Raw genomic sequence first — 57,671 nt, 5'->3', positions numbered from 1 at the left:
TGAGGCCATTCGTAAAAATGATATTTTGCTGCACCATCCCTATGAATCTTTTGACAGTGTTGTTAAATTTATTGAAAAGGCGGCAGATGATTCGCAGGTTCTGGCCATTAAGCAAACCCTGTATAGGGTAAGCGGACAGTCTCCGATTATCAAAGCGCTGGCTAGGGCAGCCGAGAATGGCAAGCAGGTAACGGTATTAGTCGAAGTAAAGGCCAGATTTGATGAAGAAAATAACATTCACTGGGCCAGACGCCTGGAAAAAGCCGGGTGTCATGTAATTTATGGCTTGATTGGCTTAAAGACTCACTGCAAAATTACGCTTGTGGTGCGCCGTGAAGAAGAAGGCATCCGGCGGTATGTTCACTTGGGAACGGGAAATTATAATGATGTAACGGCTCGATTGTATACGGATATGGGACTTTTTACCTGCAAAGAGTCTTATGGAGCGGATGCCTCTGCACTGTTTAACTGTCTATCAGGATACGGAGATGCTCCCAGCTTTTATAAATTGACGATGGCGCCGACAGGGCTTAGAAAGAAATTTTTAGCCTTAATTCAGAGAGAAGAAAATTTGGCTCGCAAGGGAAAAAAGGCTAGAATTATAGCAAAAATGAATTCTTTGCTGGATACAGAGATTATACAGGCATTGTATGCTGCCTCCTGTGCAGGCGTACAGATTGATTTGATTGTACGCGGAATTTGCTGCCTCAAGCCTGGTATTGCCGGCGTATCAGAAAACATCCGGGTGCGCAGTATTGTGGGATGGCTTTTAGAGCATAGCCGGGTATACTATTTTTATAATGACGGACATGAAGAGTTCTATCTTTCAAGCGCGGACTGGATGCCTCGCAATCTGGACCGGAGGATTGAACTGCTGTTCCCGGTAGAGGAGGAAAGACATAAAAAACGGCTGCAGGCATGTCTCGATTTAATGCTTTTAGATAATCGAAAGGCCCGAATGATGGATCAAGAAGGAGGGTACAGCAAGACTGGCACACGCAGTAAAAAACCAGTTAACGCACAGGAAGCATTTTATCAGTTGGCGATAGAGGAAAGCAGAATAAAGGAAAATAAAGAAGAAAAACAGGAGTTTCAGCCGGTTACGGCTAAGAATGAGTTGTGAGCAGAAGGAAAGTATGATATACTACTAACATAGGTTCAACTTAACGTATGCTGAGCAAGAAGAATAGGAGGGAGTTGCTTGATAGGTCAAAGCTATAAAGCATCAGGCCAATACACAGCCGGCAATGTAGCGATATTTTTGGCAGGCGGTTTAGGAATCGGCTTTTTATTAGGCGCTGCGTATATCTATCTGCTGGGCTTGATATCCAATATGCTCCTGAGAAGTTTGGTAGTCGTCGGTTATGTGTTTTCGATTTCAGGATCCCTGATTTGGCTGGTAAGAAAAACAAAAATACGAAACACTAGGATTGTGCTGCTGGTCACGGTGCTTATATTATTTATATCATATTATAGCAGTTGGGTCTTTTTTGTGAATTTGGTACAGGATTCATGGCAGAAAGGTGCGAAAGAGGTATGGGCTTACCATCTTCAGTTTCCCCTTTTGTTAGAACGCTGGTGGGAGCTTTTTGTGAGTCCGGTCGCTTTATTCTCTGCTATTGTAGATATCCTGCCCTACGGCTCTTTAAGCATCAATGGAGAAATTTTAAAAGGAATTCCTCTTTTGATTGTATGGATTGGCGAGTTTCTGCTTTTATTTTTTGTTCCGCTATACCATGTGGTGTATCGGGCTGGTCGGCCTTATGAAGAAGAAAAAAAACGATGGCTTCCTACTAAGGAAGAGTGGACGGTTAATTATGTAGAAAGCTATCGGGAGGTCAGAAACGGAGTTCGCAAGCAGGATTTACAGCCGCTTTTTGAAGCACTGGAGGATCTTTCGTTTTATCAGCTGCAGGGACAGGAATCGTATGCGATTATTGAATTTTATCGTAAAGGAAAATATATTGGTCCCTATATTACCATTACAAACGTAAAGGCGGTGCAGGCCGGGCCTAGAAAACTAGACCATAAAGCAATTGTTGTGGTTAAAATGCTGGATATAGGGGCGGAAGCGGCTGCGGAACTATATGCGCGCATTAAAAAGGAATATGAGGTATATGAAAAAAATAAGCCTCGTTTTGAGATAAGCAGCAAGCAGGCATGGGCAGATAAAATCAGTTCCCTTTCTTTTAATTTGCTGCGTAGGTTTGGAAATATAACATCAGAAATTAAAAATAGTACCCGTTCAAAGAAACATAAATATCGTCGTAACAGACCTTCTCAGGCAGAGAAAAGCAATTCGGAGGAGATGCCGGCTTCTGTTGAGGAAATTACTGTACATGTTCCCAGAGTAACACCGGAAATGGAGCGAGAATATCTGAAAAGAAAAAATCATTAGTCAGATTTTCAGCGGATGCATGAAAACACAATATAGGAGGAAGGATAAGCTCGGAGACGCCTGAAAGCGTTTCCGAGCTTATTGATTAAAGAAAGGTATTCACTGTGGCAGATAAGGATGTTAAGCATAGAAAGATTAAAATAGGAATCATTTATTTTGTTGCTGTAGTCATCATGATGGTTGGGATCAATCGCTTGGTTAGGGCTGGTACCAATAAGGAAGTATTATATAGTGAATTTAAGCAGATGGTGAAAGAAAAAAGGGTGGAAAATGTAAAAATGAACACCAGCTCTGGCCAGCTTCAATTTTATTTAAAAGAGGATGCTGTGCTCACATATTATACAATTCCTACAGAGTCGATGTCAGCTATTACAGAGTTTATTGAAGAAAATGGAATTGCAGTTTATAGTGGACTGACACAGACAGGAAACGGAGCTTTGATGCTGGTACTGCAGTATGTGGTGCCTATTTTGCTTTTTATTGTGGTTTGGCGTTTTTTAAGCAAAGGGATTACACGGAGCATGGGAGATTCCATGTCATTTGGAAAAAATAATGCAAAGATTTATGCAGAAAATGAAACCGGTACATTATTTTCAGATGTAGCAGGGGAAGAAGAAGCAAAGGAATCACTGGTCGAAATTGTAGATTTGCTTCATCATCCGGATAAATATAAAGAAATTGGGGCTAAGATGCCCAAAGGGGCTCTCTTGGTTGGCCCTCCGGGGACGGGCAAGACGCTGCTGGCAAAGGCAGTCGCCGGTGAGGCACATGTGCCGTTTTTTTCTATTTCAGGTTCTGAATTTGTACAGATGTTTGTCGGCATGGGAGCGGCGCGTGTGCGTGATCTGTTTAAGCAGGCTCAGGAAAAAGCACCCTGTATTATCTTTATTGATGAGATTGATGCGATTGGAAAGAAGAGAGATAGTGGTTTTTCAGGTAATGATGAACGAGAGCAAACGCTGAATCAGCTTTTGACAGAAATGGATGGGCTTGATTCCTCAAAAGGGGTCGTGATCTTAGGCGCAACCAATCGTCCGGAAATTCTGGACCCTGCTTTGCTAAGGCCGGGACGTTTTGACCGCACAATCCCTGTGGAAACACCGGATCTGATCGGACGAAAGCAAATTTTAAATGTGCATGCTAAAAAAGTAAAGGTTTCAGAGAATGTAGATCTGGAAGCGATCGCTAAAGTGACGCCGGGAGCTTCAGGGGCAGATTTAGCCAATATGATTAATGAAGGAGCTCTTCTGGCAGTGAGAAAAGGGCGCAGGCATATAGAGCAGTCGGATTTGGAAGAAGCTTTGGAGATTGTTCTTGCCGGAAAAATCAAAAGGGATAGAGTGCTTTCATTAAAAGAAAAACAGGCTGTTGCCTATCATGAGGTAGGACATGCGTTTTTAGCGCATATTTTGCCAGGAGCCAATGAGGTGCATAAGATTACGATTATTCCCAGAACAAAAGGGGCTTTGGGGTATACAATGCAGCTGCCCGAAGAGGAAAAATATTTAGTGATGCAGCAGGAGATGGAAGATCAGATCTGTGTTGCTTTAGGCGGCCGAGCGGCGGAGGAAGTGTTTTTAAAACAGATCTCTACGGGAGCCGTCAATGATATTGAAAAGGCAACGGAATCTGCTAGGAGAATGGTGACAGTATATGGTATGACAAAGCGGTTTGATATGATGGGGTTAGAATCTTCCTCTTCTGCATATTTAGACGGAAGACCCATCAAACGCTATGGGGAAATAACGGAGAAAAGTATTGACGATGAGGTCCTCAGAATCATTAAAGAGCAGCATCAGAGAGCCATAGACCTGATTGATCGGCATCAGGAAAAAATTTTAATTGTTTCAAGATATCTGATGGAAAAGGAAACGATTCATAGACAGGAGTTTTTGCAAATTTTGCAGGAAGAAGAATAAACAGAAAATAGAAGAAATATGTTGTATATTTGAAAAAAATGTGATAATATGATGACGTAACCCCCATATTTATTAGTTCGTATTTAAGAATACGAACAAACCTTCTCCTTGAAGTAGTCTCAGCCTTAGATGGCTTAGGCTACTATTTTTTTGAGGATTTAAATTTCTTAAAAAAATGGTTGACAAATAAAAACAAAATGGGTATAATAGTCACTGTCTTCAAGAGAGAAGATCATAATGGGCATTCGCCAAGCGGTAAGGCACTGGACTCTGACTCCAGCATTCGTAGGTTCGAATCCTTCATGCCCAGTTAAAAAGCGCTGATGACAGCGCTTTTTTTGTTGTGTTTTTTAAAGAAGAAGATAAGAGAGATAGCGGAGAATCAGTTGAACTTATGAAGGCACTATGCTATACTAAAAATAGAAAAATGCAATTTACGGGAGAAGAAAATGTTTAATTACGAAGACTTTTATAAATTATATAATTGCCGAAGCGAAGCGCGGTATCAGGAATTAAGAGAAAAGCTTGCTTCTATGGTAAAGCAGATGACGGCAACGAAGGAGCGGGGCTTTAGGGAGAAAATGTTTTGGTATGCAAAAGCACAGGGAGAATACCTGCTTCTTCTGACCAAGTTTGAGGAAAAATGGACAAAGGAATACAGGGACACTGCTTTGCTAGCGGATATGAAGCAGGATCAGGAGCTTATATTTGGCGAGCTATCCAGCTCTCAGTATGGTAAGAGCTATCTGAATCCAAAGTATATGGCTTCGTTTATAGGCAAAGAACTGGGGCCTGTTTTGGCAGCTGTGGCAAAGATGTTTAAGGATGCAGTACAGGATGCCTATTGTCATCGCCGATTTTTACTGGCCGATCGAATTGAATTTTATTTTGAATTATATAAAAAGATTACCCATGGTCAGGTGCGGGCAGAGCAGATTGTAGATCTGATTAAGCAATACAGGTTAGCGCATGCCGGCATAGAAGCAGAGCTTGATTTTCATAAACAGTATAATGTATCGGATGCAGCGCTGACAGATCTTCTAGATAGCGAGGATTTATCCCAGCCGTACTACCTGTATCAGCTTGGAATGCCGGTTGGTGAACAGGAAGAAAGCCTGCAGCGTTTTTTTGCGGCGCTGCCGCAGGAAAAGATTGACCGTATGGCCAAGACGATGATAGAAGGGTTTAAAAAAGGATTTATTCGTAATAATAAAGATATGCGTAAAAAAAGCGCAGTCGCCATTGATTGTCCGATTGGTATGGAACGGCTGGTCAAGAGGGTGATGGATCTGTGCCGGACGGAGCTTTCTATGGAGCCGTTTGTTGCTAATATGTTCAGCAACCAGATCAATCGTCAATATGAGTATGACCATCGCTATGATTATGGTTTGTATTTGAATGAAGCTTATTGTGAAAAACAAAAGGAAGCGATGCAGAAGGTATTGCAGGAAAATGCAGGTCTGCTGCATGGATTTGGCGGCATCATAGAGCTGGAGGGATTTGGTGAAGCGTTTTTTGTTCCTGAATTTTGTGAAGAAGCGCTGGATCTGACGGAGGAACAGAGTAAGCTGGTAGAGGAAATGCAGCAGTATTATGAGCAGGAGAAATACCGTATTGGCCGTTTGCATGAGAGCAGCTATACGATGATGGCGCTTCCGGTTCCGGCAATCAGCGAGCATTTTGCAGAAATTTTCAATGAGATGGTGCAGATTAATACAATGGAGGAGGAGCATATTGCGAAGGCACAGCAGGCTCTGATCCAGGCGCTGGGGCGTGGCAGCGAGGTGCATGTGACAGGGCGTGAAGGCAATGAGACGGATATCAGGATTGCCCTGCAGCCGCTTAGTAGCCCTAAAAAGCAGACGAATTTTATGAATTGTCTGGCTGATGTGAATCTGCCGGCTGGAGAAGTGTTTACGTCTCCGCAGCTGAAGGGGACTAATGGGCTTTTGCATCTGGATGCAGTTGAAATCAATGGGCTGCGGTATGAGAATTTGCAGCTGCTTTTTGAAAATGGGTGTGTGAAAGAGTATTCCTGTACTAATTTTGAGGATGCAGAGCTTGGAAAAGCCTATGTGTATGAGAATTTACTGGATATGCAGGAAGGGCTGCCGATGGGAGAATTTGCGATCGGAACGAATACGTGGGCCTATTGTACAGCGCAGAAATTTGATATTTTACAGAAGCTTCCCACTTTGATTCTGGAAAAAACAGGGCCCCATTTTGCAATTGGCGATACATGCTTTGCGTATGAAGAGGAGATCCCTGTTTTTAATCCGCTGGATCATAAAGAGGTGGTTGCAAAGGATAATGAACGATCTATTCTGCGCAGATCAGAGCCGGAAAAGGCGTATACACAAAAGCATACGGATTTAACACTGCCGTATGACCGAATTGGGCGTATTAGTGTTGTTAAAGAAGATGGTTCTGAACTGGATCTGATCAGGGGAGGCCGTTTTGTGCTGATTGGAACGGATATGCTGAATGTGCCGATTATGGCCATGCAGAATGAACTGGGAGGAGAATTTTATGGACGTATATGATTGTATTATTATTGGAGGCGGCCCGGCAGGGATGGCCGCACAGATCTATGCAGGCAGGGCTGAGATCAAAACGCTGCGGATCGAAAAAGGGTTTCCGGGTGGACAGGTGCTGAATACGTATGAGGTGGATAATTATCCTGGGCTGCCGATGCTGGATGGGATGAGCTTAGCAGGCAAGATGGCGGAGCATAGTCAAAAGTATGGTGTTCAGGAAGTGATGGATGAGGTGCTTCGAATTGAGGATGCTGACCAAGCAGTGAAAAAAGTGGTCACATCCAATCAGACATATGAAACGCGGACAATTGTGGTGGCGACAGGCTGCCGGCATAGAGTATTAGGCGCACCAGGAGAGAAGGAGCTTTCGGGACATGGCGTTAGCTACTGCGCGACCTGTGACGGAGGATTTTTCAGACAAAAGGATGTACTGGTAGTGGGAGGCGGAGATGTGGCAGTGGAGGATGCAATTTATCTGACACATATGTGCCGAAAGGTATATTTAGCGCATAGGAGAGATAAGCTGCGGGCTGCTGGCATTTTGGCACGCAGCGCGAGGGAAAACGACAAGCTGGAGATTCTTTGGAATACTGAGGTGGAAGAAATCAAGGGCTCACTGGCAGTGGAGGGCGTTGTGCTAAAGAATAATCAGACAGAGGAGCTCACCGAGCTTGCAGTAGATGGCGTATTTATCGCTGTAGGAATGGATCCTAATACAGAGCTTTTGCAGGATATTGCAGAAATGCAGCATGGATTTGTAGTTTGTGACGAGTATATGCAAACCAGTGCGGCAGGTATTTTTGCGGCAGGAGATTTAAGGGTGAAACCGCTGCGGCAGATTGTGACGGCGGTTTCAGATGGTGCTGTTGCCATTACAGGGGTCAGTAAATATTTAGCAGAGCAGGGAAGCTTGTAAAGAATTTTCTTGAAATTGCCGGATGCAATTAAAAAGATGCGTAAAATTTACAAATTGTTCAAAAAATCGTTGACACTCGACAGTCTTTTTGCTATGATAGCGGCATCATTTATTTCTCTTATGAAAGGAGATCGAATCCAATGAAAGACTTCTTTAAGTTAAAGGAGAACAAAACAGATGTTAAGACCGAGGTCTTGGCAGGATTAACAACCTTTATGACGATGGCTTATATTTTGGCTGTTAACCCGAGTATTTTAGGAGCAACAGGCATGCCTACAGGCGAACTGTTTACCGCTACGGCGATTGCTGCGATTGTCGGAACGACAGCGATGGCCCTGCTGGCGAACCTTCCTTTTGCGCTGGCGCCCGGCATGGGGCTCAATGCCTATATGGCATTTACAGTTGTGCTTGGATATGGCTATTCCTGGCAGCTGGCATTATTTGCTGTATTTCTCGAGGGACTTTTGTTCATTCTGCTCAGCGTTGTCAATGTGCGTGAGGCTATCTTGAATGCCATTCCTAAAAATCTGAAATATGGTATTTCCGCAGGCATTGGCCTGTTCATTGCTTTTGTAGGATTACAAAATGCAGGAGTTGTTGTGCAGAACAGCTCTACAGGCGTTACGCTTGGCGAGATGACGGCTGCAGGCCCCTGTTTAGCAGTGGTAGGCGTTTTGATCATCGCTGTGCTGCATCATAGAAAAGTAAAGGGTTCTTTGCTAATTGGCATTTTAGCCACATGGATACTGGGAATTGCTGCAGAGCTGATTGGCTGGTATCAGGTGGATTCTCTGCTTCCAAGCGGGATTGTTTCACTGCCTGACTGGATCGGAACCATTGGAGGCGCTTGCTTTAATATGGAGGCTGTGCAGGGCGGACTTGCAGGAGGAGATTTCATTCTCAATCTGATCGTCGTGATGCTTTCCTTTATGTTTGTAGATATTTTTGATACGGTCGGCACGCTTATTGGCGTGGCTAGTAAGGCAGATATGCTGGATGAGAACGGGCAGGTGCCCAAGGCAAAGCAGGCGCTGCTTTCTGATGCAATTGCTACTTCTGTAGGCGCTGTATGCGGTACCTCTACCACGACAACGTTTGTAGAAAGTGCAGCAGGCGTAGCACAGGGAGGCCGGACGGGCTTAACCTCCTTAACGGTAGCAGGACTGTTTGTTTTGGCATTATTCTTCTCTCCGATCTTCTTGGCCATTCCCTCTTTTGCAACGGCTCCGGCTTTGATCTTTGTAGGCTTTTTAATGATTGAGTCGTTGTTTAAAGTAGACTATCAGGATGCACCGGAGGCCATTCCGGCTTTCTTGGCAACGATTATGATGCCGTTTGCTTATAGTATCTCTGAAGGAATCGCATTTGGCATCGTGTCCTATGTGCTGATCAATGTCTGCTGTGGCCGCAGAAAAAATGTCAGCATTATTATGTGGGTTTTGGCAATTCTATTTTTAGCCTACTATATCTTTGTTAAATAAAGAATTGCGGATTAAGACTAAAATGAAAAAAGGCATACACTTTTGTGGTATGCCTTTTTTATATGCAGAATTGGACTAGTCAAGCCACATAAAATCTGTTATAATGAACAAGCTATTGATGGAGAGATTTTATCTGATATCAATAGGAGGAAACTTGGCGATGAGAGAAAATGAGTCCCCTGCAAAAAGAAGATCCGGGGCAAGAAATATGGTTTGGATCTGCTTGATAGGTTTTTTACTTCTCTTAGTGATAGCCGGCTTTTTTATTTTGTCCCGGATACAGGATGAAAGGGAGCAGCATGCAGAGGAAATACAGCAGATACAGGAGGAGCTACAGGCGGTAAAGACAGAAAAGGTATTATTAGAACAGCTTTTAATGCAAAAAGAAACGGAAATGGATCAGCTGGTAACCGGTGTGGTCAGTGAACATGGCGTACAGGATTATAGAGCCTATCTGACTTTTGATGATGGTCCTTGCGAAAACACATTAAAAGTAATGAATATTCTAGATGAATATGATATTAAGGCTACCTTTTTTGTAAATGGAGTAGAATCAGAATTAGCGGAAGAAGTGTATCGCAGAATTGTAGAGGATGGACATGTTCTGGCCAATCACACCTATTCCCATGTGTATAAAAGCTTGTATGAATCTTGGGATAATTTCTATGAGGAAATTAAAAAGCTGGAAAACTGTGTGCGCAGTCAGACCGGATATGAGGTTGAACCAATTGTTCGCTTTCCGGGAGGTTCTAATTGTGGCAAAGAGGCTGTCATGAGAGAAATCAAGGGACGGCTGGATGAACTTGGATACCGATATTTTGATTGGAATGTATCAGGAGAGGATGCCATATATTCTCATGTTCCCGCTCAGGATATATACAGAAATGTAGTTAAATATGTAGAGGGGAAAAATATCGCAGTGATTCTGCTGCATACGACGAATAAAACAGATGAAACAGTACAGGTTCTGCCGAAGATTATTGATTATCTGAAGCAGGAAGGGTATTCCTTTCATACGCTGGATGAAGAGGATGCACCTACCTATGTGGTGTTTGATCAGAATTATAAATAGCGCTGCGCTGGGGCAGCCGCGCTGTGAAAAGGAGAAAGCTATGGATAAATACGGAAATTTAAATGAGATGCAGCAAAGGGCTGTTTATCAGACGGAAGGTCCTGTTTTAATTTTGGCAGGCGCGGGAAGCGGTAAAACAAGGGTATTGACACATCGGATTTCCTATTTGGTAGAGGAGCTTATGGTGCCTGCCTATCATATTTTAGCGATTACCTTTACCAATAAGGCGGCCAAGGAAATGCAGGAAAGAGCGACGGCACTGGTAGGCGCTGACACGATACGGGGAGCTTGGATTTCCACTTTTCACAGCGCCTGTATCCGCATTTTAAAACAGCATGCGGAGCGGCTCGGATATGAAAAAGGCTTCACCATTTATGATCCGGAGGATCAAAAGGCGGTGATCCGGCGAATTATGAAGGAGCTGAATCTAAGCGATAAGATGTTTACGCCTAAAAGCATTTTAGCAGCGATCAGCAATGCGAAGGATGAACTAAAAGGGCCGATTAAATACAGAGAAGAGGTAGCAAAAGGAGACCTGTTCAAGGAAAAGGTAGCCTTGGTGTATGAGCAATATCAAAAAACGCTTCGGGAAAATCAGGCGATGGACTTTGATGATATTATTTGTGAAACCGTGCGCCTGTTTCAGACACAGGCCGATGTTTTGGCCTACTATCAGGAAAAGTTCCGCTATATTATGGTCGATGAATATCAGGATACCAATACAGCGCAGTATTACTTAATTCGTCTATTAGCAGAGCGATATGAAAATCTGTGCGTAGTGGGAGATGATGATCAGTCAATCTATCGGTTCCGGGGCGCTAATATCCGTAATATTCTTGATTTTGAAAAGGATTTTCCCAATGCGCTTGTGATTCGCCTGGAGCAAAATTACCGTTCTACAGAGAAGATTTTGACAGCCGCCAACAGCGTGATTGCCCATAATGAGGGACGCAAACAGAAAACTCTGTGGACAGAAAATGGGCAGGGGGAAAACATTACGCTTCAGGAAACCTGGAATGAAAATGAAGAAGCGCAGTACATAGCAGAGCAGATTCTGCAAATGGTGAATCAAAAGGGACGGCAGTATAAGGATATAGCGCTGCTTTACCGGACGAATGCACAATCCAGAGCGTTAGAGGAGAGGCTGGTCATGGGCAGTATTCCTTATCGCTTATATGGGGGCACACCGTTTTATCAAAGAAAAGAAATTAAGGATATGCTTTGCTACTTGCGGGTCGTAGCCAATGATCATGATTATGTTGCAGCTGATCGCATCATTAATGTGCCAGGGAGAGGTATTGGCGCCGTAACCGCCGAACGTTTTAGACAATTTGCAGAAGAAGGCGGATGGGGAGTTTCAGAAGCAGCGGAGATGGCACCGGAGGTACCGGATCTCAAGAGGAGCGCTAAAAAGCTGGTTGCCTTTGGAGATTTGCTTCATCAATGGCGCAGTCAGCTGGAGCAAGACAAGACGCAGAGCATCGGCAGCCTGATTCAAAGGATCTTGGAGGAGGTAGGCTATGGCGCATATTTAATGAAAGAGGATGCAGCTCGCTATGAGGATCGAATGCAAAATATCGATGAGCTGATCAGCAGATCTGTTCAATATGAAGAAGGGGCCGAAGAGCCAAGTCTGTCGGGCTTTTTGGATGAGCTTGCGCTGGTAGCGGCGATTGACACGTATGAGGAGGGCGCTGACGTGGTATCGCTGATGACGCTGCACAGTGCCAAGGGTCTGGAGTTTCCGGTAGTCTTTATGACAGGGCTTGAAGATGGGGTTTTCCCCGGGTACATGAGTATTGTATCGGAGGACCCAGAGGATATGGAGGAGGAACGCCGGCTCTGCTATGTGGGGATTACGAGAGCGAGAGAAAAACTATTTATTACATATGCAAAAACAAGGCGCGTGCATGGGCAGGAGCAGGCCTCTAAAGCGTCGAGGTTTTTGATGGAAATTCCGGCGGAGGTATTGGCAGAGGGTAAAATGCGGGGACGTGATGCTATAGATGAGCAGGGGCGTCTGGAGAGGCCGGCAAGAAGCTTTGTTAAACAGCATAATCAGCCATTTCATAATCCATATGTAAAGAAAACGAGTACGCTGCAGCCGCCGGAAAATCAAAATGAAACATTTCAGCCCGGAGATACGGTGCATCATAAAAAGTTTGGGCTGGGCACCATATTGGAAGTCAAATGGGTAAGCGCCGATTATCAGGTGCGGGTCAATTTCGCAAAGGCGGGGGAAAAGCTGCTTTTTGTAAAGCTGGCAGGGCTTAAGAAGGTTTAATATTAAGTAGGCTTCAAAATGGAGATTGGTATGGAAAACAGGAAGCGAATGGAAGAGCTGATCCAAATGCTGAATGAGGCAGCCTATGCCTATTATCAAACGGATCAGGAACAGATGAGTAATCTTGAATATGATGCGCTCTATGATGAGTTGGAGGCACTGGAGCAAAAAAGCGGAATTGTATTATCCGGGAGTCCAACACAGCGCGTAGGATATGAGGTCGTGAGCAGTCTGCCTAAGGTGACGCATGCAGCGCCTCTAAAATCATTGGATAAAACTAAGGATCCCGGGGCTTTGGCAGCATTTCTTGGAGAGCAGCGCGGTATTTTGTCATGGAAGCTGGATGGGCTTACGGTAGCGCTGACCTATGAAGAGGGGCAGCTTGTGATGGCGGCAACGAGAGGAAATGGCGAAGTAGGCGAGGACATTACACCGAATGCAAAGGTTTTTCGCAATGTACCATTACAGATTCCCTGTAAAGAAAAGCTGTCGGTGCGCGGAGAGGCTCTGATTTCGTATCCGGATTTTGAGCGAATCAATGAAAGTCTGGAGGAGGGCGAGCAATATAAAAACCCGCGTAATTTGTGCAGCGGATCAGTTCGGCAGCTGGACAGCCGTATTACAGCGCAGAGAGGGGTCTATTTTCTTGCTTATGCCTTGATTGATTTTGCGGGAGATAGCAAACGCTTTGAGGATTCTAAGGAAAAGCAGCTACTGTTTTTGCGTGAACAGGGGTTTGATTTGGTGGAGTATGAAATGCTTACGGCAGAGGAGGTGCCAGAAGCTGTTTTGCGCTTTGCGCAGAAAACAAAGGAACTGATCTTTCCGGTGGATGGCCTGGTGCTGACGATGGATAGTCTGCGCGTATCGGAATCGCTCGGGAGTACCGCGAAGTTTCCGCGGGATTCGATGGCTTTTAAATGGCAGGACGAGAAGGTTAAAACGACACTGAAGGAGATTGAATGGAGTCCTTCTCGAACGGGTCTGATCAATCCGGTAGCAATCTTTGATCCTGTTGAGCTGGAGGGAACTACCGTGAAAAGGGCAAGTCTGCATAATGTGAGTATTTTGCAGGAGCTGGAGCTGGGCATAGGAGATGAAATTACGGTATATAAGGCTAATATGATTATCCCACAGGTAGCGGAGAATCTGACGAAAAGCGGTAATGCAGAGATCCCGGCGCAGTGTCCGCGGTGCGGAGGAAGAACGGAGCTGGTAGAGCGCGAGGATGTTAAGGTGCTGATGTGCAGCAATCCGGGCTGCCCTGCCAAAGTGCTTAAGGCCATGGAACATTTTGTTTCAAGGCAGGCGATGAATATTGAAGGCCTCTCTGAGGCGACGTTGGCGCGTATGATTGAAAGAGATTGGCTTGATAGCTTTGCGGATCTGTACCGTTTGAAAGAGCACCGAGAAGAGATAGCAGAGATGGAAGGGTTTGGCGAAAAGTCCTGTGATAAGCTGCTGCATTCCATTGAAGAGAGCCGAAACAGGGAGCTATATCGCTTATTGAATGCACTGGGAATTCCCGGAATTGGCACAGCAGGTGCAAAACTCTTGGCTCAATCCTTCGGATACCGTTTGGAAGCGGTCATGGAGGCTGATGCTCAGAGGCTTGCAGAGATTGATGGCATTGGTCCTGTGCTGGCAGATGCAGTTTTTTGCTTTTTTCAGCAGAAGGAGAATCGGGAGATGATTGCCGATCTTTTGCAGTATATAGAGTTTAAGCAGGAGGCAGAGACAGAGCAAACACTGGCAGGCGTGAATTTTGTCATTACTGGAAGTTTGAGGCATTTTGAAAATAGAAATGAGCTGAAGACGTTGCTGGAGGCAAAAGGGGCTAAGGTAACGGATAGCGTGAGCCAAAAGACCACCTATCTGATCAATAATGATCTGCAAAGCAATTCGTCGAAAAATCAAAAGGCAAAGAAACTTAATGTTCCTATTTTGGATGAAGAGCAGCTGCTGAATTTATTAGAGGAGCAGAAATAAAAGTAGATAAAGAAACTAGATAGGGAAGAGCCATTGCAAGCAGCAATGGCTCTTTTGGTCGATAATATTTATGCTAAACAGGTTGACCACTCTTTACTCATTGTGATATAATGACAAAAAACAGGCAAGGAAGTGAAATAAAATGGACAAAGCTAACAACTTTGCCGTGCATATCTTTCATGAGGGGACGAATTACCGAGCCTATTTATATCTGGGAGCACATGCTGCAGTAGATGCGGAAGGCAAAGTGTGTACCGTTTTTCGGGTATGGGCGCCAAACGCCAGGGAGATTTCTGTAGTTGGAGATTTTTGCGGATGGGAGCCTCAGCAAGGGGTTTCAATGACAAAAATTAGCAGTGCCGGACTCTGGGAAGGGTTTGCCTATGGGCTTAAAGAGCTGGATCTTTATAAATATTGTATAGTGGGAGCCGATGGCAAGACATATATGAAGAGTGATCCTTACGGATTTTATATGGAAAAGAGGCCAGCGACCGCTTCCGTTTTATACCATCTTGAGGGATATTCGTGGCAGGATGATAAATGGATGAAAAAACGGCGCAAGGCAGTGCCTTATGAAGAACCGATGAATATTTATGAGCTGCACGCCGGCTCATGGAAATTGGACTCTGAAAAACAGTATTTACCATATCCTAGCCTGGCAAGAGAGCTTTGTGAGTATGTAAAAGCAATGGGATATACGCATATTGAGCTGATGCCCTTAGCGGAATATCCATATGACGGTTCTTGGGGATATCAGGTGATGGGATATTATGCACCGACTTCTCGTTATGGAACGCCAAAACAATTTATGGAATTTGTGGATATCTGCCATCAGTACCAATTAGGGGTGATTATGGACTGGGTGCCGGCTCATTTCCCTAAAGATGCGGCCGGGCTTGCTTATTTTGACGGACATGCGCTATATGAATATGAGGATCCGCGAAAAGGGGAGCATTATGAGTGGGGAACAAAGGTTTTTGATTACGGTAGACCTGAAGTTGTCAGTTTTTTAATCTCTAATGCGATGTTTTGGCTGGATATGTATCATATAGACGGGCTCAGAGTTGATGCGGTAGCCAGTATGCTTTATTTGAATTATGCCCGCAGGGACGGCGAGTGGGTAGCGAACCAGTATGGGGGCTATGAAAATCTGGAAGCAGTTAAATTTTTGCAGACGCTGAATCAAGCAGTTTTTAAGGAACATCCGGGCATTCTGATGATTGCCGAGGAGTCTACAGCATGGCCTATGGTGACGAAACCGGTTTCGGACGGCGGTCTGGGATTTAATTTTAAATGGAATATGGGCTGGATGAACGATATGCTCGAATATATCGGTATGGATCCGTTTTTTAGAAAGGATCATCATAATGATATTACGTTTTCTCTTACCTATGCATTTTCGGAAAATTATATTTTGCCTTTATCTCATGACGAAGTGGTGCACGGCAAGAAGTCACTATTAGATAAAAATCCCGGTGAATATGAGCAAAAATTTGCAGGGCTGCGGGCATTTTACGGTTATACAATGGCGCATCCGGGCAAGAAGCTGTTATTTATGGGAGGCGAGTTCGGACAGTTTATTGAATGGAATTATGCGCAGGCACTGGATTGGCAGCTGCTGGAATATGAGATGCATCAAAAACTGCAGGCATATGTAAAAGAATTAAATCATTTTTATCTCAAGCATCCGGCATTTTATGAGCAGGACAGCTCATGGGAAGGATTTAGCTGGATTTGCCATGATGATCATATGCAAAATGTAGTTTCTTTTCGGCGTATGGATAAAAAAGGAAAAGAAGTGGTGGTCGTGGTCAATTTCTCGCCTGTGGCGAGAGAAAATTATAGAATTGGAGTGGCGCAGGATGCGTATTATATAGAGGCGCTCAATAGTGATGCAGAAAGATTTGGCGGATCTGGCGTCGGTAGCCGAGGGTATATCAGTGCAGAGGAAATACCGATGCATGGGTATGAGTACTCTATTTCCATCACAGTACCGCCGATGGCTGCCGTGTACTTTACAACCAGAAAAAAGCGGAGCAAAGGTAATCAGGGAAAAAAGCAGAAGACAGCAGGTAAAAAGTGATGAGCCTGTATCTATATTTATCCAGAATGGAGGAATTTTACAATGCGTACTAAGAAAGAAAGCGTGGCGATGCTGCTGGCCGGCGGTCAGGGCAGTCGTCTAGGCGTACTTACGAAAACGGTGGCGAAGCCGGCGATTCCGTTTGGAGGTAAATATCGTATTATTGATTTTACGCTCAGCAACTGTATCAATTCTGGCATCGATACAGTGGGGGTGCTTACACAGTATATGCCCCTTGATCTCAATGCCTATATCGGCAATGGACAACCGTGGGATTTGGATCGGAACGACGGCGGGGTCTCTGTATTGCCGCCCTATGTAAGAGGAAAGGATGGGCAGTGGTACAAGGGAACGGCGAATGCAATTTATCAAAATATGCATTTTATTGAGCGCTATGATCCGGAATATGTGGTGATCTTGTCAGGGGATCATATTTATAAAATGGATTATTCTAAGATGATTGATTATCATAGAAAAAAAGAGGCTGCTTGTACGATTGCCGTATTGAATGTGACGCTTGAAGAAGCCAGCCGGTTTGGGATTATGAATACGGATGAGGATAACCGCATTTATGAATTTGAAGAAAAACCGGCAGAGCCGAAATCGACGAAGGCCTCGATGGGCGTTTATGTGTTTAGCTGGAAAAAGCTGAAAAAGTATCTGGAAGAGGATGAAAATACGCCAGGTTCTTCCAATGACTTTGGAAAAAATATCATTCCCAATATGCTGGGAGCGGGAGAAGCGATGTATGCATATGAATTCTCCGGATATTGGAAAGATGTAGGAACGCTGGATTCTTTGTGGGAGGCGAATATGGAGCTTCTGGATCCGGCTAACCCGATCAATCTGTCAGATCCTACGTGGAAAATTTACGCCCGCAATCCTAATGAACCGCCACATTTTACAGCTGCTGAGGCGCAGATTAAAAATTCGATGATTACGGAAGGAACCAGAGTATATGGAACTGTGGAGCATTCCGTTATTTTCCATGGCGTTTCTATCGGCAAAGGAGCGATTGTACGAGATTCGGTTATTCTGCCTAACAGTAAAATTGAAGACGGCGCGGTGGTAGAATATGCGATTGTGGGGCAAGAGGCTGTTATCGGAAAAAATGCCCGCGTTGGATGCAGTAAAGAAGAAGCGATGAAAACCGTACAGCCGGATCCTATGGCAGGCTATATGGCAGTTTTGGCTGATGAGATTCAGATTGGTGAAAATAAAACGGTGCAGGCCGGTGAAATGCTGGCGCAGGATCGGTTATAAAAAGGGGGATATCGGAAATGAAAGATACTTTGGGACTTATTTTTGCTTATCAGAATGATGAGCTTATGAAAGCGCTGACGCAAAAGAGAGCGCTTTCCTCGATTCCTTTTGGAGGCCGATATCGTGTTGTAGATTTTGCGCTTTCCAGCATGGTGAATTCAGGTGTGACGAAAGTGGGTATTATTACCCGGAACAATTATCAGTCGCTGATGGATCATTTGGGTTCCGGCAAGGAATGGGATCTGAACCGGAAAAACGATGGAATGTATATGCTGCCGCCGTTCTCACAGCATTCAGAAGAATACCGCTCAGTATACCGCGGCAAAATGGAGGCGCTGATCAATGCGGGAGCATTTATCCGCAAGTCGAATTGTGAATATGTCGTGCTTTCAACGGCTGATTGTATTTTTAACATGACCTTTGATGAGGCTCTTGAGTTTCATAAAGAAAAGGGTGCCGATATTACGATCCTGTATAAAAAAGGCCAGTTTGACAGGCAGGATGAGCATGAGTACAGCTGCTTTATCCAAACAAATGAAGAGGACCGTGTTGTAGATGTGGCCATCAATCCGGTGATTGGACGGGATAATCTGAGTATGGGGCAGATTATTATAGGAAAAGCGTTGTTGGAGACACTGATTCGGGAGTGTGCAAGTCATAATATGTACAGCTTTCACAGAGATGTACTGCAAAAACGAATCAATGATCTAAAAATTTATGGATATGAATATTCGGGATATTATGCTAAAATAGATTCAGTCGCTTCTTATTTTGAAGCCAGCATGGATTTGCTTAATGAAGAGATTCGGCAGGCGCTCTTTTATCAGCCTCATCAGATTTTTACCAAAATCCGTGACGAGGTGCCGACTCTATATCAAAATGGCAGCAATGTGAAAAATTCTCTGATTGCAGACGGATGTGTGATTGAAGGAGAGGTAGAAAACAGTATTATTTTCCGAGGAGTTCGTGTCCGCAAAGGTGCTGTTGTCAGAAATTCTATCATCATGCAGGCTTGTGAAATTCAATCGAACAGCCAGCTTGAGTATACCATTATTGATAAGGATGTCGTCATTCGGGAAAACAGAAAGCTGTTTGGATATAAGCTATATCCGATGGTGCTGTCAAAGGGAAGCGTTGTTTAAAGAAAGGTATGGATAGTTATGAAGGTTTTATACGTTGCTTCTGAAGCGGTTCCCTTTGCTAAATCGGGCGGCTTAGGAGATGTGGCCGGAGCGCTTCCGGCTGCGCTTAGAAAAAAGCTGGTAGGCGTTCGCGTAGTGCTTCCTCTGTATCAAGAAATTCGGCAGGATCTAAAGGATCAGCTTCATTTTGTGAAAGAAATATGGGTGCCGCTTTCATGGAGAAGTCAGTATTGCGGTATCTTTGAAGCTAAAATCGGCGGAGTTGTGTATTACCTGCTGGATAATCAGTATTATTTTGGCAGACGCGGGTTTTATGGTCATTATGATGATGCGGAGCGCTTTGCATTTTTCTCTAAGGCAGTTTTGGAGCTGCTGCAGCATATTGATTATGAACCAGATGTGATCAATTGTAATGATTGGCAAACGGGGATGCTGCCGTTCTACTTAAATAAATTTTATCGCAATATCAATGACTGCTACCGGCATCTGCAGGTGGTTTATACGATTCACAACATTCAGTACCAGGGAGTATTTCCTTCCGATATTGTTGAAAATGTATTAGGACTGGACTGGCAGGACTATGCCGGAGGTTATATTCAGTTTGATAATTGTGTAAACTACATGAAGACAGGCATTATGGCTGCGACAGCGGTAACAACGGTCAGCCCGACCTATGCAGGAGAAATTCAAAACGCATACTATGGGCATGGACTGCAGGGCCTTTTACAAAAGGAAAATGCGAAGCTGAGCGGTATTATTAACGGAATTGATTACGAGGTCTATGACCCTGAAACAGATCCGCACCTTTTTAAAAATTATACGGTGGAGACCATGCAGGAAAAAGCAGTCAATAAGACAGAGCTGCAAAAGCTGCTGAATTTGCCGGTTAATGCAGAGATTCCGATGATCGGCATGGTAACGCGCCTAGTCGATCATAAAGGTATGGATCTGGTGGCGAGAGTATTAGACGAAATTTTAGCAGATGATGTACAGCTGGTGGTGTTAGGTACAGGAGACTGGCAGTACGAAGAGATGCTGCGCCGTGCTGCAGAAAATTATCCCCGCAAGGTTTCGGCTAACATTACCTTTAACAGTGATCTGGCGCAAAAAATATATGCAGGAGCTGATATTTTTCTAATGCCATCCCAAAGTGAACCATGTGGATTAGCGCAGATGATTGCGATGCGGTATGGGACGATCCCGGTAGTTAGAGAAACGGGCGGTTTGAAGGATACGGTCTCTCCTTACATCTCATGGGAGGGAAGAGGAACCGGTTTTACCTTTGCCGATTACAATGCGCATGATATGCTATATGTCATCCGTCAGGCAGAAGAAACATACCGCAGTCCACAGCAGTGGAAAACGCTTATGACGAATGCTATGACGCAGGATTTCAGCTGGAGCGGGCCGGCAAAGGAATATCTGGCTTTGTACCGCAGGATAACAGGAAAACGATAAAAAGAAATCAAATAACAGATGGAACATTCCATCTGTTATTTGGCGCTTTCTATTAAAATATGGGTGTAAACTACGCAGAAATGAGGAGCAGTATGACGGTAGAACAGTTAAAAACATTAGTAGACGGAAAATTAAAACGGCATTATGGCACGGATTGTACGGATGCACGGCCTAAAATGATCTATGATGCCTGTGCGCAGGTGGTACGGGATATGCTCATGGAAAAATGGGTTAAAACGCAGAAAGAAATGGAGAGAAAACAGGCCAAGCAGGTATGCTACCTATCTATTGAATTTTTGTTAGGACGTTCCTTGAGGAATAATGTCTATAATTTAAGGTTGATGCCTCAGTTTGAGGAGCTGCTTACACAGATGGGGACTAGCTTTGATGAGATTTGTGATCTGGAGCAGGATGCCGCGCTGGGCAACGGAGGCTTGGGAAGGCTGGCCGCTTGCTATATGGACGGCATGGCCTCTCAGGGGCTTCCGGCAACGGGTTATAGCATTTTATATGAATATGGGCTTTTTAAGCAGCGGATTATTGAAGGGCAGCAGACAGAGCTGCCAGACAGCTGGCTGGATACAGGGCGCAGCTGGTTGGTGGTAAAGCAGGATGAGACTGTAGAGGTACGCTTTGGCGGAGAGGTTGTTGAGGATTGGTCTACAGGGCAGATGAAGGTTTCTTTGAAGAATTACGACAGCGTGAACGCGGTGCCCAATGATATGATGATCTCAGGATATGATTCTAAGACAGTGAATACGCTGCGCCTATGGCAGCCTAAATCGCCCTATACGATCAATATGACCTTGTTTAATGAGGGCGCCTATCTCAAAGCGATGGAACAGAATGCAATGGCAGAGGTGCTTTCTAAAGTGCTGTATCCGGAGGATAATAATTATGAAGGGAAATCTCTGCGCATTAAGCAGCAGTATTTCTTTATCTCGGCTTCTATTCAAAATATTATCAATAAGCATTATAAGGCTTATGGCACACTGAGTAATCTGCCGGATCATATTGTGATTCAGATCAATGACACGCATCCGGCCATGGTCATTCCAGAGCTTATGCGGATCATGATGGATGAGCATGGCATGGGCTGGGATGAAGCATGGGATATTACCAATCGTACCGTTGCCTATACGAATCATACGGTAATGGTAGAGGCTTTGGAGCGCTGGCCGGAGGATTTAATTAAGAAAATTGTACCGCGTGTTTATCAAATTATTCAGGAGATTAACCGCAGATTTTGTGAGCATCTTTGGAGTGTATTTCCGGGAGATTGGGACCGGATTTCTAAAATGGCCATTGTTGCGAACGGAGAGATTCGAATGGCACACCTCTCGATTGCCGGTTCTTTCTCTGTAAATGGTGTGTCGGAGCTGCATTCGCAGATTTTAAAGGACGATTGCTTCCATGATTTTTATTTAGATACGCCGCAAAAATTCCGCAATGTAACCAATGGAATTGCATACCGCAGATGGCTGGGGCAGAGCAATCCTAAGCTGACGCAGCTGATTCGGGAGTGTATTGGAGACGGATTTATGAAAAATCCGAATGAACTGGAAAAGCTGGAGAAGTTTGCAAAGGATGCAGCAGTTTTAAATCGCTTTGATGAGATAAAAAAGGAAAATAAGATTCGCTTAGCCAAGTTCATTGAAAAGGAAAACGGAATTATTGTCGATCCGGATTCTATCTTTGATGCACAGGCTAAACGACTGCATGAGTATAAACGGCAGCTGCTGAATGTACTGCACATTCTGCGTATGTATTATGAATATAAAGATAACCCTAACATGGATTATGTGCCGAGAACCTTTTTATTTGGTGCAAAGGCTGCTCCCGGATACAGCAGGGCGAAGCAGATCATTCGGCTCATCCATGCCGTTGCGGATATGGTGAATCATGATCCGGATGTAAACGATAAAATGAAGGTTGTTTTTATTCAGGATTATAAGGTCACGGTAGCCGAGATTTTAATGCCCGCCGCTAATTTGAGCGAACAGATTTCCACTGCTGGACGAGAAGCATCCGGTACAGGAAATATGAAATTCATGCTTAATGGAGCGATTACGATCGGAACACTCGATGGAGCCAATGTGGAAATTTATGAAAAGGTTGGCAAAGAGAATATATTCCTCTTTGGGCTTCTGACGGAGCAGGTCAATGATTTGCTGCGTCATGGCTATAACCCGATGGAATTCTATCAAAATAATGGGTGGATCAACCGCGTAGTCAGCGCTATGCAGCATGGGATCGGACGTCCGGGTCACGAGATTGCATTCCCGGATTTAGCCAATGCTCTTTTATTTCATAGTGCCGGCAATGTGGCAGATCCGTATTTGGTGCTGGCAGATTTTGAAGATTACTGCCGGGCACAGAGGGAAGCAGATGCTGTATACCGTAATGCAAAGGCATGGAACCAAAAGGCACTGATCAATGTGGCTAAGGCTGGCATTTTTGCAGCTGATCGTTCTGTTTTGGACTATGACGAGCGTATTTGGCATCTGACGCACTTAGAGCGTTAAAGAGGCAGATAGATAGCCGCTGATAGGCAGGAGAAGTATGGACCAGCCTATCAGCGGATGTTTAATTTTTTACAAACCGGCTATACTATCCTTTAGAGTGTGTGAATAGAATGCCACACGTCAAAGGGAGGATACGTATGAAAAAATTTTTAGTAGCAGCAATGATCTGGAGTTTAGTTTTGAGCTGTGTTTCATGTCGGGATGTAGAAAGGGAGATTCAGGATTCGCAGGATGCCCTTCCCGTGGTAGAACCGGGGCAGACGGCGCTGCCTAAAGATGTGCTGGTTCCGGATGAATCGGTGTATACGCAGGAAGAGCTGGCTGCCTTAAGCAGCACACAGATTAAATGGGGACCGGGAAGCGAAACTAATGAATCCGGCTGTCCTCAAGCATGCGTGAGCCTGCAGCAGCAGTATGGGAAATACGCAGCCCTATTCCTAGGGCCGGATAAGGAAAAGGTATATTTAACCTTTGATGAAGGCTATGAAAATGGATATACATCTTCTATTTTAGATACGCTGGCAGAAAAGGAGGTCAACGCTGTATTTTTTGTGACCATGGATTATGTGGAGCGGGAGCCTGCGCTAGTAAAAAGGATGATAGAAGAGGGGCATACAGTAGGCAATCATACGACGCATCATCCTAATATGACCACGCTTTCTTTAGAAAAAGCAAAGCAAGAGGTGCAGGAGCTGCATGACTATGTTAAAGAACAGTTTGGCTATGAAATGAGTCTGTTCCGCGCTCCGGAAGGAGCGATCAGTGAACAGTCCATGGCGCTTTTAAGTACGATGGGATATCATAATGTGCTATGGAGTTTTGCTTATGCTGACTGGGATCCTAAGAAACAAATGAGCCCAAGCGATGCCCTGCAGCGCGTATGCGACCGGGCCCATCCTGGTGCTATTTATTTGCTGCATGCTGTGAGTCAAACGAATGCGGAAATTTTAGCACAGATGATTGATCAGGTACGCGGCCAGGGATTTGAGTTTGGAAATCTGGAGGAAGAATTGACATGAGTACTATTTTAGAGGAAATTAGGCAGATGCTGCTGCAAGCGGTGGACAGTGAAAAAATCATCCGTGAAACAGCAACGCATTTTTATGAATCGGTGGAAGAAAAACGAAAAAAACAGCCAGAGCTAGCGCTAAAGCTGGAGCAATATGCAACTCTAAAGGAGTATCTGGAAGCAGCTGCAGAAAGTAAGAGCTTGGAGCTGCAGGAAATTTTAGAGGATTTGCAGGAGGATATTGCCTATACACTGGAGGACATGTTTGATCGGGCAGAGGATGATGTGAAGCATGCGCTTTTAAAGGGAAAGATGGCAGCAAGAGTCAGGCAGGATATAAAAGAAAAAGGGATCGTATTTGCTGAGAAAAATGGGCGCAGAGAGCAGCTTACGGAAGATGATGTAGAAGAAATTTATGTAGAGGCCTTTGAAGAGCTGGATGCTCTGCATCTGAGGCTTTGGCAATATATTTTAAGCATCGCGCCTTCCGCATACTATGAACAAGGAAGAAAAGAGCTGGAAGCATATCGGCAGGCGAATGGTCTTTTGATGGACGCTAAAGAATTTAATGAATATTATGAAGAAAATTTTGACAAGGAGCGTCTGTGGGCTTTATTTGCACAGAAAATATATGAATCCATCCATTATAATCGGCGTTACATATTAGAGGAGCCGACAGAAGAGGAAGAAGAGGGAATCTATGAAGACGAATCCGAGGAGGAGAGCTATGAGGCCAGTCAAAAGGATGCGGTCCTGATCGGTGCAGGAGATTTGCAGGCAGAAGAATTCGGATTTGTCTACGAGCTTATGGAAGAATATACAGGCCGCAGGGTGCTGCCCTCCGAAAATGAATGGAATGAAGAAGCCTACTGGCTTACTTATGGGGACGATTTTGCAGAGCTGTTAGGTCTCTTTATGATTGCGCAGCTGGAAAATACCATCCGCTATTTTGCAAAGGAGCGTCCGCAGGAATACGACACCTTTGCCAAGCTATATCATTGGAATCAGGAGCAGAGAGAGGACCCGGAGGTTGTCCTTTCTTCCTGTGACAAAATCAGCTACTACCTGTCTGATTTTCAAGAGGCGTTGTGGAATGAGTTTATGGAATCTAAGCTGCAGCCTTTTTATGATCAGGGCAAGGCAATGGTAAAAGAAAAATGAAGCTGGTATTTCAGATTTTTACCGGAGATCTTGCGCCGCAGAGCCTGGCCGATCCAAAGGAAATTTTGCGTAAGCTAAGGATGGCGCATGAGGCAGGCAGGCTTGCCGGCGTACTTTGCGGATGGTCCACTGACAACGATTTCTATTGGCAGCTGAGCGATACGCTGCACAGCTGGAATGTGCCTCTTTATTTAAAAATAGCCGTCTTCTCAGAGCTCAAAAATTATCAGGATTTTGATCCCATGATCGATTTCAGCGGAGATGCTATGCCGCCCTATGTGCTAAACCCACAGGAAAGCTTTCAGTTTCGCTGCCCCAGCTCCCAGCGCAATAGAGACGCCCTGACGGAGCTCTACGATGCACAGTTTTCCCCTATTCCGTTTGATGGGATTTTTCTGGACCGGATTCGATATCCCTCCTTTCTTTCCGGCATAGCCGGAATAGGGGGCTGTTTTTGCTCTGCATGCGAGGCAAAGTACGCGCAGGCCGGCATAGAGACAGAGCAGCTGCGTCAAAGACTGTGCAGCCTGCAGGCAGGAGAAGCAGAGATCTGTCTAAAGGCATATGAGAAAGGGCGGTGGCAGCTTGCAGATCCTGTACTGGATGCTTTTTTTAAGATCAGAACTACGATCATAGAAGAGGCGCTCCAGAGTCTGACCGAAGCATTTCATGCAAGAGGGCTGCAGGTTGGTTTCGATCTGTTTGCGCCGGCGATGGGGTACTTTTGCGGGCAGGATATGCAGCGCCTGCGTCAGATTGCTGATTTTGTAAAGCCGATGATGTATCGCTACACTATGGCGCCGGCGGGCCTCCCCTTTGAATGGGAACGGCTGCGGCTGGCAGCAGGAAATACGGCTGCTGGGCAGTGGCTGCAGATGGCCGGCAGCTCGCAGGGGCAGTACCAGGATTTGATGGAGCAGGAGCTTTCATGGATTCGTCAGGAAGGCGGCTGTCCGGTATGGCCGGGCATCGAAGCGAATTATATAGAGCCTATTGCCAAGATAGGGCCAGAGCAAATCCGAGATAATATGCGCCTTCTTAGATCTTTGGGATATGAGCAGATGGTAGCGTCATGGAATTTAGCGCGCATTCCGGAGGAGAATATGAAGGTGCTGGTGACAGAATAAAAAACTATTGCATTTTGGCAAAGATACGGTTACAATAGAGCAGACAATAGAATAATGGGAGAATTATTAGGAGTAAGAGGTAAACCAAAATGAAAAAAAGAATCGTTCTTTTGAGCGTATTGGTACTTTTAGTATCTATTGTACTCTGCGCATGCGGAGACGATAAGAAGCCAGAGACTTCATCCACTAATATTTCTTCAGAAAGCACACCAGCGGATTCTGACGGCGAGCCGGTTGCAGGCGGAGAGCTTGTATTTGGCATGACGCAGGATCTGGCAAGTCTTGACCCGCATCAAAGCTCGGACGCAGGAACTCGGAGTGTGGTATTTAACATGTACGAAGGCTTAGTTAAGCCAACGTCCACCGGCGATTTAGAGCCGGCGGTCGCCAGCGATTATGACATTTCACAGGATGCAAAGACCTATACCTTCATTTTGCGAGATGGCATCACCTTTCATGACGGAAGTCTGGTTACCGTGGAGGATATTCAATATTCGATAGAGCGTTATGCGGAGATTCAAGGAGAATCCTCCGCATTTTCTAATTATTTGGATTCGGTCGAGATTGTAGATGCCAAAACCGTTAGGGTGCAGCTAAAAGAAGGATATTCTGAGTTTTTGGCAGATCTGACGCTGGCCATCATCCCTAAGAGCAATCCGGATCCGGCAGGGAATCCGATTGGCACAGGGCCTTTTCAGTACGTGTCCTATGCGGCAGGGCAGCATCTGAATCTAAAGAAATATGAGGGGTACTGGAAGGACAATGAGCCCTATCTGGATACGGTACAGTTTAAGTTTATTGCCGATCTGAGCACAGCCTTCACAGAGCTGCAGGCCGGGACGATTGATGTACTCAATTATCTGACGGCGACGCAGGTGCAGACGCTGCAGCAGATGCAGCCGGATCAGTTTACGATTGTGGAAGGCAGCATGAATCTCGTGCAGGCCATGTTTTTGAATAATAGCTACGGCCCCCTGCAGGATGTGCGGGTGCGGCAGGCCCTTTGCCATGCCGTCAACCGTCAGGAGGTCAGCGATTTTCTTTTTGGCGGCAAAAGTCATTTGATCGGCTCACACATGATTTCCACTTTGGAAAAATGGTATGAGCCGCAGGCAGAAAACCTGTATGAATATAATATCGAGAAGGCCAAAGAGCTGCTGACGCAGGCCGGCTATCCGAATGGCTTCGAGCTTGAAATCACGGTGCCCAGCTCTTTCTCGCAGCATGTGGACACCGCACAGATTCTGGTAGAACAGCTTGCCAAGGTCGGCGTCAAGGCCACGATCAAAAAGGTAGAGTGGACAACATGGAAAGAGGACACCTATCACAATCGCAATTATCAGGCAACAATCATTGGATTTGACGGTACGCTGGCGCCCAGCGATTGGCTAAAGAAATATGGCAGCACGGCTGCCAACAACATCGCGAATTACAACAATTCGGAGTTTGACGAGATTTTAGCGCAGGCGCTGGAGACGGTGGACGATGCCGAGAAGATCGAGCTATATAAAAAGCTGCAGATCAATCTGGCGGAAAATGCCGCTTCCGTTTATATCGAGGAGCCCGCTGATTTTGTAGCCTTAAATGCAGAATTTGGCGGCTATGAATTTTATCCCACAGCGGCGTGGGATGTAGCAAAGATTTACCGAAAAGCAAAATAAAAGCGAAAGGAAGCAGGGATAGCATATGCCTTATATTGTCAAAAAAGTTGGAACTCTCATTATTACACTGGTGCTGATATCCCTGCTTACCTTCACCGCCTTTTCCGTGATTCCGGGAGATGCGGCGACAGCCAAACTGGGCACAGAAGCGACGCCGGAGCAGGTGGAAGCGCTTCGAGAAGAGATGGGGCTGAATGACCCATTGCCCGTGCGGTATGTTCGCTGGCTTGGGAAGGCCGTGCAGGGAGATTTTGGAGAATCGTATCAGTATGACGGCGTTACTGTAGCGAGCCTACTGGCGCAGCGTCTTCCGGTTACACTGCTTTTAGCGCTGCTTTCTTTTGTGCTGATTTTAGGGATTGCGATTCCGCTGGGGATTTTCAGCGCGCAGCACAGGGGAGGCTTTGTAGATACCCTGATCAGTCAGCTGACACAGCTGACGATGGCGATTCCTTCTTTTTTTCTGGGAATGCTTTTCACCTATATATTTGGTCTGGTGCTGCACTGGTTCCAGCCAGGAGCCTTTGTTTCTCCAAAAGAGGACCTTGGGCAAAGCATAGCCTATCTGATTTTTCCCGCTATTGCGGTGGCGCTGCCTAAAATTGCAATGGTGGTTAAATTTTTACGTAATTCCATCCTGAAGGAAATTGATCAGGATTATGTGAGGACAGCACATAGCAAGGGAAGCTCGGAAAAGAGAATTTTGTATGTGCATGTGCTGCGCAACGCGCTGATTCCGGTGGTAACCTTTTTGGCGCTGGTAATTGCGGATATTTTGGCAGGGAGCATTGTGGCTGAGCAGGTGTTTAGCATTCCCGGCATGGGAAGACTGCTGATTACGGCTATTTCCGGCCGGGATTATCCGGTGGTGCAGGCTGCTGTGACCTATATCACGGTGATTGTGGTGACTGTTAATTTTTTAGTCGATGTACTATATCAATGGATTGATCCGCGAGTGAAGGTGCGATGAAGATCAGAAATAAACAGAAAAGAAATGGGCAGCTGATCATAGGAGTGGCGATAACGCTCTTCTTTTTATTGATGGCTATTATCGGGCAGTTTTGGACGCCGTACTCGGTTACGGAAATGAATTCGGCAGCGGTGAATCTGGCGCCGAGTCTGCTGCATCCGATGGGGACCGACAATTTCGGGCGCGACGTGCTAAGCCGGGTGATGAATGGAAGCGGCATGACCTTTCTGGTGGCGGTAGGAACGGTGACGATCGGCGCTGCAATAGGGATTGTTATCGGTGCGCTGACAGGATATTTTGGCGGCATTTTAGATGAGGCAGTGATGCGCATCAATGATATGCTGCTTTCCTTTCCGAGCGTGCTTTTAGCGCTGATTTTTATTAGTTTTTTGGGGCCGGGAACCGAAAATGTGATTTTGGCATTAGGGATTTTGTTTATTCCCAGTTTTGCAAGGATTGTGCGTAGCGAGGTTATTCGCTGTAAGGAGCTGGACTTTGTGAAAAGTGCAAGGATTATGGGTGTTTCCCCGTTTCGCATTATTTTTGCGCATATCCTGCCCAATACCGTTGTCAGTCTTTTGACAACAGCGGCTATTGCCTTTAATAATGCGGTACTGGCAGAGGCGAGCATGAGTTATTTAGGTCTGGGTCTGCAGCCGCCGATGCCGAGTCTGGGGCGGATGCTTTCAGAGGCACAGTCCTATCTTTTTAATGCACCGTGGTATGCCTTATCACCGGGAATTGTGATTATTTTTATCATCTTAGGGTTTTCTATGATCAGTGAAGGCCTGCGTGCAGAGCAGCACTAGGAGAGGAGATAAGCTATGTTTCAAGTAGAGCATTTAAGCGTTGCCTTTCCCCAGGACGGGCAGCTGCATAAAGTGGTAGATGATATCTCTTTTTCTCTTCCTGATGGAAAAATTTTAGGTGTTGTGGGAGAATCTGGCTCGGGTAAGTCGATGACAGCGCTGGCGATCATGGGGCTTTTGGCAGAAAAAGCATGCACCGTGAGCGGAAGTGTTTATCTGGAGGATCAGGAACTATTATCCATGACGCCGGCGCAGTATACACAGGTGCAGGGAAAAGACCTGGCAATGATTTTTCAGGAGCCGATGACATCTTTAAATCCGGTGATGCGCATTGGGAGGCAAGTGGGAGAGAGTCTGCGGCTTCATGAAGCGATTTCATCGGATCAGGAGGGAAAGGAAGCGCTTCGGCAACGAGTGCTTGCTGCGCTGCAGGAAGTGGGCCTATCGGAAGCAGAAAAGATTTATGATCAATATCCGCATGAGCTATCCGGCGGTATGCGCCAGAGGGTGATGATTGCACAGGCCATGATCTGTCATCCGAAGCTTCTGATTGCAGATGAGCCGACAACCGCTTTGGATGTGGTCGTACAGGCTCAGATTTTGCAGCTATTAAAAAGGCTGCATGAAGAGCATGGTGTGTCCATCCTATTTATTTCTCATGATTTGAACGTCATTCGTGAAATCTGCGATGAAGTACTTGTCATGTATCAGGGACAAATTGTAGAGAGGGGAGCGGTGCAGACGGTGCTTCGTACCCCGCAGCATGCCTACACGAAAACACTGGTGGCCAGGCTGCCGGAGAGAAGCAGTGTTCAGCCGTCTAGGCATGCGGTACTGGAAATAGAGAATCTGAATGTGTTCTATGAGGAAAAGACAAGAGGACCCTGGTCTAAAAAGGCCCGTCGCCGGGTGATTGAAGATCTCACATTATCGGTCTACGAAGGAGAGATTTTGGGCATCGTCGGAGAGAGCGGCTGCGGAAAGTCAACGCTGGCCAAAGCGATTACAGGGCTCAATCCGGAGTATGAGGGGACTCTTCGCATGGACGCACAGCTGCGACCGCAAATGGTTTTTCAGGATCCGTTTAGTTCGCTTAATCCAGCCCATACCATTGGCTGGATTTTAGAAGAACCGCTGCGAAAGCGATATGCGAAAAAGGAGCGGTATGCAAGAGTTTGCAGTATGCTGGAGGATATTGGTTTGGATGCATCGTATTACCACCGATATCCGGATGAGCTGTCCGGCGGTCAGAGACAGCGGATCAGTATTGGCGCGGCTCTGCTCACAGATTCTAAATTTTTAATTGCAGATGAGGCCGTTTCAGCGCTGGATGTGACCGTACAGTCTCAGATTCTGGCCTTTCTTTTAGAGCTTCATGAAAAAAGAAAGCTGACGATACTGTTTATCTCGCATGACTTAAACATTGTGCGGCATATCTGTCACCGCGTTGCCGTGCTCTATCAAGGAAAATTGGTCGAGCTGGGCGATGCGGAAGAGATATATGCCAATCCGCGGCATCCCTATACAAAGCGTTTGCTGAATGTGGGCAAAGAAGAATAAGTTTAGTATATCTATAATAAAAAGGAGAGACCTCTGCTTAGAGGTTTCTCCTTTTTGGCTAAAATCATATTTGTCATAGTTAATGAAATATTTCAGGAAAGATGCTGAATAGCGGGTTTTCCATTCTGCATAATAAGCTCGATGCGGTCGCCGCTGCGAATGGATTCCTTTAAAAAGGCCTCGGCAATTTCATCCTCGATGGTCCGCTGGATCAAACGGCGGAGCGGTCGGGCGCCGTATTTTTCATCATATCCATTTTCCGCCAGATAGCTTTTTACTTCATCCGAAACAGCAATGGAAATGTTCTGATAGGCTCCGGAACGATATACATCCTGCAGCATGAGATCTACGATTTGACGCAGCTCTGGTTTGGTCAGAGGATCAAAGGTGATGATCTCATCAATTCGATTGATGAATTCGGGACGGAACAGCTGTTTTAAAGCAGTTTCAATACGCTGCGAAAGAGCAGAGGTATCATTTTGATTGAAGCCCAGCCCATTGTTTTTAAAGCTGGCGCCGGCATTGGTAGTCATGACAATGATCGTATTATCAAAATTGACAGTACGTCCCTGACTATCGGTAAGGCGGCCGTCATCCAAAATTTGCAGCAGCATATTAAAGACATCTGCATGAGCCTTTTCAATTTCATCCAGCAGAATAATCGAAAAAGGACGACGGCGGATTTTCTCCGTCAGCTGTCCGCCCTGATCATAGCCAACATAGCCAGGAGGCGCTCCAATCAGCTTAGATACGGTGTGCTTTTCCATATACTCTGACATATCAATCCGGATCAGCGCATCCTCTGTGCCAAAAAGCTCGACTGCCAGAGTTTTAACCAGCTCTGTTTTACCAACGCCCGTAGGCCCGGCAAAGATGAAGGAGGCCGGCTTGCGTTCTTTGCGGAATCCGGAGCGATTTCGGCGGATTGCACGCGAAAGAGCAGAAACGGCAGCATTTTGACCAATTACGCGCTGATGCAGGTGGTCTTCCAGGGCGATTAATTTGGCGGATTCCTCACTGGTAAGACGTTTGACAGGAATCTTGGTCCAGCCTTCGATGACATGCGCCAGATCATCAAAGGTGAGCGGAACATGCGTGCAGGAAGCCTTTTTGGCTTCAATTTCTTTTTCCAGCTTAAGCTCTTCTACGCGGCATTTGGCAGCCGTTTCAAAATCCTCGGCGGCGGCAGCGTCTTCTTTTTTCTGCAGCGTGACTTCCAGTGTTTTTTCCAGATCCTGCAGATCGATCAATCCGGTATTTTGCAGGTTGACGCGGGATGCCGCTTCATCAATGACATCAATTGCCTTATCCGGCAAAAAGCGCTGATGGATATAGCGCTGCGAAAGAGAGACAGCGTCCTCAATGATTTCATCCGAGATGGCTACGTTATGGTAATTTTCATAATGCGGACGAATGCCCTTCAAAATTTCGATAGCCTCTTCTTTGGACGGCTCATCGACAATGATAGGCTGAAAACGCCGCTCTAAAGCAGAATCCTTTTCGATATATTTGCGATATTCCTCCAGCGTAGTGGTGCCGATAATCTGAAGGCTTCCGTTAGCTAAAGCAGGCTTTAAGATATTGGCGGCATTCATAGAGTTCTGGGCATCGCCGGCACCGACCAGATTATGAATTTCATCAATGACAAGAATGACATTTTTAGCGGCGGTTACTTCATTGATAATTGCCTTCATGCGTGCCTCAAACTGTCCGCGAAACTGCGTGCCGGCGACAAGACCCGTCATATCAAGCAAATATACCTGCTTATCACGCAGCTTAACCGGGACCCGGCCCTGAGCAATGAGCAGAGCAAAGCCCTCGGCAATGGCCGTTTTGCCAACACCAGGCTCACCCAGCAGCACCGGATTATTTTTGGTTCGACGGTTAAGAATTTGCATAAGCCGGTCGATTTCAAAGCTGCGTCCGACTACAGTATCAATTTCACCGTCAGCAGCCTTTTGTGTAAGGTTGGTACCAAATTTCGAGAGTGTTTTTAATTTTTCCTGCCTGCGTCTGGCAGTTTTGGTAGGCTTTTCAGAAGACTCGGAAGCAGAGGGCTCCTCAGGAGCAATTCCCATCTCATCTTCTGCGTCTTCGCCGGGATGAGCCGCTCCCATCATCATATTCAGCATTTCGGGAGGAAACATCTTTTCAAGCGCTTCCATATTGCCATCCTCAGAGAGGTTTTCCATCAAAGAATTCATCTGCTCGCCGATGTTTTCCATATCCTCTGGCTTAAGACCATTTTGTTCCATCATAGTTTTAAGAGAAAATCCATGCTTCTGAGCACAGCTCAGGCACATGGCGATTTGTTTATTTTGACCATTTTCCAGCCGATTTACATAGATAACGGCCGTATTTTTATGGCAGATTTGACACAGCATGTTACTCCTCCATTCCAAAGCGCCAAGCACTTTCAAAGCGCCGAGAGCAGCCCTGAACCCCAATTTTTTGCAGCAGCAGACCTCGGCATGTCTATCCAACATTCTAAAATCTTATTATAAGGATTGCCCTTCACAATTGCAAGTGTTTTTGCTATAATAGGCCTAGAATCCGCAAGAATTCAAAGTTTATTCACAGATGGGGGAGAACGGCAGATGGCAATTGCTGACTATAAAAGAGCACTGCGGCAGGGCCGCAAAGAATATCAGGCAAATCTGGCAAAGGGAGTTTATCCATATCTGCAGGTTTTAGAAGAACTGACCTCAAATATTGAGATTGAATCTGAGGTATCGCTGGGCCTAGTCGATATCCCAATCGATCAAATCGTAGGAACCAACGGACGCTCCAGAAGCACCGCTTTTGCCGATAATTTTATGCCGCTGCTGGATGAATATACGGAGTTTGCCAATAAATGGATCACACTGTGCGATATTCATTTGACAGAAGGCATTCGGGATCCCATCAAATGCTATGAATTTATGAATCGCTTTTATGTGACGGAGGGCAATAAGAGAGTCAGTGTTTTAAAGTATTTTGGAGCTGTTTCGGTTCCCGGCACCGTTACCCGGATTATTCCTCGGCCCAATGGAAGCAGAGAATCCAATATCTATCGGGAATTTCTGCAGTTTTATAAAGTGGCCCGCATCAATTATATCTGGTTTTCTAAAGAGGGGAGCTTTTTAAAGCTGCTGGAGCTTTTAAAAAGGCCGACGAAAGAGGACTGGGATACGGATTTCCAAAAGGAATTTCATTCCTGCTATACGCGTTTTTCAAATGCGTTTGCCAAGCTGGGCGGACACAAATTGGATATTACGGTCGGAGATGCGCTGTTAGAATTTCTTAAAGTATTTTCCTTGAATGATATCAATGAAAAATCCGTGGCCGAGCTGGAGGAAGAGCTGGAAAGAATGTGGGAAAGCATTGAGCTGGCCGAAAAAGAAACGCCGGTAGGCCTGCAGCTTGAGCCGCAGGAGGAGCCGGCGCACAAGGGCATTGTGAATCTGCTGTCCACAGCACTGAGCGGGAGCAATAAAAAGAAGCTTAAAATTGCATTTGTACACGATAAAACAAAAGAGACCTCCAGCTGGACCTATGGGCATGAGCTGGGAATCTTGTATCTGGAGGAAGTGATGGGGGAGCAGGTTGAAATCTGCTCGATCGATGCTGTCTTTGATCAGGATAAAACGCCGGATGAGGTGCTGGAAGAGCTTGCACAGCAAGAGTTTGACGTAGTATTTACGACAACGCCGCAGCTCATTCAGCAAACACTTAAAGCCGCTATCAATCATCCTCAGGTAAAATTTTTGAATTGCTCTGTCAACATGGCCTATCGGCATCTGCGTACGTATTATGGGCGTATGTATGAGGCAAAATTCCTTTGCGGGCTGATTGCCGGCATTATGACAGTTAAAAATAGAATCGTGTATGTAGCCGATTATCCGATTTCTGGTATGATCGCCAATATTAACGCATTTGCCAGAGGTGTACAGCTGGTCAATCCAAAAGCAGAGGTATATTTGCGGTGGTCAACACAAAAGGACATGGATCTGAATCAGGAAATTGAAAAGCTGGATGTGGACATGGTTTCTCATCAGGATATGATCACTCCTAATTTGGCAAACCGAAAATTCGGTCTGTATATGATCGAAGAAAAGGGAATTAAAGGCTTAGCGATGCCTTTCTGGAACTGGGGCTATTTTTATGAACGGATCATCCGCAGCATTTTAAGCGGAGCCTGGGATGAAGTAGATGATACGGATGAGCTTAAATCAATCAACTATTGGTGGGGACTTTCTTCCAATGTGGTGGATATGCTTTATTCAGAGGATCTGCCAGAGGGAGTACGGCAATTGGTTAAATTTTATAAAAATGCATTGATACGCCGAAATATCAGTCCATTTGATGGATATGTGAGAGATCAAATGGGGCAGCTGAGGGCTCAAGAGGATGGCTATATCACAACCAATGATATTGTGACGATGGATTGGCTGATCGATAACGTAATCGGAGAGATCCCTATGGCGTCAGAGCTAACGGAAGAAGCGCAGAGCCTGCTTCGCTTCTCTGAAGGCGGAGGCAGCGACAGCGAAGGGGTAACGGAGTTATAATAAGGACATCATGTTATTAAGCAAAGGAGAAAGAGTGTGAAAACAATCAAACAAATACAAGAGTATGCATCCATTACGTTGGGGACCTTCCTATGCTCGGCAGCCGTGTTTTTCTTTATGATGCCCAGTCATCTTTCTATGGGAAGCGTATCGGGTCTGGCCGTGCTGCTGAATCAGGTTACAGGTCTTTCTGTTTCGGCACTTAGCATGGGGCTGAATGTGATCCTGCTGATCATTGGATTTGCTACGCTGGGAAAAGAATTTGGCATCAAAACCATTTATACCTCTATCTTATTTCCTGTGTTTTTGGCCCTGTGGGAACATGGCTTTCCTCAGTTTGAATCTATCACAGGGGATGCATTTGTCGATATGGTGGTATATTGTTTTGCAGTCAGCGTGGGACAGGCCATGCTTTTTAACCGAAATGCCTCCTCAGGCGGTCTGGATATTATCGCTAAAATTCTGAACAAATATCTGCGGGTGGATCTGGGAAAGGCATTGGCAATCCCGGGAATGTGCGTCGCTGTTTCAGCAATTTTTGTATATGATCTGAAAACAGTTGTGCTGAGCGTGCTGGGGACCTATGTCTGCGGATTGGTTCTGGATCATTTTATCTTTGGCTCGACAATGAAAAAGAGGGTATGCATCATCTCCGAAAAGGAAAAGGAGATTCGGGAATTTGTGCTTCATACGCTGCATAGCGGAGCTACGCTGTACCATGCCTATGGCGCCTATGATGAAAAGAAACGGGATGAGCTGATTGTGATTGTCAATAAGCAGGAATATGTCAAACTGATGAATTTTTTAACGGAGATAGATCCGGATGCTTTTATTACGATTTATTCTGTAAGCGAGGTGCTCTACAGGCCTAAGACAAAAAAAGAACCTTGATTTTCAATCAAGATCCCTTTCCTTAAGGAGCTTTTGACTTTCAAGCTCGCCACCTGTTTGAATGATATCCTTTCCAAATTTGTCATAGAGATGCAATAAGGTTTGATTCAAGCGGTCCCTTTTTTCGTTTTGGGCTGCGTCCTCCAATGTGAGCTGGCGTACAGGCTGCGCGGTAAAGGAGCTTGTGCTGATTCCCAGCAGGCGGACAGGGCGCGGCAGCGCGTCTTTGCGCAGCAGCGCCCTGGCGGTTTCATATATTTCATGTGCATCATGAATCGGATTGATCAGTGTTTTAGACCGCGTATGCAGCTGCAGATTATTATATTTAATTTTCAGTGTAACAGTATGGCACCATAATTTATCCCGCATAAGACCGATAGAAAGTGTGCGCGATAAAAGCCGCAGTGTGCTCTCCATTTCAAGTAGATCCGTCATATCATGCTGATAGGTGACCTCTTTGCCATAGGATTTCATTTCTCCCTCGCCCAAATGGAGAACCGGACGCTCATCTAAGCCCCGGGCAGATTGATACAGCTCTAGACCATGCTGGCCAAGCAGCTTTTGCAGGGCCTCCGCGCTCCAATTTAATAAGTCGCGTACTGTATGAAGTTGATAATGCGTGAGATGCTGCGCCGTTTTTCTGCCAATGCCAGGCAAAACTCGAATCGGGCGGTCGATAATCAGATCCTGAAAAAACTGAGGATCCGGAATCACAAAAAAGCCATCAGGTTTTTTCTCCTCACTGGCAATTTTAGCCGTCATTTTATTATAGCCGATGCCAATAGAACAGGTAAGGCCGGTCGTGGTAAGAATGCGTTGTTTGATTTCGCGGCCGATTTTTTCGGCAGAGCCGAAAAGAGATAAAGAGCCTGTGATATCCAGATATCCCTCATCAAGGGCTACAAATTCGATTTGGTCGGTGTAGTCCATCAGGATTTGATGTACCTGCTGACTGACGGCATGATATTTTGCGGAGTTGCCGTGCATATAAATACCATGGGGGCAGAGGCGGTAGGCCTCTTTAATGCTCATACCGGAATGCAGGCCAAAGCTGCGGGCCTCATAAGAGCAGGTGGCTACTACACCGCGTTCATTAGGAAGAGCTCCGATAATCAGCGGCTTTCCTGCCAGCTGCGGATTATCTCTAATTTCTACGGAAGCATAAAATGCATCCATATCCATGTGTAAAATCACTCGTTTTGACATAGCCGGAACCTCCCTTTTCTTCATCTTAGCATATTCAAAAAGCAAAGACAATAGAGCGCTGGGCTGATAGAATAAAAAAGTATTTACAACGAGATAGGAATATGCTATAATCCTTTCTTGGAAATGAACCGCTGCTCAGTGACAGGAGGCTCCAACCTTTACTTAGCGGACGGGGATTTATCATATTTTTGGAGGTAATGATCATGACAAAGGAAAGAAAGCAAGAGCTGATTCAGCAGTACGGCCGCAAAGAGGGAGATACTGGTTCTCCGGAAGTGCAGATTGCACTTTTGACAGAGAGGATCAATCATCTGACCGAGCATTTGAAGTCTCATAAGAAGGATCACCATTCCAGACGTGGCTTGCTGATGATGGTAGGTCAGCGCCGTGGACTGCTTAATTATCTGAAATCAAAGGATATCGAGGGATATCGTACGCTGATCGAACAGCTGGGTATCAGACGATAAAAAAGAAAGTTGTAAGCCTGCCTCGGCGGCTTACAACTTTTTGTCGTTCTATTTGCAGTCAATATGTTGTAGACGTGAAAACAAGGGTTTTCGCGAGTTGGTTAAGAGGTAATGAATTAGGAGGATATGGATATGGTATTTGAAATGGAATTAGCCGGCCGCACCTTGCGGGCAGAGGTTGGCAAGGTAGCAGAGCAGGCTAATGGTGCTGTGTGGATTTCTTATGGAGAAACAACGCTTTTATCTACAGCAACGGCATCGGACAAGCCGAGAGACGGGATTGATTTTTTCCCGTTAAGCGTAGACTATGAAGAGAAAATGTATTCTGTGGGCAAAATTCCCGGAGGATTCTTAAAAAGAGAGGGACGTCCAAGTGAGAATGCCGTATTAACGGCGCGCTGCATCGACCGTCCTATGAGACCGCTTTTTCCTAAGGACTATCGTAATGATGTTTCAATTGTTAACACTGTCTTAAGCGTAGAGCAGGATTGTGCTCCTGAAATTTTGGCAATGGTAGGCTCCTCTATTGCCGTATCGATTTCAGATATTCCCTTTGCTGGTCCGGTGGGAGCCGTATCGGTCGGATTAGTGGATGGCGAGCTGGTTATCAATCCTACGTCTGCACAGCGTAAGGTCAGCGATCTGGATTTGACAGTCGCCTCTACCGCTGAAAAGGTGGTTATGATTGAGGCCGGAGCGAATGAGGTTCCGGAGGAGAAGATGATCGAGGCGATTTTCTTTGGCCATGAAGCCAACCAGAAGATTGTTGCCTTTATCAATGAGATTGTAGCAGCTGTAGGTAAGGAAAAGCATGCCTATGAAGAGCAGTCTGTGCCGGAGCATGTTTTTGAAGCTCTTAAGCAGGTTTGCCCGCCTCAGCAGATGGAAGAGGTTGTCTTTACAGATGTGAAGCAGGTTCGTGAAGAGAGACTTGCAAAAGTAACCGAGGATTTTAAGGCCTATATTGCAACGCTTCCGCAGGAAGAGCAGGAAGCTATGCTTAAATATGTGGATGAAGCAATTTATCAATATCAGAAAAAGACGGTTCGGAAAATGATTAAGGTGGACGGAAAGCGCCCCGACGGCCGTCAGCTTACAGAAATCCGTCCGCTTTCTGCAGAAGTTGATGTACTGCCGCGCGTGCATGGAAGCGGCCTCTTCAAGAGAGGACAGACGCAGGTTTTGACGGTTACCAGTCTGGGAGCCTTAAGTGAGCGTCAGATTCTGGATTCTCTGGATGAAAATATTGATTCTAAGCGGTATATTCATCACTATAATTTCCCTTCCTATTCAGTGGGAGAAACAAAGCCCAGCCGGAGCCCGGGACGCAGAGAGATTGGTCATGGCGCATTGGCGGAGCGTGCATTAGTGCCTGTACTTCCTTCAGAAGAGGAATTTCCGTATGCAATTCGTACCGTTTCCGAGGTGTTGAGTTCCAATGGATCTACCTCGCAGGGAAGCATCTGTGCAAGTACTTTGTCACTGATGGCAGCCGGTGTACCGATCAAGGCGCCGGTAGCAGGTATTTCCTGCGGCTTAGTCACAGGCGATACGGATGATGATTTTATTTTACTGACAGATATTCAGGGCTTAGAAGATTTCTTTGGCGATATGGACTTTAAGGTGGCCGGTACTCACAAAGGAATTACGGCCATTCAGATGGATATCAAGGTACAAGGCCTGACACGTCCGATTATCGAGCAGGCGATTGAACGGACCAGAATTGCCAGAGAATATATACTGGATGAAGTGATGCTGCCGGTGATTGCTGCACCAAGAGAACATCTGTCTGAATATGCGCCTAAGATTTATCAGACAAAGATCAGCGTCGCTAAGATCGGAGAGGTTGTTGGACCGAAAGGAAAGACGATCAATAAGATCATTGATGAGACAGGCGTCAAGATTGATATTGAAGAAGACGGAAGCGTATATGTCCTGGGAAATGATGAGGCTATGTGCTTGCAGGCAATCAAAACGATCGAGACGATTGCTAAAGAGATCCAGATGGATGAGATCTATAATGCAAAAGTAGTTCGCTTAGCCAAATTCGGCGCATTTGTAGAGCTTCTTCCCGGAAAAGATGCTTTGCTTCATTTATCTGAAATCAGCTATGAATATGTAAAAGAGGTAGAGGACGTGCTGCATGAAGGAGACGAGATTATGGTCAAGGTCATTGGAATTGATGACCAAGGCAAGGTCAAGGTTTCTCGTAAGGCTTTATTGCCGCCTCCGGAAGGCGGAGATAAGAACGCCGGACATGCGCCCCGCCGTCATGACCGTTAAGCAGCTGTATAAAATTGCTTGAAAATACAAAGACTATCAGCATCATGAATGTTCATGATGCTGATTTTTTTGGATTGGAAAGGATGAAAAATGGCAGAACAGGAAAAGATGACACCGGAAGAGTATCAGGATACCCTTAAAGAGCTTGGACAAACACAGCTTCCATTTTCGGGAGAGAAAAATCCGCGCGGTAACATTATTTGCATGAGCATCATCGGAGAAGTAGAAGGGCATATGGCCTTGCCGCCGCAAAATAAAACAACCAAATATGAGCATATTTTGCCACAGCTGGCTGCTGTGAGGGAAAATCAGGACATTGATGGCGTATTGCTTCTGATCAATACAGTTGGAGGCGATATTGAAGCAGGTCTGGCGATTGCGGAGATGATCGCAGATTTAGGAAAGCCGTCTGTATCCTTGGTTTTAGGAGGGGGGCATTCAATTGGGGTGCCGCTGGCCGTATCAGCTCAGTATTCCTATATTGTCCCCTCTGCCTCTATGACAATTCATCCGGTCCGTACCAATGGGCTGGTGATCGGCGTCGCTCAGACCTTTGAATATCTGGAAAGAATACAGGATCGGATTATTGGCTTTGTAGTCCGCAATTCAAATATGAAAGAAGAGAGATTTAGGCAGCTTATGTTAAATACAGAAGAGCTGGCTAAGGATGTAGGGAGTATTTTGATGGGGGAAGAAGCCGTGCGGGAAGGCCTGATTGACGAAGTAGGGGGGCTGGATCATGCGATAGAAAAGCTGTATAGTTTTATTGCACAGAGGCGGAAGGAAAGCTGATAGAAGAAAATGGTTTTTGGTTTACAAACCCTCTAATATATGGTAAAATTTATCCATTCGGGCTTTTAAATAAATAAGAGAAAATAGCCTGAGATAGGGGGAAGCTATGGAAACAATCGGATATTTGCAAGCACTGATCATGGGCCTGGTACAGGGCTTAACGGAGTTTTTACCGGTAAGCAGTTCAGGCCATTTGGTGTTATCTAAATTTATACTGGGGGCTCAGCTGGATACCTCTGCATTATTTGAGATTTTGCTGCATGTAGGGACTCTGGGAGCTGTATTTATTGTTTTCTGGAAGGATGTATGGAGTTTAATTCAGGAAGGAATTTTTTTAATACGGGATTGCGTCCTATGGGTGATAAAAAGAAAAAAACTGACGTTTTATCCGGAACGAAAAATGCTGCTGCTTATCATCATTGCCTCCATTCCCACAGCAATCTTGGGGCTTTTGATGGAAAAATTCTTAGAGGATCTGTTCCTAAGCTCTCTCATTGCGGTTGGATTTGCCCTATTGGTTACGGGTACCTTTTTGCTTTTAATCCGCAGGATGCCCCAAGGGCATAAAAAATTAGGGCAAATGAAAAATCGGGATGCCGTCACAATCGGCATTATACAGGGAATCGCTACGATACCGGGAATTTCACGTTCCGGTTCCACAGTGGCTGCCGGACTTTTTTGCGGCTTGGATAAGGAATTTGCCTTTCGGTTTTCTTTTTTGATGTCCATTCCTGCAATTCTAGGCGCTGCTGTTTTAAAGCTAACAGATGTATCGGGAGCAGATTTGGCAGCTAATGCAGGTCCTTATTTGATCGGCATGGTCGTAGCCGCCTTAACAGGCTATTTATGCGTAAAATGGCTGCGAAATTTGATTCAAAAGAATCAATTTCATTATTTTGGATATTATTGCTTGCTGGTAGGAATGCTTTCCATTATCTGGGGAATATTTCGGTAATGCAATTTGACTAAGAGAGAAAATTCAAAAGATAAGCAGAGGGGAGAATAGGTGTGGCGCAGGCTAAAAAACGAAAAACAGCGACAGGACAAAAACGAGGCCGCCGAAAGCAGGCTGTGACGAGTCCACTGCGTTTGGAAATACAGAATTGGGTTGTTTTTCTAATCTTGCTGTTGATTACTTTAGGAGTATATTTAAAAAGCAGTATGGGGATCGTAGGGGGTGCGCTCAACTCATTCTTCGTAGGGCTTTTTGGATTTTCAGCCTATCTGATTACGGTTTATTCTTTGATCATTGCAGGAATGAATCTGTTTGGAAAGCTGACTGCGAAATTATGGCTTAAGCTGGGGGCCGGCTATGGCGCGATCCTGTTGGCAGCTACGCTGCTCCATATTATAAACGGACAGGAGCTCAAGGCAGTAGCTGATATGTACCGGGGGGCTACCTGGTTGACTGGCGGAGTCGTCGGCGGCGGAATCGGGGCTCTTTTTGTGAGTGTATTAGGAAAAACGGGTTCTATTGTGGTGATTCTCTTTTTGTTTATTATTGGCGGCATCATCATTACAGAGCGTTCTATTGTAAAGGGGATGCAGCAGGCAGCGGATAAAACAAGAGAAAAGGGACGCAGGGTTAAAACATATACAAGAGAGCAGGCGCAGAAAAAGCAGCAGAGAAGAGAGGAAAAGAGGATTCAGGAAAGACTGAGGGAGGAATCGGGAAAGATTTGGTCTGGATATGACGAAGACGGCCCTCAGCTTGGAATAGAAAAAGCGACATATCCGGGTGAGAACAGACAAATTGTCATTCATGGACTCCAGGAGGAGCCGCTGAAAAAGGATGGATCGGAGAATCCTATTCGCAAAACAAGTCCGGTAGGGAGAAAGAGGCCGATTGAGGATGGAACTGTGGACATTCCGCTGATCAGTCACGATAGCTATCTGGAGCGCAAACAGCGGATCGGCCGCAGGAAGCAGGAGGAATTGGAGGAACCGGCAGAAGAGCTTTTGGAGCCGGAAATTTTAATCGAAGAAAAAGAAGGGCAGGAGGATCTCCCGTTAATCGTAGAGGAGCCGGAGAAGACGGAAGATGAATCGGCGCTGTCCATAGCGCCGGAACTCTCTGATCAAGCCGAAGCGCCGGAATATCAGGAAGAAATGGAGGCATTTGCAGAGAATATCTCCATGGAAAAGGCTTTTTCCAAAGAGGAATTTCCCACAGGCTATCAGGATCAGGATGAAACGATGCAGAAGATGGGAATGGAAGAAGATCTGCATGAGACAAGAGCTTCTGATTTTAAAAATCCGCCTAAAGCTCCAGGGCCAAGCGGACATTATGAATTTCCTTCTATTGAGCTGTTAAAAGAGGGAAACGCAGAGGGAGCAGCGGGTTCATCGAAAGAGGAGCTTTTAAAAAGTGCTAAGCTGCTGGAGGATGCACTGCTGAGCTTTGGCGTAGAGGCTAAAGTCATTCAGGTCAATAAGGGGCCTGCAGTTACGAGGTTTGAGCTGCAGCCGAAGCAGGGGGTCAAGGTGAGCCGCATTGTCAATTTGACTGACGATATTGCAATGAATTTGGCGGCTTCCTCGATTCGCATCGAGGCGCCGATCCCAGGAAAAAGCGCTGTGGGGATCGAAGTCCCGAATAAAGAGATCAGCATGGTTACGCTGCGGGAAATTATTGACAGCGATACGTTTCGCAAAGCGCCCTCCAAGCTTACCTTTTCCTTGGGAAAGGATATTGACGGTGAGGTAAGGGTTGCGGATATTGCGAAGATGCCCCATCTTTTAATTGCAGGTGCTACAGGCTCTGGAAAAAGCGTCTGTATCAATTCTTTAATTGTTAGCTTGATTTATAAGGCAGACCCCAATGAGGTAAAGCTGATTCTGATTGATCCTAAGGTGGTTGAGCTTTCTGTATATAATGGGATTCCTCATTTACTGCTGCCGGTCGTTAATGATCCAAAGAAAGCTTCTGCTACACTCAATTGGGCTGTGCAGGAAATGACAAAACGTTATAAAAAATTTGCTGATATGAATGTCCGCGATATCAGAGGCTATAATGAAGCCGTGGTAGAGCTGGGCGAAGAAGAGAAGAAGCTGCCGCAGATTGTCATTGTGATTGATGAGCTGGCCGATTTGATGATGGTGGCCTCTAAAGAGGTAGAAGCGTCTATCTGCAGGATTGCGCAGATGGCAAGAGCAGCTGGCATGCATCTGGTCATTGCCACACAGAGACCTTCAGTTGATGTCATTACCGGTCTGATTAAAGCGAATATTCCTTCTCGCTTGGCATTTGCTGTCTCTTCAGGAGTGGATTCTCGTACCATTCTCGATAATGTAGGTGCGGAGCGGCTGCTGGGAAAGGGAGATATGCTGTTTTCTCCGATCGGTGCTTCTAAGCCGGTGCGGATTCAGGGAACGTTTGTATCGGATAAGGAGGTGGAGGAGGTCGTGCAGGCGGTACGCCTGCAGAGTCTGCAATATGATGCGGATCTGATGGATACTCTTCAGAGAGAAGAAGGGACGGGATCCAGCGGAATTGAGGATGAGATCGATGAATATCTGGAAGAGGCCGTTAAGTTTGTCGTAGACAAACAAAGAGCCAGTATCAGCATGCTGCAAAGAGCTTTTAGGATTGGCTTTAATCGGGCGGCTCGCCTGATGGATGCGCTATATGCCAGAGGTGTGGTAGGCCCGGATGAGGGCAGTAAGCCTCGTAAGGTATTAATGACAAAAGAAGAATGGGAAAATGATCAATATTAAGGAGGAATTAAAAATGGCATTTAAGTCGGATATCGAGATTGCAAGAGAGGCAAAGATGAAACCGATTACGGAGATTGCTGCTCAGCTGGGAATTGGCGAGGAGGATCTGGAGTGCTATGGCCGTTATAAGGCTAAGCTGACAAATGGACTATGGAAAAAGATTGAAGGCAATCCGGATGGTAAGCTTGTTCTGGTTACAGCAATCAATCCAACACCGGCAGGAGAAGGAAAGACGACGACTACGGTAGGATTGGGGCAAGCCATGGGACAGCTGGGCAAAAAGGCGATTATTGCGTTGCGGGAGCCTTCGTTAGGTCCCTGTATGGGAGTAAAGGGCGGTGCCGCCGGCGGCGGGTATGCTCAGGTTGTTCCGATGGAGGATATCAATCTTCATTTTACAGGAGATTTGCATGCTATTACAACGGCACATAATCTGCTGTCTGCGATGATTGATAATCATTTGCAGCAGGGAAATGCGTTAGGGATTGATCCGCGAACGATTACCTGGAAACGAGTCGTTGACCTAAATGACAGAGCACTGCGGCAGGTCATTGTAGGACTTGGAGGAAAAAGCCAGGGAGTTCCTAGAGAAAGCGGCTATATGATTACGGTTGCCTCTGAAATCATGGCAATTTTATGTCTTGCACAGGATTTGATGGATCTAAAAGAGCGCATAGCCAATATTTTAATCGGATATACTTATGATGGAAAGGCAGTATATGCACGTGATTTAAAGGCCCAGGGGGCCATGGCGGCCTTGCTTAAGGATGCCATCAATCCGAATCTGGTGCAGACCCTTGAAAATACGCCCTGTATTATTCATGGCGGTCCGTTTGCTAATATTGCACATGGCTGCAATAGTCTGCGGGCAACCAAATATGCATTAAAGCTGGCAGATCTAGTCATTACAGAGGCAGGGTTCGGTGCCGATCTGGGAGCAGAAAAGTTTCTGGATATTAAATGCCGCATGGGCGGCTTAAAGCCGGATGCCATTGTTCTTGTGGCAACGATTCGGGCGTTAAAATATAATGGCGGCGTTAAAAAAGAAGAGCTGGCTAAGGAGAATACAGCAGCGCTGGAAAAGGGCTTTGTCAATTTGGAGGCGCATATTCAAAATCTGCAGCAGTATGATGTGCCGGTGGTTGTGACGCTCAACTCTTTTATCACAGATTCGCCGGCAGAAATTGAATATGTTGAGAAGCATTGCCGTGAACTGGGATGCTCCTTTGCCCTTTCCAAAGTGTGGGAAAAGGGTGGAGAAGGCGGCATTGAGCTGGCGCAGGAGCTGCTGAAAACCTTGGAGGAAAAGACATCTCATTATCATCCTCTGTATCCGGATGAGATGAGCCTGGAAGATAAAATTAAGACGATAGCAACTAAGATTTATGGTGCTGACGGCGTAACATTTGGCCCGGGGACAAAAACGACGCTGAAAAAGCTGACGGAGCTTGGCTATGGTCATTGTCCGGTATGTATTGCAAAAACGCAGTATTCTTTATCAGATAATCAAAAGAAGCTGGGGCGTCCGACAGGCTTTAAGATTACGATCCGTCAGGTGACGTTGTCGGCAGGAGCTGGATTTGTAGTGGCACTGGCAGGAGATATCATGACAATGCCCGGACTGCCCAAGGTACCGGCAGCGGAAAATATTGACGTGGATGCAGATGGCAACATCACAGGATTGTTCTAAGAAATTTTGAGGAAAAAATGGAAACAAGGCTGATAGACGGTAAACAAGTAGCAGGTGAGATTCGTAGAGAGGTTTCAAAGCGCGTGGCAGAGATAACGGCGCAGGGAAAGGCCGCTCCTCATTTATCGGTGGTGCTGGTGGGAGAGGATCCGGCTTCACAAACCTATGTAAAAGGAAAAGAAAAGGCCTGCAGCCAGGTCGGCATTTCATCAGAAACCATTCGCTTGCCAGAGAATGTTGCAGAAGAAGAGCTTCTGCAGAAGATTGAAGAGCTGAATGCGGACCCTGCTGTAAATGGAATTTTGGTACAGCTGCCCCTGCCTGAGCATATTCAGGTTGACAGAGTGATTCAGATGATTGCACCTGATAAGGATGTCGATAGCTTTCATATCGAAAATTTGGGACATTTGATGAAGGGAGGCAGTGAGGAATTTCTGCCTTGTACGCCAAACGGAGTGGTAGAGCTATTAAGGCGTAATCAAATCAAAATGGAGGGTAAGCACTGCGTTGTGGTTGGACGGAGCAATCTGGTAGGCAAGCCGGCAGCCCTTCTTCTGCTGGAAGAAAATGCTACTGTCACCGTATGCCATTCGCATACGCAGGATTTAGCGTCTATTTGCCGCTTGGCGGATATCCTTGTGGTAGCGGCCGGAAAGCCGGGACTGATCGATGGGTCCATGATCAAACCGGGGGCTGTTGTGATTGATGTGGGAATTCATCGTATGCCGGAGGGACTATGCGGCGATGTGGATACAGAGAGCTGTATGGGCATTGCCGGAGCGATTACGCCGGTTCCGGGAGGCGTAGGACCAATGACAGTGGCTATGCTCCTGCTTAACTGCGTGCAGGCATATGAGAAGCAGGCTGAGAAAAACAAGTAAATGGAGGCTCATGTGAAAAAAGTCGCTTTCGTATCATTAGGCTGTGATAAAAATACGGTCGATAGTGAAATCATGCTTACGCTGCTGACAGAGCATGGATATGAAATTACGAAGCAGGATGAAGAAGCTGAGGCGATTGTGATCAATACCTGCGCATTCATTCAGGATGCGCAGGAGGAATCCATCAATGCCATTATAGAGATGGGGCAATACAAAGAAGTCGGCCGCTGCAGAGCGCTGATTGTAACAGGCTGTCTGGCGCAGCGGTATGCAGATGAAATGTTTGCAGAACTGCCGGAGGTGGATGCCGTTGTGGGAACGGGCAGCTATGAGAAGATCGTAGAGGTGATGGACGCGCTTTTGCTGGAGGGAAAAAAGCAGGTCCGGCAGACGGACCAGATGGAGCACAGGGATCTGTCTTATCATAAGCGGACGGTAAGTACACCGGGATATTATGAGTATCTGAAAATTGCTGAGGGCTGTGATAATCATTGTACATATTGCATTATTCCTAAGCTGCGGGGACGCTATCGAAGCCGCAGGAAAGAGGATATCCTGCAAGAAACAAGGGATTTAGCGGCAGAGGGCGTTAAGGAGCTCATGATCGTTGCGCAGGATATCACAAAGTATGGCCGTGATTTACCAGATGGATGCCAGCTTCCGGAGCTGCTGCATGAAATTTGTCAGATTGACGGAATTGAATGGATTCGTCTGTTATATTGTTATCCGGAGGATATTACAGATGAACTGATTCATGTCATGCAGACCGAAGAAAAAATTCTTCCGTATATTGATATGCCAATTCAGCATTGCAGCAATACCGTACTGCGAAGGATGGGAAGGCGCCATACTAAAGAAGAGCTTCAAGAAGTGATGGCAAAGCTGCGGAAGGCGATGCCTGAGATTGCGATCAGGACAACGCTGATTACTGGTTTCCCGGGAGAAACAGAAGAAGAATTTCAGGAAATGATGGCATTTGTGGAAGAAAATGCGTTTGAACGGTTGGGCGTGTTTACCTATTCGCAGGAGGAGGGCACACCGGCTGCGCTTTTGCCCGATCAGATTCCAGAACAAGAAAAGGCGCGCCGGCAAGCCGAGCTGATGGCGCTGCAAAAGGAGATCAGTGAAGAAGCCTCAGCGAAGCTGGTGGGAAGAGAGCTGATGGCCATAATTGAAGGACGCATTCCGGAAGAGAGCGAGGAAGGACAGGAGGTTTACAGCGCGAGGACCTATCGGGACGCTCCGGAAATCGACGGATTCATTTTTATAACAGCAGCAGAGGAGCTGCGTTCCGGCGATATTGTGCGCTGCAGGGTAACAGGTGCTTATGAATATGATTTGATAGGAGAATTGATATGATTCGTATGAACATAGCCAATAAGCTAACAGTGCTTCGGATTATTTTAGTGCCGCTATATGTATTTTTCTATTTAACCACTTGTGTAGTAGCGGCTCCATACAATCAGTATGTTGCATTAGTGATCTTTGCTGCCGCCTGTCTGACAGACTATTTGGATGGGAAATTGGCCAGAAGCCTGCATATTGTCTCGAATTTTGGCAAATTTATGGATCCGCTGGCGGATAAGCTGTTGGTGTGCTCTGCTTTGATCTGCTTCGTTCAGAACGGAATTTTGCCGGCCTGGATCGTTGTCATTCTGATTGGACGCGAATTTATCATCAGTGGCTTTCGGCTGGTAGCTGCAACTGAAAATGTGGTGATTGCTGCTGATATTTGGGGGAAATGTAAAACAGTCGTACAGATGTTTACGGTCATGTTTTTGCTTATTCCTTTCTCAGCATCTTGGTTTTATATCATTCAGCAGGTTTTTGTTTATGCATCGCTTGTTTTAACCATTATTTCGGTAGTGAATTACATCAAAAATAATATCGGAGTGCTTAAGGAAGGGTAAAATGAAAGCATTGACAGCAGAGATTGTGGCGATTGGTACGGAGATTTTATTAGGAGATATTGTCAATACAAACGCCTCCTATTTGGCTCGCGGCCTTGCAGCGCTGGGCATTAATACGTATCATCAGCAGGTGGTAGGAGACAATCCGCAGCGAGTACAGGATGCCTTGAAGGATGCCTATGAAAGAGCTGATTTGGTAATTACCTCCGGGGGACTGGGGCCAACACAGGATGATCTTTCTAAGGAGATGGCTGCCGCCTATTTTGGGGCTGATCTTAAGGAGGATCCAGAGGCAAAGGAACATATTAGGCAATATATGGGGCGGCTGGGACGTCAAATTACGGAGAATAACTGGAAACAAGCACTTTTACCCGAAGGCAGTGTACCATTTTATAATCATAATGGTACAGCTCCGGGATTTGCACTGCAAAAGGGAGAGCGAATTCTGATTATGCTGCCGGGGCCGCCGTCAGAGCTTATCCCGATGTTTGATGAACAGGTGCTGCCATATCTGCGCCGGTTTAGCCAGGCGGTGATGCATTCCCGTACATTGCATATCTGTGGAAGCGGAGAGTCAGCGGTAGAGACTGCCTTAAAGGAGCAGATGAAGAGGATGATAAATCCAACGCTGGCGCCCTATGCAAAAGAAGGAATTGTCGATCTTAGAATTACGGCGAAAGCGGCTTCGCAAGAAGAGGCAGAGGCAATGATCAGGCCTGTGGAGGATGAAATTCGCATGCTCTTTGGCCAGCAGATATTTGGAACTGATGCGCAGACGCTGGAAGGGGTTGTCGTAGAGCTTTTGAAGGAAAAGAACTGGAAGCTGGCAACGGCGGAATCCTGTACCGGAGGATGGGTCAGCGGTCAGATTGTTAATTATCCCGGCGCCTCCGAGGTGCTGGAGGGTGGTTTTGTTACTTATTCCAACGAGGCTAAAAGAAAGCTTTTAGGGGTAAAAGAGGAGACTCTGCATCAATTTGGAGCTGTCAGCGAAGAAACAGCCTGCGAGATGGCGATAGGAGCGGCAAAAGCACTGCAAACGGAAACAGCGATTTCTGTGACGGGGATCGCGGGGCCGGGAGGAGGCAGCATAGAAAAGCCGGTAGGAACGGTTTGGATTGCGGCGTACTGTAAAGGGATTGTAAAGGCAGAAAAATGCAGCTTTAGCAGAAACCGAGAAGCAAACCGACGCTTATCTGTCGTAAAAGCGCTGAATTTGCTGCGGCTAATTTTATTAAAAAATTAAAAAACACTTGGTTTTTGTCAAAAAATATACGATAATATATATAAAGAGTATGGGAGGTAACCAAATGGAAGACGAAAGACAAAAAGCACTGGAAGCAGCGATTGGAAAAATTCAAAAGGATTATGGTCAGGGCTCGATCATGAAGCTTGGAGAATCTTTGGGACAGATGAATGTAGAAGCTATTCCCACTGGCTCTCTTGGACTAGATATTGCACTTGGTGTAGGAGGAATTCCTAAAGGAAGGATCGTAGAGATTTATGGCCCTGAATCTAGTGGTAAAACGACAGTTGCATTGCACATGGTAGCCCAAACCCAGAAAGGCGGCGGGATTGCCGGGTATGTGGATGCAGAACATGCTATCGATCCGCAATATGCAAAAAATTTGGGAGTGGATATTGATAATCTCTATATCTCACAGCCGGATAATGGCGAGCAGGCGCTGGAAATTGTGGAGACGATGGTGCGTTCAGGCGCTATGGATATTGTGATTGTTGACTCCGTAGCAGCGCTGGTGCCTAAAGCAGAAATTGACGGTGAAATGGGAGATTCTCATGTAGGACTGCAGGCAAGATTGATGTCGCAGGCTCTTAGAAAACTGGCTGGTGCAATCAATAAATCAAAGTGTATTGTAGTATTTATTAACCAGCTGCGTGAGAAGGTGGGGGTTATGTTTGGCAGCCCGGAGACAACGGCAGGAGGAAGAGCGCTTAAATTTTATGCCTCTGTCCGTTTAGATGTGCGCCGGATTGAAACCTTAAAGCAAAACGGCGAATTTATTGGAAACCGTACACGGATTAAGGTCGTAAAAAATAAAGTGGCCCCGCCTTTTAAAGAAGCAGAGTTTGATATTATGTATGGAAAAGGAATTTCCAGAGCAGGAGACGTGCTCGATCTGGCTGCCAATGAAGGAATTGTGGTAAAAAGCGGCGGTTGGTATAGTTATCATGATGCACGGCTGGGACAGGGGCGTGAGAATGTTAAAAAGCATTTGGAGGAAACGCCGGAGCTGCTGAATGAAATTGAGAGTAAGGTAAGAGAAAAATATGGGTTTGCACCACTGACAGGGGCCGAGGGAGTTGCAGCGGTGGAAACACAGGACAGTTTATTATAAGTGAAGAAATGGCATAGAAAAAAGGCTTCTGCATAAGATGATGCAGAAGCCTTTTTATGTACTGCTTATTCTGTGATGGTAAAACCAGCCTGCTCGGCCATAGCCCTAATTGTTTTACGGCTGATTTTCTTACCGTCAAAATCGATCAGATCCTCTGTTTCTCCAGTAAAAATGTCTGCAGGTTCATATCTGCGAAGGATGATCATATCTTCATCTGTAAAGATCTCCACCGCTTTATTGATATCCATCCCCAATCGCGTACGCAGTTCAATAGGAATTACAATTCGCCCTAAAGAATCTATATTGCGTACCATCCCGGTTGCTTTCATCTTTTGTTGCCTCCTATCGCTCATTTTGCTTCCTTATGATAAAACCAATATAAGGAACTAATGTATATATTACCATAACTGGAAAAATTTATCAACATGATTTTGGAAAAAATTTCAAATTTTTATTATAACTGGCAAAATTAGCCATAATATGGCAAAGGAGTATATATATGTTAGATCGAATTTGGGCAGCTATGATTTTGATTAGTATTTTGGTGGCCGCACTTACAGGGAGAATGAGCGAACTGGGGACGGCCCTGATTGATTCATCTGGAGAAGCGATTACACTTGGTATTTCCATAGTGGGTGTAATTTCTTTGTGGACGGGGCTTACGCGAATCGGCGAAGATGCCGGTCTTATGAAGAAGCTGTGTAAAAAAATGAGGCCCTTTTTGCGCTGGCTTTTTCCGGGAATCCCGGAGGAGGATGAAGCATTAGAACATATCGCAGCGAATATTGTAGCTAATTTGATTGGGTTAGGATGGGCAGCTACACCGCCCGGTTTGAAGGCAATGGAAAGCTTACAGAAACGAAATCCGCATCCTAAGCGGGCGACAAAGGATATGTGCAGTTTTATGATTTTGAATATGTCATCCCTGCAGCTGATTCCGATCAATATGCTGGCATACAGAGTGCGGTATGGTTCGGCAAATCCTACCGAAATTGTAGGGCCTGCTATTTTGGCAACGGCCGTATCTACTTTAGTGGCGTTAATCTATATCAAAATTCGATATCATTATGCTAAGGAATAGGGAAAGATAAAAATTTCTTTACATTTATGAACAAAACTGATACAATGATATATCATATTATATGTGCAAAGCACAAGGAGGTTTTTAGTTTTATGGATGATGCAATACCCGATGGTAAACCGCGGTCTAGTAGTACGGCTAAAGGGCCGGACAGCAGTCATGATGATCTGAGTCGATTACAATTCGCCTCTGTGAAAGGAGGCACGCGACTATGAGCATTACGCAACAGATTATTTTCTTGATTGTATTAGTGATGTTTTCTGCATATTTTTCAGGGACAGAAGCGGCCTTCATGAGTGCCAGCCGGATCCGCCTGAAAAATGCTGCCGGAAATGGTAACCGCAAAGCATCGTTGGTGATGCAATTGACAGAGAAGTTTGACAAAGTTATTTCCACATTGTTAATTGGAAATAATATTGTTAATATCTTAGCCAGCTCAATTGCAACTGTGTTGTTTACAACTTATTTCCCGACCTACGGCGTGACGATTTCGACGGTGGTTATGACGATCATTGTTCTGATTTTTGGTGAGATCTGTCCTAAAAGTCTTGCTAAACAGCGTCCGGAATCCATTGCAACCGCGAGTGCTCCGGTATTTCGTATTGTTATGTTGATTTTGTCTCCTCTTAGCTGGCTTTTTAGTCCGGTCTCCAAGTTGATGGCGATCTTGTTTAAGGATAAAGAGCAGCAGGGAGCCACAGAAGAAGAACTCATGACCATGCTGGATGAAGTGGAAGAAGGCGGCGGTTTGGAAGAAGGCGAAAGCGATCTGATCCGTTCGGCGATTGAGTTTAATGATGTGGCTGTAGAGGAAGTACTGACCAGACGCGTCAATATGATTGCGATAGAGGATGATACGCCATTAGAAGAAGTAAAGAAGGTCTTTTTTGAGCACGGCTTCTCTCGGTTGCCGGTGTATCATGAGACGATCGACAATATCATTGGTATCTTACACGAGAAGGATTTTATGGCGCATATTACAAGCGGAGGTACAGAATATCTTAGCTTGGTTAAGGAAGCGCTTTATGTCCCCAAAAGCATTAAGATTTCAGCGTTATTGAAAAAGCTGCAGCAATGTAAAACGCATATGGCACTCGTGCTGGATGAAGGCGGCGGTGTAGAAGGCGTTGTAACGATGGAAGATATTTTAGAAGAGCTGGTTGGAGAGATCTGGGATGAACACGATGAAGTAGAAGTGATGTTCCAGAAAGAAAATGACGACCAGTGGCTTATAAACGGCGCAGCCGATATGGATGACATGTTTGAAACATTAGGCATCTTACAGGACCCTGATGAATTCGAATCAACCTCTGTCGGCGGCTGGCTGATGGAGGAGATGGAGAAAATCCCTCAGGTAGGAGAACGCTTTGAATTTGAAGGCTTTGCATTTATTATTGTAAAAGCGGACAAAAGAAGCGTCATTGAAATTATGGCGAAACGCCTTCCGCAAACGGTAGAGGAAGAAGAATAAAATAAAGGCGAGTGTTACATCTGGATCATCCAGATGCAGCACTCGCTTTATTATTGCGGCAGATCCTCATCAAGAGGCTGCCAGGCTTTTCCAAATTCAACATCCTGAAAAAGAGCGGCTAGACCAGTAATTTGCTTAAGTCGTAATATTTCGTCCTTGTCCATGCCAAGATGCTTAGAAATCCAGGCATCAGAACGTCCCAGTTCATGCAATTCTGCAACAATGTTGCTCATTAAATCAACATCGTGGGATCCTCTGGCGCGATTGTGACGAATTGTACTTGCCATCCGGCAGTCTAAGGGCTTGTCAATGACAGAGACAGGTAGCTTACCGCTCTCTCGTTCGTAGATATCCGGATAGTCCAGCATAATACGATAACGGTGAAAGCCATCGACAATGATATAGGTATCGTCTTCTTTTACATGATAACAGACGATGGGCATTGTATATCCATCTTCTTTAATACTATCATATAGAAGCTTTAATTCCGGCGGCGCCACAGAGTTAGGATTATATGTATTGGGGACAATTTTTTCAATAGGAACAGAAAGGATCTGGTATACAGGACTTTGATAACTCATGATGATTCTCCAAGTTTACGATACTTAATTTTTAGGGTGTTAATTTTGCTTTGCTGTTCTCTGGTGAGGCCAAAGCCCATAAAGCGACAAATATGATCATTTTTTAAAATACAGTAGCACATACGCTTCCAGCTGGGAATGTCTTTGGTAGATTTAATATCATCGGTATGATCTGGGATCTTATCTAAAAAGATCACGCGGGAATTTTTACCGATGGTATAATTGGAAATACCATTTCGCTGAATGCGATATCCATGAGCTTCCAGCTCTTGAATTGTTTCTTCTTCTAAACCACCGCCGGTCGTATGCCAGAAACGAATCGAAGTATTAAATTTCTGAATATAGTTTCTTCTGAGGCGAGAGGGAAGGGTGCTGAGTAAAAACTGTGTATAGGTTTTCCAGGTATAGCCTTCGGGAAGTGTGATATTTTTATATCCCATCGCTTTGGTTTTACTGTAGATGGCAGCAAAATTGGCACCTTGCACTCGCCCGACCAGCTTAGTCCAAATTTGAGGATCAATAACGCGATATAGATTTAAGCTGTCCTTTGCATAATCGTTAAAAGGAGAAGCTACCCGCATTTGATTGATCTTTAAGCCAGCCATATAATACAGATCATATAAGCGGTTATAGTCATAGTGGAAAAGACTGATGGCATGCCATACATCAGAGGATCGCCAGTCATATAGAGGAGAAGCGCACCATACATCTTTAAATTGCTTGGAAATCCAGGCGGATCCCTGATAACCATATTTTTTATTAATGATGCCGCTGTAACGCTGCAATGACTCATCGGCGCGGATCCCAAGCAGGCAGACCGTTTTTTTGTTATCGTGTGAGAGACGGTACCAACGGCCAAACTGTTTGGCAAGATCTTCTTGGTGCATGCGGTAGTGATAGGTGGTCATGGGATTATTCTGAAGATTGATTACGTAAGGGTGTTGCGGCATGGGCCGCACCCAGGCATCCTCTTTGGTGTCATCCCAGGGGTACCAGAACATTTCATAGCTGCTGAGAGCAGTTCTGGTGGCCATAGGCAAACAAACCCAATAGGGCTCTACTTCATTTTCAATGCGTTTAAAGGTACGCTCCACAAACTCTGAGGTGACGGTGTATTGGGCTTCGAAATCTTGATGAAAAACACCGATTCGTTTATGGGGGTAATACTTTTTTTGAAAATCTAAGGTTAGATTTAATAAAAGTCCGCTATCCTTGCCTCCAGAGAAGGAAACGTAAATATTATCAAATTCTGTAAAAATAAAATGAAGACGTTCCTGAAGAGCGTCATATACATTTTGAGAACTATAGATTCTTTTCATTTGAATGTCTTCTCCTTCCAATCCCTGTTTTATTATAGCGTAAAATAATGAAAAACTCAACTAAGGAAAGCCTTTTATGTTTTAAAAGATATAAAAGACCTTATAAAGCAGAGAAAATTATTCTGCTTTATAAGGCTCTAAAAGGGCTATACAATAATTACCGGCTAAGTCAGGAATAGTAATTTGAAGAGGCTCGGAAGGAAATGGAAAAATAATAAGACTTGAACTCTCATCATAATGCGAGGGGAGAAAGCAGGTGCCAGATGTCTGCCCAATTGCTTGGATGGTCTGCCAATTGATGCCGGCTCCATCCTGATCGGAAAGATAGATGAAAACTTCATCTCCTTTGCGAAGATGAGACTGGATATGAGGGGCTTCATCGTCGATAGAATCAATGATAATCTCTTGCTCTATACGCACATGAGAAATGGTTTCAATTTCTAGCAGCAATACTCCATTTTCGGTTGCATCAACATAGTAAGTATCATCGACTTGAGAAACCGGCAGTAAAGAATTGTTTTGAGAAGCGGTGATGGATTTAATCCAGAAAGGATGTGTTATTTGAAAAGAGATTCTTTGCGCCTCATACGATTGGGAATCACATGTTATATTTTGGATAGAAGCTGGAGTAGTGAGAAAATGAATACCGCCAATTAAAATACATATGAATAAAATAAACATAAATAGGCGAGGCAAAAAATATTTTGTGAGAGAAAGAGTATAGCTCAAGCGCCATTTAGAACGCCTTGAAGAAGATAGAGATAGCTTTTCAGAGATTTGATTAAACAATGCGTCTGCCGTTTGAGGAGATGAAGAAGACGGGATTTTAGGTGTTTTTCTGAAATGAAACATATATAGAATCTCCATTTTTAAAATAATAGAATCTTTTATCTTATAAAGACGAGAAACATGAAAAAAACAGCTCAGAAATAAAAAATAAAAAAAAGGGAAAAAAGGTGAGCCGAAAGGAGAGGGGAGGGGGTCTTAAAGAAGTATAAAGGAAAATATCTTAACAATACATATAAAAGGGCACAGGGGAAGGGCCTAAGAAAGAAAGGGAAGCGTGAAAAGGATGAAAAAGAGAGTAAGACAGTACCTGGCAGTGATGATG

General features: G+C 45.4%; 42 protein-coding genes and 1 tRNA gene (1 of these 43 running past the window's edge). 37 read left to right on the top strand and 6 right to left on the bottom strand.

Going from position 1 to position 57,671, the window contains the following annotated elements; translation table 11 throughout:
• The 22 genes from HFE64_06550 to HFE64_06445 all read left to right on the top strand — a co-directional run.
• Window positions 1–1,123: the 3' portion of an RNA degradosome polyphosphate kinase gene (locus HFE64_06550; protein ID MCI8633120.1), read on the top strand. The gene continues 983 nt to the left of window position 1, outside the view; the window shows 1,123 of its 2,106 coding nt (coding positions 984–2,106); its start codon lies beyond the left edge, outside the window; its stop codon occupies window positions 1,121–1,123.
• Window positions 1,124–1,201: 78 nt separating this feature from the next.
• A complete protein-coding gene (locus HFE64_06545) occupies window positions 1,202–2,398 on the top strand; it encodes a hypothetical protein (protein ID MCI8633119.1) in 1,197 nt (398 codons plus the stop codon).
• 173 nt (window positions 2,399–2,571) lie between these two features.
• Complete coding sequence (gene hflB, locus HFE64_06540) at window positions 2,572–4,317, top strand: ATP-dependent zinc metalloprotease FtsH (GenBank protein MCI8633118.1); 1,746 nt, start codon at window positions 2,572–2,574, stop codon at window positions 4,315–4,317.
• Window positions 4,318–4,555: 238 nt separating this feature from the next.
• Window positions 4,556–4,627: transfer RNA gene (locus HFE64_06535), tRNA-Gln, on the top strand.
• A 139-nt stretch (window positions 4,628–4,766) separates the two neighbouring features.
• Window positions 4,767–6,860, top strand: coding sequence for an aminopeptidase (locus HFE64_06530; GenBank protein MCI8633117.1), 2,094 nt, complete (start codon window positions 4,767–4,769; stop codon window positions 6,858–6,860).
• Window positions 6,847–7,770 (top strand): thioredoxin-disulfide reductase, encoded by a 924-nt coding sequence (gene trxB / locus HFE64_06525; protein ID MCI8633116.1) that lies wholly within the window; start codon window positions 6,847–6,849, stop codon window positions 7,768–7,770. The genes HFE64_06530 and trxB overlap by 14 nt, the downstream gene beginning before the upstream one ends.
• Window positions 7,771–7,910: 140 nt before the next feature.
• Entirely contained in the window at window positions 7,911–9,251 is a 1,341-nt protein-coding gene (locus tag HFE64_06520) for an NCS2 family permease (GenBank protein MCI8633115.1), read from the top strand.
• Between the two features lie 268 nt (window positions 9,252–9,519).
• Window positions 9,520–10,323 carry a polysaccharide deacetylase gene (locus tag HFE64_06515; protein MCI8633114.1) on the top strand — a complete coding sequence of 268 codons (804 nt, stop codon included), beginning with the start codon at window positions 9,520–9,522 and terminating at the stop codon, window positions 10,321–10,323.
• Window positions 10,324–10,363: 40 nt separating this feature from the next.
• The gene (locus tag HFE64_06510) at window positions 10,364–12,607 is read left to right on the top strand and encodes a UvrD-helicase domain-containing protein (GenBank protein MCI8633113.1); all 2,244 of its coding nucleotides are present in this window, start codon (window positions 10,364–10,366) and stop codon (window positions 12,605–12,607) included.
• Between the two features lie 30 nt (window positions 12,608–12,637).
• Window positions 12,638–14,596, top strand: a complete 1,959-nt coding sequence (ligA, locus tag HFE64_06505; GenBank protein ID MCI8633112.1) for an NAD-dependent DNA ligase LigA — start codon at window positions 12,638–12,640, stop codon at window positions 14,594–14,596.
• 142 nt (window positions 14,597–14,738) lie between these two features.
• Entirely contained in the window at window positions 14,739–16,679 is a 1,941-nt protein-coding gene (gene glgB, locus HFE64_06500; GenBank protein ID MCI8633111.1) for a 1,4-alpha-glucan branching protein GlgB, read from the top strand.
• A 42-nt stretch (window positions 16,680–16,721) separates the two neighbouring features.
• The gene (locus HFE64_06495; protein ID MCI8633110.1) at window positions 16,722–17,942 is read left to right on the top strand and encodes a glucose-1-phosphate adenylyltransferase; all 1,221 of its coding nucleotides are present in this window, start codon (window positions 16,722–16,724) and stop codon (window positions 17,940–17,942) included.
• Between the two features lie 17 nt (window positions 17,943–17,959).
• Entirely contained in the window at window positions 17,960–19,084 is a 1,125-nt protein-coding gene (gene glgD, locus HFE64_06490; GenBank protein ID MCI8633109.1) for a glucose-1-phosphate adenylyltransferase subunit GlgD, read from the top strand.
• Between the two features lie 18 nt (window positions 19,085–19,102).
• Window positions 19,103–20,542 carry a glycogen synthase GlgA gene (gene glgA / locus HFE64_06485; GenBank protein ID MCI8633108.1) on the top strand — a complete coding sequence of 480 codons (1,440 nt, stop codon included), beginning with the start codon at window positions 19,103–19,105 and terminating at the stop codon, window positions 20,540–20,542.
• An 80-nt stretch (window positions 20,543–20,622) separates the two neighbouring features.
• Window positions 20,623–23,067, top strand: coding sequence for a glycogen/starch/alpha-glucan phosphorylase (locus HFE64_06480; protein ID MCI8633107.1), 2,445 nt, complete (start codon window positions 20,623–20,625; stop codon window positions 23,065–23,067).
• A 137-nt stretch (window positions 23,068–23,204) separates the two neighbouring features.
• Entirely contained in the window at window positions 23,205–24,086 is an 882-nt protein-coding gene (locus tag HFE64_06475) for a polysaccharide deacetylase family protein (GenBank protein MCI8633106.1), read from the top strand.
• Window positions 24,083–25,237 (top strand): hypothetical protein, encoded by a 1,155-nt coding sequence (locus HFE64_06470; protein ID MCI8633105.1) that lies wholly within the window; start codon window positions 24,083–24,085, stop codon window positions 25,235–25,237. The genes HFE64_06475 and HFE64_06470 overlap by 4 nt, the downstream gene beginning before the upstream one ends.
• A complete protein-coding gene (locus tag HFE64_06465; protein MCI8633104.1) occupies window positions 25,234–26,364 on the top strand; it encodes a hypothetical protein in 1,131 nt (376 codons plus the stop codon). The genes HFE64_06470 and HFE64_06465 overlap by 4 nt, the downstream gene beginning before the upstream one ends.
• Before the next feature lie 89 nt (window positions 26,365–26,453).
• Window positions 26,454–28,025 carry an ABC transporter substrate-binding protein gene (locus HFE64_06460; GenBank protein ID MCI8633103.1) on the top strand — a complete coding sequence of 524 codons (1,572 nt, stop codon included), beginning with the start codon at window positions 26,454–26,456 and terminating at the stop codon, window positions 28,023–28,025.
• Window positions 28,026–28,050: 25 nt separating this feature from the next.
• Window positions 28,051–28,995 carry an ABC transporter permease gene (locus HFE64_06455; protein ID MCI8633102.1) on the top strand — a complete coding sequence of 315 codons (945 nt, stop codon included), beginning with the start codon at window positions 28,051–28,053 and terminating at the stop codon, window positions 28,993–28,995.
• Window positions 28,992–29,804, top strand: a complete 813-nt coding sequence (locus tag HFE64_06450; protein ID MCI8633101.1) for an ABC transporter permease — start codon at window positions 28,992–28,994, stop codon at window positions 29,802–29,804. The genes HFE64_06455 and HFE64_06450 overlap by 4 nt, the downstream gene beginning before the upstream one ends.
• Window positions 29,805–29,819: 15 nt before the next feature.
• Window positions 29,820–31,364, top strand: a complete 1,545-nt coding sequence (locus tag HFE64_06445; GenBank protein MCI8633100.1) for an ABC transporter ATP-binding protein — start codon at window positions 29,820–29,822, stop codon at window positions 31,362–31,364.
• Window positions 31,365–31,456: 92 nt separating this feature from the next.
• Here the strand turns inward: HFE64_06445 and HFE64_06440 are convergent, their stop codons facing one another.
• Complete coding sequence (locus tag HFE64_06440) at window positions 31,457–33,748, bottom strand: AAA domain-containing protein (protein ID MCI8633099.1); 2,292 nt, start codon at window positions 33,746–33,748, stop codon at window positions 31,457–31,459.
• A 213-nt stretch (window positions 33,749–33,961) separates the two neighbouring features.
• Here HFE64_06440 and HFE64_06435 point away from each other — a divergent pair, with 213 nt between their 5' ends.
• A complete protein-coding gene (locus HFE64_06435; GenBank protein MCI8633098.1) occupies window positions 33,962–35,914 on the top strand; it encodes a BMP family ABC transporter substrate-binding protein in 1,953 nt (650 codons plus the stop codon).
• Window positions 35,915–35,950: 36 nt separating this feature from the next.
• The gene (locus HFE64_06430; GenBank protein ID MCI8633097.1) at window positions 35,951–36,805 is read left to right on the top strand and encodes a YitT family protein; all 855 of its coding nucleotides are present in this window, start codon (window positions 35,951–35,953) and stop codon (window positions 36,803–36,805) included.
• 3 nt (window positions 36,806–36,808) lie between these two features.
• On the opposite strand, the gene dinB is transcribed toward HFE64_06430, so the two are convergent.
• Window positions 36,809–38,011 carry a DNA polymerase IV gene (gene dinB / locus HFE64_06425; GenBank protein MCI8633096.1) on the bottom strand — a complete coding sequence of 401 codons (1,203 nt, stop codon included), beginning with the start codon at window positions 38,009–38,011 and terminating at the stop codon, window positions 36,809–36,811.
• Window positions 38,012–38,214: 203 nt separating this feature from the next.
• Between dinB and rpsO the strand changes: the two genes are divergently transcribed.
• The 11 genes from rpsO to recA all read left to right on the top strand — a co-directional run bounded on the left by rpsO (window position 38,215) and on the right by recA (window position 52,108).
• Window positions 38,215–38,478, top strand: coding sequence for a 30S ribosomal protein S15 (gene rpsO, locus HFE64_06420; GenBank protein ID MCI8633095.1), 264 nt, complete (start codon window positions 38,215–38,217; stop codon window positions 38,476–38,478).
• A 126-nt stretch (window positions 38,479–38,604) separates the two neighbouring features.
• Entirely contained in the window at window positions 38,605–40,761 is a 2,157-nt protein-coding gene (locus HFE64_06415; protein MCI8633094.1) for a polyribonucleotide nucleotidyltransferase, read from the top strand.
• Window positions 40,762–40,851: 90 nt separating this feature from the next.
• Window positions 40,852–41,553, top strand: a complete 702-nt coding sequence (locus HFE64_06410; GenBank protein ID MCI8633093.1) for a translocation-enhancing protein TepA — start codon at window positions 40,852–40,854, stop codon at window positions 41,551–41,553.
• 106 nt (window positions 41,554–41,659) lie between these two features.
• Window positions 41,660–42,508: an undecaprenyl-diphosphatase UppP gene (uppP, locus tag HFE64_06405; protein ID MCI8633092.1), complete on the top strand. Its 849-nt coding sequence runs from the start codon at window positions 41,660–41,662 to the stop codon at window positions 42,506–42,508.
• 53 nt (window positions 42,509–42,561) lie between these two features.
• The gene (locus HFE64_06400) at window positions 42,562–45,270 is read left to right on the top strand and encodes a DNA translocase FtsK (GenBank protein ID MCI8633091.1); all 2,709 of its coding nucleotides are present in this window, start codon (window positions 42,562–42,564) and stop codon (window positions 45,268–45,270) included.
• Between the two features lie 13 nt (window positions 45,271–45,283).
• Entirely contained in the window at window positions 45,284–46,960 is a 1,677-nt protein-coding gene (locus HFE64_06395; GenBank protein ID MCI8633090.1) for a formate--tetrahydrofolate ligase, read from the top strand.
• Between the two features lie 17 nt (window positions 46,961–46,977).
• Window positions 46,978–47,841, top strand: coding sequence for a bifunctional methylenetetrahydrofolate dehydrogenase/methenyltetrahydrofolate cyclohydrolase FolD (gene folD / locus HFE64_06390; protein MCI8633089.1), 864 nt, complete (start codon window positions 46,978–46,980; stop codon window positions 47,839–47,841).
• On the top strand, window positions 47,842–49,200 hold the full coding sequence (gene rimO / locus HFE64_06385; GenBank protein MCI8633088.1) for a 30S ribosomal protein S12 methylthiotransferase RimO: 1,359 nt from the start codon (window positions 47,842–47,844) through the stop codon (window positions 49,198–49,200).
• A gap of 5 nt (window positions 49,201–49,205) precedes the next feature.
• Complete coding sequence (gene pgsA, locus HFE64_06380) at window positions 49,206–49,751, top strand: CDP-diacylglycerol--glycerol-3-phosphate 3-phosphatidyltransferase (GenBank protein MCI8633087.1); 546 nt, start codon at window positions 49,206–49,208, stop codon at window positions 49,749–49,751.
• A gap of 10 nt (window positions 49,752–49,761) precedes the next feature.
• Window positions 49,762–50,997 (top strand): competence/damage-inducible protein A, encoded by a 1,236-nt coding sequence (locus HFE64_06375; GenBank protein ID MCI8633086.1) that lies wholly within the window; start codon window positions 49,762–49,764, stop codon window positions 50,995–50,997.
• Window positions 50,998–51,061: 64 nt separating this feature from the next.
• Window positions 51,062–52,108 carry a recombinase RecA gene (gene recA / locus HFE64_06370; GenBank protein ID MCI8633085.1) on the top strand — a complete coding sequence of 349 codons (1,047 nt, stop codon included), beginning with the start codon at window positions 51,062–51,064 and terminating at the stop codon, window positions 52,106–52,108.
• A gap of 65 nt (window positions 52,109–52,173) precedes the next feature.
• Here the strand turns inward: recA and HFE64_06365 are convergent, their stop codons facing one another.
• Window positions 52,174–52,437, bottom strand: coding sequence for an AbrB family transcriptional regulator (locus HFE64_06365; GenBank protein ID MCI8633084.1), 264 nt, complete (start codon window positions 52,435–52,437; stop codon window positions 52,174–52,176).
• Window positions 52,438–52,607: 170 nt separating this feature from the next.
• Here HFE64_06365 and HFE64_06360 point away from each other — a divergent pair, with 170 nt between their 5' ends.
• Both HFE64_06360 and HFE64_06355 read left to right on the top strand, forming a co-directional pair.
• Window positions 52,608–53,189, top strand: a complete 582-nt coding sequence (locus HFE64_06360; protein MCI8633083.1) for a nucleoside recognition protein — start codon at window positions 52,608–52,610, stop codon at window positions 53,187–53,189.
• Between the two features lie 211 nt (window positions 53,190–53,400).
• Window positions 53,401–54,660 (top strand): HlyC/CorC family transporter, encoded by a 1,260-nt coding sequence (locus tag HFE64_06355; GenBank protein ID MCI8633082.1) that lies wholly within the window; start codon window positions 53,401–53,403, stop codon window positions 54,658–54,660.
• Between the two features lie 50 nt (window positions 54,661–54,710).
• Here the strand turns inward: HFE64_06355 and HFE64_06350 are convergent, their stop codons facing one another.
• From HFE64_06350 to HFE64_06340, 3 genes are all read right to left on the bottom strand, one after another.
• Window positions 54,711–55,241, bottom strand: coding sequence for a ParB-like nuclease domain-containing protein (locus HFE64_06350; protein MCI8633081.1), 531 nt, complete (start codon window positions 55,239–55,241; stop codon window positions 54,711–54,713).
• On the bottom strand, window positions 55,238–56,560 hold the full coding sequence (locus HFE64_06345) for a DUF3440 domain-containing protein (GenBank protein ID MCI8633080.1): 1,323 nt from the start codon (window positions 56,558–56,560) through the stop codon (window positions 55,238–55,240). Before HFE64_06345 ends, HFE64_06350 begins: the two co-directional genes overlap by 4 nt.
• A gap of 117 nt (window positions 56,561–56,677) precedes the next feature.
• Window positions 56,678–57,412 carry a hypothetical protein gene (locus HFE64_06340; GenBank protein ID MCI8633079.1) on the bottom strand — a complete coding sequence of 245 codons (735 nt, stop codon included), beginning with the start codon at window positions 57,410–57,412 and terminating at the stop codon, window positions 56,678–56,680.
• Window positions 57,413–57,671: the final 259 nt, after the last annotated feature.

This window comes from Lachnospiraceae bacterium, assembly GCA_022794035.1.
In the GTDB taxonomy this organism is placed as follows: Bacteria; Bacillota; Clostridia; order Lachnospirales; family Bianqueaceae; genus CALWPV01.
This window is presented reverse-complemented; position numbering and strand designations above follow the sequence as displayed.

Bases quoted from the DNA above. Each gene is read 5' to 3' on its own strand.
- hflB (MCI8633118.1), top strand. From the start codon at position 2,572: ATGATGGTTGGGATCAATCGCTTGGTTAGGGCTGGTACCAATAAGGAA.
- HFE64_06530 (MCI8633117.1), top strand. From the start codon at position 4,767: ATGTTTAATTACGAAGACTTTTATAAATTATATAATTGCCGAAGCGAA.
- trxB (MCI8633116.1), top strand. From the start codon at position 6,847: ATGGACGTATATGATTGTATTATTATTGGAGGCGGCCCGGCAGGGATG.
- HFE64_06520 (MCI8633115.1), top strand. From the start codon at position 7,911: ATGAAAGACTTCTTTAAGTTAAAGGAGAACAAAACAGATGTTAAGACC.
- HFE64_06510 (MCI8633113.1), top strand. From the start codon at position 10,364: ATGGATAAATACGGAAATTTAAATGAGATGCAGCAAAGGGCTGTTTAT.
- ligA (MCI8633112.1), top strand. From the start codon at position 12,638: ATGGAAAACAGGAAGCGAATGGAAGAGCTGATCCAAATGCTGAATGAG.
- glgB (MCI8633111.1), top strand. From the start codon at position 14,739: ATGGACAAAGCTAACAACTTTGCCGTGCATATCTTTCATGAGGGGACG.
- HFE64_06495 (MCI8633110.1), top strand. From the start codon at position 16,722: ATGCGTACTAAGAAAGAAAGCGTGGCGATGCTGCTGGCCGGCGGTCAG.
- glgD (MCI8633109.1), top strand. From the start codon at position 17,960: ATGAAAGATACTTTGGGACTTATTTTTGCTTATCAGAATGATGAGCTT.
- glgA (MCI8633108.1), top strand. From the start codon at position 19,103: ATGAAGGTTTTATACGTTGCTTCTGAAGCGGTTCCCTTTGCTAAATCG.
- HFE64_06480 (MCI8633107.1), top strand. From the start codon at position 20,623: ATGAGGAGCAGTATGACGGTAGAACAGTTAAAAACATTAGTAGACGGA.
- HFE64_06475 (MCI8633106.1), top strand. From the start codon at position 23,205: ATGAAAAAATTTTTAGTAGCAGCAATGATCTGGAGTTTAGTTTTGAGC.
- HFE64_06470 (MCI8633105.1), top strand. From the start codon at position 24,083: ATGAGTACTATTTTAGAGGAAATTAGGCAGATGCTGCTGCAAGCGGTG.
- HFE64_06465 (MCI8633104.1), top strand. From the start codon at position 25,234: ATGAAGCTGGTATTTCAGATTTTTACCGGAGATCTTGCGCCGCAGAGC.
- HFE64_06460 (MCI8633103.1), top strand. From the start codon at position 26,454: ATGAAAAAAAGAATCGTTCTTTTGAGCGTATTGGTACTTTTAGTATCT.
- HFE64_06455 (MCI8633102.1), top strand. From the start codon at position 28,051: ATGCCTTATATTGTCAAAAAAGTTGGAACTCTCATTATTACACTGGTG.
- HFE64_06450 (MCI8633101.1), top strand. From the start codon at position 28,992: ATGAAGATCAGAAATAAACAGAAAAGAAATGGGCAGCTGATCATAGGA.
- HFE64_06445 (MCI8633100.1), top strand. From the start codon at position 29,820: ATGTTTCAAGTAGAGCATTTAAGCGTTGCCTTTCCCCAGGACGGGCAG.
- HFE64_06440 (MCI8633099.1), bottom strand. From the start codon at position 33,748: ATGCTGTGTCAAATCTGCCATAAAAATACGGCCGTTATCTATGTAAAT.
- HFE64_06435 (MCI8633098.1), top strand. From the start codon at position 33,962: ATGGCAATTGCTGACTATAAAAGAGCACTGCGGCAGGGCCGCAAAGAA.
- dinB (MCI8633096.1), bottom strand. From the start codon at position 38,011: ATGTCAAAACGAGTGATTTTACACATGGATATGGATGCATTTTATGCT.
- rpsO (MCI8633095.1), top strand. From the start codon at position 38,215: ATGACAAAGGAAAGAAAGCAAGAGCTGATTCAGCAGTACGGCCGCAAA.
- HFE64_06415 (MCI8633094.1), top strand. From the start codon at position 38,605: ATGGATATGGTATTTGAAATGGAATTAGCCGGCCGCACCTTGCGGGCA.
- HFE64_06410 (MCI8633093.1), top strand. From the start codon at position 40,852: ATGGCAGAACAGGAAAAGATGACACCGGAAGAGTATCAGGATACCCTT.
- uppP (MCI8633092.1), top strand. From the start codon at position 41,660: ATGGAAACAATCGGATATTTGCAAGCACTGATCATGGGCCTGGTACAG.
- HFE64_06395 (MCI8633090.1), top strand. From the start codon at position 45,284: ATGGCATTTAAGTCGGATATCGAGATTGCAAGAGAGGCAAAGATGAAA.
- folD (MCI8633089.1), top strand. From the start codon at position 46,978: ATGGAAACAAGGCTGATAGACGGTAAACAAGTAGCAGGTGAGATTCGT.
- rimO (MCI8633088.1), top strand. From the start codon at position 47,842: ATGGAGGCTCATGTGAAAAAAGTCGCTTTCGTATCATTAGGCTGTGAT.
- pgsA (MCI8633087.1), top strand. From the start codon at position 49,206: ATGAACATAGCCAATAAGCTAACAGTGCTTCGGATTATTTTAGTGCCG.
- recA (MCI8633085.1), top strand. From the start codon at position 51,062: ATGGAAGACGAAAGACAAAAAGCACTGGAAGCAGCGATTGGAAAAATT.
- HFE64_06365 (MCI8633084.1), bottom strand. From the start codon at position 52,437: ATGAAAGCAACCGGGATGGTACGCAATATAGATTCTTTAGGGCGAATT.
- HFE64_06360 (MCI8633083.1), top strand. From the start codon at position 52,608: ATGTTAGATCGAATTTGGGCAGCTATGATTTTGATTAGTATTTTGGTG.
- HFE64_06355 (MCI8633082.1), top strand. From the start codon at position 53,401: ATGAGCATTACGCAACAGATTATTTTCTTGATTGTATTAGTGATGTTT.
- HFE64_06350 (MCI8633081.1), bottom strand. From the start codon at position 55,241: ATGAGTTATCAAAGTCCTGTATACCAGATCCTTTCTGTTCCTATTGAA.
- HFE64_06345 (MCI8633080.1), bottom strand. From the start codon at position 56,560: ATGAAAAGAATCTATAGTTCTCAAAATGTATATGACGCTCTTCAGGAA.
- HFE64_06340 (MCI8633079.1), bottom strand. From the start codon at position 57,412: ATGTTTCATTTCAGAAAAACACCTAAAATCCCGTCTTCTTCATCTCCT.